We start from the raw sequence: 57,671 nt of genomic DNA on the forward strand, positions 1-57,671 counted from the left end.
CTGGGTTATTTTTACGAGTAAAAATGGTGTAGCTTTTTTTCTAGATAGTTTGAGAAAGAAGCTCCCCGGACCGATTAAAATTGCTGCAGTAGGCGTGAAAACAAAGTTAGAGTTAGAAAAGCGAGGCTATCAAGTAGATTTTGTTCCCACAGCATTTGTTGCAGAAGTATTTGCAGAAGAGTTTGTAAAAAAACTAAGTGGAAACGAATGTATTTTATTTCCGAAAGGGAATTTAGCAAGAGATGTTATCCCAGTTAAACTCCGGGAAATGGGTGTTTCTCTAGAGGAGCTAATCGTATACGGTACGAAAGAAAATGTAATGAAAAAGCAAGAGCTTATAGTAGCATTAGAAGAAGGGAAAGTAGACATTATTACATTTACGAGCCCTTCAACTGTCACTAGTTTTGTTCGTTTACTTGAGGGTACAAACTGGAGAGAATGGACAAAAAAATGTACAATTGCTTGTATAGGGCCTATTACGGAAAAAGAGGCGAGCCTTTATTTTTCGCATGTTATTGTGCCAAAAGAGTACACTGTAGAAGCATTACTACAATGCATTTGTGAATCTATAAAATAAAAGAATGGGGATAGAAATCTATGAACTCTTTACAATTTAATCGTCATCGTCGCTTAAGACAAAGTGGTAACATGCGTGCGCTTGTGCGTGAAACGTTTTTACATACGGAAGATTTTATTTACCCTATTTTTGTATTAGAAGGTGAAAATGTTCGTAATGAAGTTCCTTCTATGCCAGGCGTATATCAAATGTCTTTAGATTTATTGCAAGCTGAAATGCAAGAGGTTGTTGACTTAGGTATTCGTTCTGTTATTGTATTTGGTTTACCTGCTGAAAAGGATGAAGTTGGGTCATCAGCATATTGTGATCATGGAATTGTGCAACGTGCAATTAAGCAAATTAAAGGTGATTTCCCTGAGCTAGTAGTAGTTGCAGATACATGTTTATGTCAATTCACAAGCCATGGTCATTGCGGTGTGATTGAAGATGGTATTATTTTAAATGACGAGTCTCTTGCAGTTCTTGCGAAAACAGCTGTAAGCCAAGCGAAAGCGGGAGCGGACATTATTGCGCCGTCAAACATGATGGACGGGTTCGTAACAGCAATTCGCCATGCATTAGATGAAAATGGTTTTGGTCATGTGCCAGTTATGTCGTACGCTGTGAAATATTCATCAGCATTTTACGGACCATTCCGTGATGCGGCGCACGGTGCACCACAATTTGGTGATCGTAAAACATATCAGATGGACCCAGCGAACCGTATGGAAGCGTTCCGTGAAGCAGAATCAGATGTAATGGAAGGGGCAGATTTCTTAATTGTAAAGCCAGCTCTTTCTTACTTAGATATCGTTCGTGATGTGAAAAATAACTTTAATTTACCAGTCGTTGCTTATAACGTAAGCGGTGAATATTCAATGATTAAAGCGGCGGCGCAAAATGGTTGGATTAATGAAAAAGAAGTTGTACTTGAAAAATTAATTAGCATGAAACGTGCAGGAGCAGATTTAATTATTACGTATCATGCAAAAGATGCAGCAAGATGGTTACAAGAAGGAGGTGCTAAATAATGAAAAAGTTTGATAAGTCGATTGCGGCGTTTGAAGAGGCACAAGACTTAATGCCTGGTGGCGTAAATAGCCCTGTTCGTGCCTTTAAATCTGTCGGTATGAATCCGTTGTTTATGGAGCGTGGAAAAGGTTCTAAAGTATATGATATCGATGGAAATGAATACATCGATTACGTATTATCATGGGGTCCTTTAATTCATGGTCATGCAAACGATCGTGTTGTGGAAGCTTTAAAAGCTGTCGCTGAAAGAGGTACAAGCTTCGGTGCACCAACAGAAATTGAAAATAAATTAGCAAAACTTGTTATTGAGCGCGTACCATCAATTGAGATTGTACGTATGGTTAACTCTGGAACAGAAGCGACAATGAGTGCACTACGTTTAGCTCGTGGTTATACAGGCCGTAACAAAATTTTGAAATTCATTGGTTGTTACCATGGTCATGGCGATTCGTTATTAATTAAAGCAGGCTCTGGTGTGGCGACGCTAGGTTTACCAGATAGCCCTGGTGTACCAGAAGGTGTAGCGAAAAATACGATTACAGTAGCGTACAACGATTTAGAAAGTGTAAAATATGCTTTCGAACAATTCGGTGATGACATCGCTTGTATAATTGTAGAACCAGTGGCAGGGAATATGGGTGTTGTTCCTCCGCAACCAGGATTTTTAGAAGGACTTCGTGAAGTAACAGAGCAAAACGGTGCACTACTTATTTTTGATGAAGTAATGACAGGATTCCGTGTTGCTTATAATTGTGGACAAGGTTACTACGGTGTAACACCTGATTTAACTTGTTTAGGTAAAGTAATCGGTGGTGGCTTACCGGTAGGAGCATACGGTGGTAAGGCAGAGATTATGCGTCAAGTTGCACCAAGCGGGCCGATTTACCAAGCTGGTACTTTATCAGGCAACCCGCTTGCGATGGCAGCAGGTTATGAAACGTTAGTACAATTAACGCCAGAATCATATGTAGAATTTGAGCGTAAAGCTGAAATGTTAGAAGCTGGTTTACGTAAAGCGGCTGAAAAACATGGCATTCCGCATTATATTAACCGTGCTGGTTCTATGATTGGTATTTTCTTCACAGATGAGCAGGTTATTAATTACGATGCAGCAAAATCTTCAAACTTAGAATTCTTTGCGGCTTACTATCGTGAAATGGTAGAACAAGGTGTATTTTTACCACCTTCTCAATTTGAAGGTTTATTCTTATCAACAGCACATAGTGATGCAGATATTGAGGCGACAATTGCGGCGGCCGAAATTGCAATGTCAAAATTAAAAGCATAATTTCTTAGAGAAAATCGCTCTCCATAAGGGGAGCGATTTTTTTTATTCATAAAGTAGCCTTAGGGAACATAAATCTGTAATGACATATAGTTTGGGAGGGGGAAAAGAAGTGACACTAGATCATTCATTACGATTTTCATTAAAAGAATCTGTTTGGTTCCAAAAAGGACAGGAAGTCGAAGAACTTTTGTCAATTTCGTTAGATCCAGACGTTGAGATAGAAGAGCTTGATCATGAAGTTATCGTGAGAGGGCAGTTAGATTTAACGGGAGAGTATGTTGCAAGGCAAGATGATTCAGCTTATTCATTAAGAGAGCTATCACCAGCAAAGGCAATTGATTATGTAGAAACAAGGGAAGACGGGGTTAATGAGCTTGTCCATTCCTTTCCGCTTGAAATATCAATTCCGAGAAATCGAGTGAAAGTAATTGAAGAACTATATGTATCAATTGAGGAATTTGATTATGAATTAAAGGAAAATGGTTGCTTACAATTGTTAGCGGATATATCTATTACAGGTTTATGTGACGAGGAAAGAATTGAGGAAGAGGAAGAAGAGGACGACACGACATATGCTGAGTTAGAAGATGATTTAGAACAAGAGGATGAAAATAGGCCCGTACCATATGTAGAAGAACCATCTTATAAGGAATCAGATGAGTGGGAAGATTACGCATTTGAACCGTTTCAACTAGAGGAAAGAAAAGAGCAGGAAGTAGAGGAAGAGGAAATAGAAGAACATGAATTTGTGGAGCGTGTAGAGGAGAAAGAAACAACGCCACAATTTGAATTGTTCGGTCGAAAAGATTTCAAGAAAGAAAAAGCAAAAAAACAAGAAGAGCAAGAAGAAGAAGCGTACTCACAGCGAGATGAAAATGCGCTTTATTTAACGAAATTATTTACGAAAGAACCGGAAGAAGAATTTACAAAGTTAAGAATGTATTTCGTGCAAGAAGGGGATACGATCGAATCTGTTGCAGATCGTTATGAAACGTCTGTACAAAACTTATACCGTGTAAATCAATCAGAAGATATATATTTGACTACAGGGCAAATTATATATATTCCTGTTTCAAAAGCAAAAGTGAAATAAGTGAGTGAGTTTTTTCACTCACCTCTTTTCTTTTCCTAGAAGTTATGTTTTGAACAAGAAAGGGTCATTCGTATGGATATTGAATTACGAAATCGCTATGAACCCATTGTCAGGCAATATAGATTGGATACGCAGCATATGGAAGAGCACGGAAGTGTAATGAAAATTTATACGAATCAAGGTCCGTATGCGTTAAAGAAAATACAAGATAGAAAATTAGAGCGGAATAATTTTTTGCATCACATTCAATATTTGAAAGAGAAAGGTTTTTCGAATTATGTACCTATTTATCATGCGACGGACGGAAATTATGTCTTAAGTGATGGGACATATAGTTATTATTTAATGCCTTGGTTAGAGCGTGCGGAAGGAAACGGTGAGGATAACGATCAATATTACAAAATGTTTCAGACGCTCGGAACGTTGCATCAAAAAACGGTGAAAGAGGAGACCTATACAGAAGAAGAGTTAGAAAAACATTATACAAATATATCCGACCGTTGGGAAAATGATGGTGAGATGTTAGAAGAGTTTCTTGTAGAATCTGAAGCGAAGTGGTATATGTCTCCGTTTGAATTACAATATTGTACGTATTATCACCATGTTATGAGAGCTCGCGAGTTCGCAACAAAGCAATTAAATGAATGGCATGATGCGATGAAAGAAAAGGAAACAACACGTACTACTTTCGTTCATGGGAATGTCTCGCTTAATCATTTTTTATTTGATTATGAGCGAAACGGCTATTTTATTAGTTTAGAAAAATCGCAGTTTGCAACGCCTGTGCAAGATATAGTAGGTTTTTATTCGCGGTCTTTAAACACATATCCAATTGCACGGAGTGACCGCTTTGAATGGTATCAAATGTATCAAAAAAATTTCCCGTTTTCGAAAGAGGAGCAGCTTCTTATGTTTGCATATATGACGTATCCGTCGCATTTTATTCGGCAAATTCAGTCGTATACGAAAAGAAGAAAGAGTCGTAATGAAGAAAATGAGCTCCGCGGGGTGAAAAGTCTGCAGCAATCGCATTGGCTCGTTAGCAATACAGAATATTTCCTTTCGCAATTACAAGCTGCCCAGCAAGGGAACGGATGAAGAAGATAAGTAGGGAGAACCCTGCTTATCTTTTTTTATTAGTTTCATAAAGAGATAAAAGCCGTAGTTTCAAATTTATCTTGACGAATAAGGTTTCGTTTTTTACACTATTGTATATAATAATTAACAATCATATAAATGCATTGAAGGGGAAGAGTATAACATGAAACGTCTTCAGAGAGGAGAATCATTAGCTGGGAGATTCTCTAGATAGTTATGTTAGAAGGTAGCCCTGGAGCATCTTTTCTGAACGGAATAGTTCTCATTAGGAAAAGACGGATTTGTCCGTTATCAAATTAAGAGTATAAGCAAATTCTGAATTTGTTTGTAAATAAAGGTGGTACCGCGATGTCCCTCGTCCTTTTTTGGATGAGGGGCATTTTTTATTTTAAGGAGGGAAAATAATGTCAAACACGGAAAAGAATTTACCAACTAAATATGATCATATGTCCGTTGAAGAAGGCCTTTATCAATGGTGGCTTGAAGGCAAATATTTCGAAGCAACAGGAGACGAGAAGAAACAACCGTATACAATTGTAATTCCACCTCCGAACGTAACTGGTAAGTTACACTTAGGTCATGCTTGGGATACAACTCTTCAAGATATTTTAACTCGTACGAAACGTATGCAAGGTTACGATGTACTGTGGCTTCCAGGAATGGACCATGCTGGTATCGCAACGCAAGCGAAAGTAGAAGGGAAACTTCGTGAAGAAGGTATTTCACGTTACGATCTTGGCCGTGAGAAATTCCTTGAAAAAGCTTGGGAATGGAAAGAAGAATACGCTTCTCACATTCGTCAACAATGGGGAAAAGTTGGTTTAGGACTAGACTATTCTCGTGAACGTTTCACATTAGACGAAGGTTTATCTAACGCTGTTAATAAAGTATTTGTTCAATTATATGAAAAAGGTTTAATTTACCGCGGTGAGTATATTATCAACTGGGATCCAGCAACACGCACAGCTCTTTCTGATATTGAAGTAATTCATAAAGAAGTTCAAGGTGCATTCTACCATATGAATTATCCGTTAACAGATGGTTCTGGTCACATTCGTCTTGCAACTACTCGTCCAGAAACAATGCTTGGTGATACAGCAGTAGCAGTTCATCCAGAAGATGATCGCTACAAACATTTAATCGGAAAAACAGTTACACTTCCAATCGTAGGCCGTGAGATTCCGATTATTGCTGATGAATACGTAGAAAAAGACTTCGGAACAGGCGTTGTGAAAATTACACCAGCTCATGACCCGAATGACTTTGAAGTAGGTAACCGTCATGACTTACCACGTATTTTAGTAATGAACGAAAATGGAACGATGAACGAAAAAGCTGGCAAGTATAACGGTATGGATCGTTTCGAATGTCGTAAAGAGTTAGTGAAAGACTTACAAGAAGCTGGCGTATTAGTAGAAATCGAGCCTCATATGCACTCAGTAGGTCATAGTGAGCGTAGCGGTGCAGTTGTTGAGCCTTACTTATCAACACAATGGTTCGTAAAAATGGCTCCACTTGCAGAAAAAGCGGTAGAACTTCAACAAAAAGAAGAAGAAAAAGTAACGTTCGTACCAGAGCGTTTTGAAAACACATACTTACGCTGGATGGAAAACATTCATGACTGGTGTATTTCTCGTCAATTATGGTGGGGACATCGCATTCCAGCTTGGTATCATAAAGAAACTGGTGAAATATACGTAGGTACAGAAGCACCAACGGATATTGAAAACTGGAATCAAGATAATGACGTACTTGATACATGGTTTAGCTCAGCGTTATGGCCATTCTCAACACTTGGCTGGCCAAATGAAGAGGCAGCAGACTTTAAAAAGTTCTATTCAACAGATGCACTAGTAACTGGTTATGATATTATCTTCTTCTGGGTATCTCGTATGATTTTCCAAGGTTTAGAGTTTACAGGAGAGCGTCCATTTAAAGATGTATTAATTCACGGTTTAGTTCGTGATGAGCAAGGACGTAAAATGAGTAAATCTCTTGGTAACGGTATTGATCCTATGGATGTTATCGAGAAATACGGTGCAGATGCAATGCGTTACTTCTTATCAACAGGAAGTGCACCAGGCCAAGATTTACGCTTCAGCATGGAGAAAGTAGAATCTACTTGGAACTTCATTAATAAAATTTGGAACGCATCACGTTTCGTATTAATGAACATGGATGACATGAAGTATGAAGAAATCGATTTAACTGGTGAAAAATCAGTTGCAGATAAGTGGATTTTAACTCGCTTAAACGAAACAATCGAAAGTGTAACACGTAACATGGATAAATATGAGTTCGGTGAAGCTGGTCGTTCATTATACAACTTCATTTGGGATGATTTCTGTGACTGGTACATTGAGATGGCGAAACTGCCACTATACGGTGAAGATGAGACAGCTAAGAAAACAACTCGTTCTATTTTAGCTTACGTATTAGACCAAACAATGCGTCTATTACACCCGTTCATGCCATTCGTAACAGAGAAAATTTGGCAGCATTTACCGCATGAAGGCGAGTCTATTACAGTAGCAGCATGGCCAACAGTTCGCGAAGATTTACAAGATAAAGAAGCGGCAGCAGAAATGCACCTTCTAGTTGATATCATTCGCTCTGTTCGTAACATCCGTGCAGAAGTAAATACGCCAATGAGCAAAAAAGTTCAAATGCAAATTAAAGCAAAAGATGAGGCAGTACTAGCTCAACTTACGAAAAACAGCTCTTACATTGAGCGTTTCTGTAACCCAAGTGAATTAACAATTAAAACAGATCTACAAGCGCCAGAAAAAGCGATGACTGCAATCGTATCAGGTGCAGAGTTATTCTTACCGTTAGCTGATCTTATCAATCTTGATGAGGAAAAAGCTCGTCTTGAAAAAGAACTTGAGAAGTTCGATAAAGAAGTAGAACGAGTACAGAAGAAACTTTCAAACCAAGGTTTCGTAGCGAAAGCTCCTGCAGCAGTTATTGACGGAGAGCGTGCGAAAGAGCAAGATTACCTAGAAAAACGTGAAGCGGTTCGTCAACGCCTAGCGGATCTTGAGAAATAAAATATTTTTTCAGAGACTCACTATATTGGTGAGTCTCTTTTCTTTGCGTATAATAGAGGTATGAAGGTTGTCTTTTGAAAGGGGAATAACATACGTGATACATACATACGAAGAAGCGATAGGATGGATTCATAGCCGATTGAAATTTGGGATAAAACCAGGATTAGAAAGAATGCAATGGATGTTAGAAGAGCTCGGAAATCCAGAGCGTCATATAAAATGTGTTCATCTTGCGGGTACAAATGGAAAAGGTTCAACTTTAACATACATGCGCAACATGTTAGAGGGCGCGAAATATAAAGTAGGAACATTTACCTCTCCTTATATCGAAACATTCAATGAACGTATTAGTGTGAACGGAACACCAATTGCAGATGAAGAGATTGCGGAACTTGTAAATATGGTAAAGCCGGTCGTTGAAAAACTAGACGAGACGGATTTAGGAGAAGCGACCGAGTTTGAAATTATTACTGTTATGGCAATTTGCTATTTCGGTAAAGTTAATTTCTGTGATGTTGTTTTATTTGAAACAGGGCTTGGGGGAAGGTTTGATTCTACAAACGTTATTCATCCTGTTCTCACTATTATTACGAATATCGGTCACGATCATATGCATATTTTAGGGAATACACTAGGAGAAATTGCATATGAAAAGGCAGGGATTATTAAATCAGGTGTTCCAGTAATTACTGGTGTACAAGATGAAGAAGCATTGCAAGTCATTCAAAAGGTTGCGAAGGAAAATCATGCAAACGTATATGAACTTGGCAAACAGTTTACATCACTACATAAACATTCTAATGAAGATGGAGAACATTTTGATTTTGCTTGTCCATTCGCCTCATTTGAAGATGTTCGGATTTCGATGAAAGGTATTCATCAAGTAGGCAATGCTACAGTAGCGCTTATGGCCGTAATGTATTTAAAAACATATTTATCATTTTTAATTAATGAAGAGGAAATGAAAGTTGGATTACAGGAAGCGTACTGGATTGGCCGATTTGAAAAGCTACAAAGTAACCCGGATATTATTATAGATGGTGCTCATAATTCAGAGGGTATTGAAAGCCTTGTGAAAACAGTAGAGGCACATTACAAAGATAAAAATGTAGTAGTTTTATTTACTGCTCTTGGTGACAAGCAGTTACATAACATGGTAGGGCAATTAGAAGCCATTGCCGATGAAATTATTTTTACAACATTCGCCTTTGATCGTGCTATTTCTGCTGACAAACTTGCATCGTATTCACAAAAAGAATCAAGATTAATTTTTGAAGATTGGAAAGAGGCAATTGATACGAAGATTGAAATGATAGGAGAAAATGATGTTTTCATCATAACAGGTTCTCTATATTTCATTTCCGAAGTTCGAAAATATATTTGCGAAAAAAACTAGATAGTATTTGCTATCTAGTTTTTTGTTCTACAAATGAAGTCAAATGCATACATATAAGATAATTATATAGGATAATTTGGCGAATTCCTCTGACAAATATCTCGTTTTTTTGTGAAATGAATATGATATGATGCGGACAACGATAAGAGGTGAGGTGTGAGTGTATGGACAAGCAATCACGAACGATCTCGGTGAAAGTAAATGGAACAGAAGCGAAGTATGAAGAAAAGAAGAAAGATGAGTTTGAATGGATGGTAGTCGAAAGTGAAAGACCGCAAAACGTTGTACCTTTTAAAAAAGAAAAGACATCGTCTATGGCACAATACCGAAAGAAATGGAGTACAACAATAATCGCAATCGTTGCAACTGCAATTATTATCGGTACTGTATTTGGGATGGGGATAATTCATTTATTAACTGGACAAGGGACAACAGGGGAAGGTACGGTAACGGCTTCGAAGCAGACAGGTAATGAGGAACAAAAGGTGGACGGAACGGTAGAACAAAAAGCGCAGGTAGGAGCTGCATTAGAACCAATGAAACTATTTTTCGTTCAAGGAGGGCTATACTCCTCTGAAGAAAAGGGACAGGCAGCTATTGAAGAGTGGAAAAGTAATGGAGGCGTGGCTGCTTTGAAACCGAGTGGTGATAAGTATGCGTTAGTTGTTGGTGTTGCAAGTGATGAACAAGCTGTGAATCAATTAATAGGCCAGTATAAGCAAGATGGTGTTTCAGTTTTGAAAAAAAATTGGGATATTACAGATAAAGCATTACTCAAAAATAATAAAGAAGTGGGTGGGTTTTTAGCGAAAATACAGCCATTGTATACTCATTTTGAAAAATACGTTTTCGGTGTGCAAACTAGTGGAAAGAGTAACCCAAAAGATATAGAAGCAATCACAAAAGAGTGGAAAGCGATTGAAAAAGAAGGGAAAAGTATGAAGCGTGAAGATGCGAAGAAGCTTTATACGTACACGTCAGTAGCCGTGCAAACAATTAAGGAAGGGAAGAGTGATAAGGAATCTGTAGCTAAATTAAATCAAGTTATTATTGATGGCTTACTTTCATATGAAAAAATAGTTTCACAAAAAGTGAAATGATAATAAGATGAAGGAGAAAGAAGTATTTATACTTCTTTCTTTTCTTTTGAATTTAGAACAAAGTGCTTTCTTTGTGGGCAGAGTATAATCGTATTAAAAAAATTATTATTTTAATTAGAGAAAATGATATTTCTCTAATTTGTGGGAAAACTATTCCTTTGATACGATTGATAGGAATTGTTCTGCTTCATATGAGAAAGGAAGGAGAAAACATGAAAAAAATTATTTTAGCTTCAGGATCACCTCGGAGGAAGGAACTGCTTGAATTAGCTGATGTGCCATTTGAAGTTGTTGTTAGTGAAGTAGATGAGACGATTGGTGCATATTCATCACCTTCTGATATTGTTATGTCGCTTGCTTTACAAAAAGCATCTGCCGTAGCAGAAAATTATAGTGATGATATTGTATTAGGTGCAGATACAATTGTTACATATGAGTCACGTATTCTTGGAAAGCCGTCTAATGGGGCTGAGGCGAAAGAAATGTTACAATTATTATCAGGGAAAACACATGAAGTATATACTGGTGTTGCGATTATATTAAAAGAGAAAACGGTAACTTTTTATGAGCGTACAGAAGTGACGTTTTGGGAATTAACAGAAGATGAAATTGACGCATACGTTGCATCGAAGGAACCACTTGATAAAGCAGGAAGTTATGGGATCCAAGGGAAAGGATCTATTTTTGTTCAGCACATTCAAGGGGATTATTATAGTGTGGTAGGCTTGCCAATTGCACGTCTTGTTCGTGAATTAAAACAGTTTGATAGCGATGTAACCCATGCGTAAAATTGCATGGGGTTTTCTTTGAGAGAACTAATAAAAAAGAGGTGAAGAAATGAACGGTATTCGTGATGTTGTGAAAGAGGAACAGCCACGGGAGCGTTTATTGTTAGAAGGAGCTGGAAGTTTATCGCATCGAGAGCTTCTTGCAGTATTACTCAGAACAGGTTCTAAAGAAGATACAGTTTTAACGTTATCAGATAAAATTTTACACCATTTTGATGGTTTACGAATGTTGAAAGACGCAACATTAGAAGAGCTAATAAGCATTCATGGTGTTGGAATCGCAAAAGCGTCGCAACTTATGGCTGCTTTTGAATTAGGGAGAAGAATGGTTCGTTTAGAATATCGGAATAGATATAGCATTCGAAGCCCGGAAGATTGTGCGAGTTATATGATGGAAGAGATGCGTTTTTTACAGCAGGAGCATTTTGTGTGTTTATATTTGAATACAAAAAATCAAGTTATACATAGGCAAACGATTTTTATTGGAAGTTTAAATACGTCGATTGTGCATCCGAGGGAAGTTTTTAAAGAAGCATTCCGTCGTGCAGCAGCCTCTATAATATGTCTCCATAACCATCCCTCAGGAGACCCGACGCCGAGCCGAGAAGATATTGAAGTAACAAAACGTTTAGTAGAATGCGGCCAGATTATCGGAATTGAAGTGCTCGATCATATTATAATAGGTGACCATAAATTCGTGAGTTTAAAGGAAAAAGGTCATATTTAAGACTATGCTTTTTACTTATTTTGTTTTATAATGTGATTTATGAGTTTTTTGTAGAAAATTATCTACAAAAAGGATACAGATATAAAAAAACGTACTGTTTTTATCATATAAAGTAAGAGAAAATGAGTCCGTGAAAACAAGAAAGGAAGATAAATAATATGTTTGGATTTGGTGGCTTTACTCGCGATCTTGGAATAGATTTAGGAACTGCGAACACGCTTGTATATGTAAAAGGAAAAGGTGTAGTTTTACGTGAGCCTTCAGTAGTAGCATTACAAACTGATACGAAACAAATCGTTGCAGTAGGTAGCGATGCAAAACAAATGATTGGTCGTACACCAGGAAACGTAGTGGCACTTCGCCCTATGAAAGACGGTGTAATTGCTGATTACGAAACAACAGCAACAATGATGAAATATTACATTCAACAAGCTCAAAAATCAAATGGATTCTTCTCACGTAAGCCATACGTAATGGTATGTGTACCATCTGGTATTACAGCTGTAGAAAGACGTGCAGTAATCGATGCAACTCGTCAAGCTGGTGCTCGTGATGCATATCCAATTGAAGAGCCATTTGCAGCAGCAATTGGTGCGAACCTACCTGTTTGGGAACCAACTGGTAGTATGGTTGTTGATATCGGTGGTGGTACAACAGAAGTTGCAATTATTTCTTTAGGTGGTATTGTAACAAGTCAATCAGTTCGTGTTGCTGGTGATGATATGGATGATTCAATCATTCAGTACATTAAGAAAAGCTACAACTTAATGATTGGTGAAAGAACAGCTGAAGCATTAAAATTAGAAATCGGTTCTGCAGGCGAGCCAGAAGGTATTGAACCTATGGAAATTCGCGGTCGTGATTTAGTAAGTGGTTTACCAAAAACAGTATTAATTCAACCAGAAGAAATTGCAGATGCATTAAAAGATACAGTAGATGCGATTGTAGAATCAGTTAAAAATACATTAGAGAAAACTCCACCTGAATTAGCGGCAGATATTATGGACCGTGGTATCGTATTAACGGGTGGCGGGGCATTACTACGTAACTTAGATAAAGTTATTAGTGAAGAAACAAATATGCCAGTTCTTGTTGCAGAAAACCCATTAGATTGCGTAGCGATTGGAACGGGTAAAGCATTAGACAATATCGACCTTTTCAAAACTGCTGCTCGATAATATTGCAAAATAAAAATCAATGAAATTAAGAGGGTGTGAACGTGCCACAGTTTTTCTTAAACAAAAGATTAATTGTTTTGTTAGTTAGTATTATTCTTCTCGTGGCATTGATTGGAATCTCATTGAAAGAACGGAACAGTTTAACATGGCCCGAGCAGTTTATAAAAGATACTGTCGGTGTTGTAGAACGTGTATTCCAAAAGCCAGCGAATTATGTTGCCGGATTCTTCGAAAACGTAGAAGATGTAAAGCGCACGTATGAAGAGAATAAAGAATTAAAAGCAAAATTAGATAACTATGCAAAGTTATCAGTTGACGTAAAGCAATTAGAAGATGATAAAAAGAAACTACAAGAGTTAACTGGTAAAACAGCGTTAAATAGCGGTTATACTGAAATTCCAGCTACTGTTGTTTCTCGTAATCCCGACAAATGGTACGATCTAGTTGGAATTGATAAAGGGGCACAACAAGGAATTAAAAAAGATATGGCGGTAATAACTTCACAAGGTTTAGTTGGACGAGTGAAAAGTGTATCTCAGTTTACATCATCAGTAGAGTTGTTAAGTTCTATGAGCCGAACAAACCGTGTTTCTGCTATTGTACAAGGACAAGAAAAAATCTTTGGGTTGATTGAAGGTTACGATAAAGAAAAACAATTACTTCTTTTCACAAAGATTGGCTCTGATGTACCAGTACAAAAAGATCAACTAGTTGTAACATCTGGACTTGGTGATATTTTCCCGAAAGGTCTTGTAATCGGAAAAATCGTTGATGTTCAGCCTGATCCATACGGTTTAACAAAAACAGCTTATGTAAAACCTGCTGCTGATTTAAATGACGTAGAGCATATTACGGTTGTCAAACGTGACACGCCTTCGGCACCGTTAGAATAGGGGGGGAAGAAGAGATGATAAAAGTTTTAAAAAGAGCAGCTCTTCCTCTTTTGCTCCTTTTTGTTTTTTTATTTGAAAATATGTTCTCTACTGTTGTTCCAACAGACGTCTTTTGGAAAGACAGTATAGCAGCACCTCATTTCTTTATAATTGTGTTATGTTTTATTACAGTGTACTATGGTCTGGTTCAAGGGATTTACTACGGACTATTATTTGGTTTCTTATTTGATACCGTATACACAGAACTTGTTGGTATATATATATTTGCTTATCCAATTTTGACATATTTAGTTTATAGTGCGATGAAGGTATTGCAATTGAATTTATTTATTGTTGTTTCTATCGTATTAGCTAGTATTGCAGCATTAGAGTATTATGTGTATGGATTTTTAACTTTGTTAGGGCGTACTCACATGTCGGCGTATGTCTTTTTCACCGATCGTCTCCTTGCTACTTTATTGCTAAATGGAATTTTCTTATTGATAGTTTGTTTCCCACTGAGACGATATTTAGTGCGTCTTTCAAAAGCGATGGAAGAAAAAGAAAAAAGGATTTTCTAATTTTATGTCGAATTGAATCGGTGGGGTGAACTTTAGTGGAAGAAAAAAAGCAACAAAATGTAACGATAAAAGGGACAAAAGATGGAATAACACTTCATTTAGATGATTGCTGTTCATTCTCTGAACTATTAAAAGAATTGGATGAAAAGCTTTCTACACATTACTATGATGGTGACGGACGTTCTTTGATTGAAGTGCGTGTTAAAGTAGGAAATCGTTATTTAACAGAAGTACAACAAGAAGAGATTCGTACGTTAATTCGCAATAAGAAGAATCTTGTTGTGGAATCAATTGATAGTGATGTTATAACAAAAGCAGAAGCAATAGCTTGGAAAGAAGAAACAGAAATTGTCCCTATTTCCAAAATTGTTCGCTCTGGACAAGTGTTACATGTAAAAGGAAATTTATTATTAATTGGAGATGTTAATCCAGGCGGAACGGTTATCGCTGGGGGGAATATTTTTGTCGTGGGATCACTAAGAGGGGTTGCACATGCGGGGTATGATGGAGATTCAGAAGCTGTTATTGCTGCATCTATTATGAACCCTATGCAACTCCGAATTAGTGATGTGACAATGCGGGCTCCGGAAGAGAAAGAGGACGGAGCGGAGGCGGCCGAATGTGCGTATATTAATGAGAACAATCACATTGTTGTCGATCGCCTGCAACTTCTCACTCATCTTAGACCTAATTTAACAAAGTTAGAAAGGGGAATTGTATAGCTGTGGGAGAGGCAATAGTAATTACATCTGGAAAAGGCGGCGTAGGTAAAACTACAACGTCTGCGAACATTGGTACAGCCCTTGCGTTATCTGGAAAGAAAGTGTGTTTAATTGATACAGATATCGGTTTACGTAATTTAGACGTAGTAATGGGGCTGGAAAATCGTATTGTATTTGATCTTGTTGATGTCGTTGAAGGGCGTTGTCGTTTACCTCAGGCTCTTATTAAAGATAAGCGTTTTGATGATCTTTATTTATTACCTGCAGCACAAACGAGCGATAAATCGGCGGTAACACCTGAACAAATGGATGAATTAATACAAGTATTACGTCAAGATTATGATTACATATTAATTGATTGTCCTGCGGGGATTGAGCAGGGATTTAAAAATGCTGTAGCAGGTGCGGATAAAGCAATCGTTGTAACAACACCAGAGGTATCCTCAATGCGTGATGCGGATCGTATTATCGGGCTTTTAGAGAAAGAGGATATTGAACCGCCGAAACTTGTCATTAACCGTGTGCGTAGTCATATGCTTCATGAACAGGATATGTTAGATGTTGATGAAATCGTACGTACATTGTCAATCGAGCTTCTTGGTGTTGTCGAAGATGATGATGAAGTTATTCGTGCTACGAATACAGGCGAACCTGTAGCGTTGCAACCGAGCGGAAAAGCAGCAATAGCTTATCGCAATATTGCAAGACGTTTGTTAGGTGAGAATGTGCCATTACAAGCATTTGAACAAGAAAAAGTATCGGTATTTACAAAGATGAAAAATTTCTTTGGAATTCGTTAAAAGCACTTCGCATAAATGCGGAGTGCTTTCTTTTTTTCTTCGCATGAATATCTTTCTTCCATAACTCATACATATGTACAAACTGTATATAACTGTTTCTATTTGAATAAGGCTCACTAAAGAAAGGAGACAGTATGAAGAATAGACGTGTGGAAGAAATTAAAAAGCGGATTGCGAAAAGGAAAGCAGAGCAAGAAAGGATGGAGGAAGATCAGTATTTTGCTGGAGGAGACTTTGATAGTGACACGGTATTTATTGAAGAAGGAGAGAAGGAAATTCACCCTCTATTTCGAAAAGAAGTTTTTCTCTTCAAAGTTTTGCTGTCAGCAATATTAGTTCTCTCAGTTGCTATTTTATTTAAGAATGCACCTTCTTCTTTTGATGGTACTAGAGCTGTCACAGAAAAAGTTATGCAAGAAGAATTTCAATTTGCTACTATATCGAAATGGTATGAAAAGCAGTTTGGAAAACCTCTCGTTTTCTTTTCTCCAAATGAGAAAAAAGAAAAGGCTATTCAGCAAAAGGATTATGCGATTCCTGCCTCTGGAAAGGTGATGCAAGGGTTTCAAAAAAATGGCCAAGGTGTATTTGTTCAAACGGCTACAAATGCAACGGTTGAGTCAGTGAATGAAGGTGTAGTTGTTTTTGCGGGCAAGAAAGAGGAACTTGGAAATACAGTTCAAATTCAACACGCTGATGGCACGGAGTCTTGGTATGGAAATTTAAACGATATGTCAGTGAAGTTATATGATTACGTTTCAAAAAAACAAAAAATCGGAACGGTGAATAGCGACGAAAATAATAAAAACGGCAAATTTTATTTCGCGATGAAAAAGAATGAAAAATTTATTGATCCGATTCAGGTGATTTCATTTGATTAAATATAGAGATGTTTTAACAAAAATTACAGTACATCCATTGTTTTGGGTTATTATCATTATTGGTATTTTCACGGCACGCTTTAAAGAATTAATATTACTATTTTGTATCGTTCTAGTTCATGAACTTGGGCATGCTTTTGCAGCTGCATATTATAATTGGCGTATTAAACAAATTCAGCTTTTGCCCTTTGGTGGCGTAGCTGAGCTCGAAGAACATGGGAATAAGTCATTAAAAGAAGAATTAATTGTCGTTATAGCGGGGCCAATTCAGAATATATGGATGATTGCAGTCGCTTATATTTTGTATCAAGCGGGTTGGGTAACTGATGATTTGTATCATTTCTTTGTATGGAATAATTTCGTTATTTTAGGTTTTAATTTATTGCCTATTTGGCCACTTGATGGTGGAAAAGTATTATTTAATGTATTATCATATCGTTTTCCTTATTTACAAGCACATGAAAAGATGATGAAATTGTCATGTGTTTTTTTTAGTGTAATATTAGGGTGGCAGTTACTTTGGAATAGTAATAACATTATGATGTGGGTATTACTTGTTTTTCTAGCGATTTCTTTGTATCAAGAATGGAAACAAAGACGGTACGCATTTATGCGCTTTTTATTAGAACGTTATTATGGGAATAAAAGAGATATTGAAAAAATTGCACCTATTGAGGTGAATACAGAAGATCGTTTATATACGATTTTCACGAAATTTCGTAGAGGATACAAACACTCTATTATCGTCCATGGAAAATATAAAGAGCATTACACATTGGATGAAAATGAATTGCTCTATGCGTATTTTGCTGAAAAACGAACAACTTCATCTGTTGAAGAATTGATAGGTTAGTGTTGACGATAACACTAACCTTTTATTATTGTAAAAGCAAAGAAAATTATAAAGTGAGGAAAGAATTTTGAAGACGTTATATATTAATTACACTGGTTCAGAAAAGCGTGTTGCGATAGAAGAGAAGCGAAAAGTTGTCGAGCTATTATGGAAACGTAATGAAGAGCAGGAAATTGTCGGACATATTTATGTTGGACGTATCGTAAGAACAATTGCTGGAATGAATGCGGCCTTTGTAAATATCGGATTAGAAAAACATGCATATCTTTCATACGATGATGTACCACCTTCATATCGCGTACATGAGGGACAAGCAATACTTGTACAAGTTGTCAAAGAGGCAATTGATACGAAAGGGCCAAAGTTAACGGCGAAGATAGAATTTACTGGGAAATATGTCGTGTATATGCCGTATGATGAAATGCGTGCTGTTTCTCGGAAAATAAAAAATAACAAGAGAAGACAAGAGTTACTTCATATTGAAGTGGAAGGGACAGGAGGATATATATTCCGTTCTGCTTCTGAAAAAGGAACAATCGATGAAATACAAGCTGAAATGCAAGGGTTGCAACAACTATATGAAGAATTAAAAAGAAAAGAAGATCAGGGGAAGGCACCGTTACTACTTCATCGACCAGCGACGTTTTTAGATCGTGTATTTCAGGAGAACCCAATTGAAACGATTGAAAAAGTAGTTGTAGATACAAGAAGTGTGGTAAAAGAATTAGAAGAAAAAGTAGGGAAAGAAAGAGTATCCTTTTATAATGAAAAATCTTCGATGTTTAATCATTTTGGAATAGAACGTGAAATTGAGAAAGCACTTCAAAAAATTGTTTGGCTGCCAAATGGTGCCTATCTAATCGTGGAACAAATGGAGACGATGACTGTAATTGATGTGAATACGGGTAAGTTTACTGGAAAACAAAATTTACAAGATACAGTACTTCGTACAAATGAAATGGCTGCTGAAGAGATTGCTCGTCAATTAAGACTTCGTGATATTGGCGGAATGATATTAATTGACTTTATTAATATGAAAAGACGAGAAGATAAAGAAAAGGTAAGGGAAAGTCTCATAGCTGCTATGCAAGATGATTGCACTTATACGAGAGTGCTTGGGTTTACTGAGTTAGGGATTTTGGAGATGACGCGAAAACGTAAGAAACATTCGTTACGTGACGTATTATTAGAAGAGTGTACACCTTGTAAAGCGACGGGGTATGTTATGTCTTATGAAACGATTGCGTATGAGTTAGAGAGAGAACTAATTACATATAGCAATATAGAAGATGAAGCAGTATTAATCGCTGCACCGAAAATTTTGCAAAAGCATTTTCTACAAAAAGAATTACAAAAAAATCTTCCATTTGAAATTTATTTCAAAGATTATATTATCGAAAAGTACGCTATTATCCGATTTGGAAGTAAGAAAGAAATTGTAGAACGGAAAAAATAGTTAGCAGAACATTTATTGACAATAGTCTATGATTCATGATAACATCTTTATGTTATAGTTTATAGCACCTAAACGGCTATATGCTACAACCGCACAAGACAGGTTCCCTAAAGACATTTTATGTCTACCTCGTTTTTGGCGAGTCTTAGTAATTAAGAGGAGGTGCAAGTATGTACGCAATTATCGAAACAGGTGGAAAACAAATTAAAGTTGAAGCTGGTCAAGCAATCTACATTGAAAAATTAGATGTTGAAGCTGGTGAAACTGTTACTTTTGACAAAGTTCTTTTCGTTGGTGGCGAAAACGTTAAAGTTGGTAGCCCAGTTGTAGAAGGCGCAACAGTGACTGCTAAAGTTGAAAAACAAGGTCGCGCTAAGAAAATCATCGTTTTCAAATACAAAGCGAAAAAGAACAATCGTAAGAAACAAGGTCATCGTCAACCTTACACTAAGCTAGTTGTTGAAGCTATCAACGCTTAATTCAGGTTAACATGATTAAAATTACGATAAGTCGCACGAAATTAGGAAGTATCCAATCATTTAAAATGACTGGACATGCCGATTATGCGCCACATGGACAAGACCTTGTCTGTGCTGGAACTACAGCGGTTGTGTTTGGTTCTATAAATGCAGTGGAAGAGCTTTGTAATGTGCAGGCAACTATTGAACTCGGAAGCGATGGTGGATTCTTAACGTATGAATTGCCTAATGATTTAGACGTTCATGCAGCAGAAAAAGCACAAACGCTTTTAGAAGGATTGGTTGTTTCGCTAAAGACGATCGAACTTGATTACGGAAAGTATATCCGTTTAATAGAAAAAGTGCAGGAGGTGTAACGTATGTTAAGATTAGATCTTCAGTTTTTCGCATCTAAGAAAGGTGTAGGTAGTACAAAGAACGGTCGTGACTCTCAGTCAAAACGTCTTGGTGCTAAACGCGCAGATGGTCAAACGGTTTCAGGTGGTTCAATTCTTTACCGTCAACGCGGTACAAAAATTTATCCAGGTGTTAACGTTGGTCGTGGTGGCGATGACACTTTATACGCGAAAGTTGACGGCGTAGTACGCTTTGAGCGTCTTGGCCGTGACCGCAAACAAGTGAGCGTATATCCTGTTGCTCAAGAAGCATAAGAACTCACGGAAAACTCTAACCTGAGTGCAGGTTAGAGTTTTTCTATATTAAGGGGTATCTAAATGAATGAAAAATGGACAATTATAGATGCGTTGAGTCACTCAAGACATGATTGGCTCAATCGTTTGCAGATGGTTAAAGGAAACCTTTCCCTTGGAAAAGTGGAAGAGATTCATAGGCTCATCGATCGTTTTGTCCAAGAAGCGAGACAAGAATCCAATCTGATGGGGCTATCAATGCCTTTATTTTCAGAGTGGATTTTAACATATAATTGGAAACAGCAGCCGTGCTTATTGGAGTACGAAGTATTAGGGAAATTACATAACTTATCTCATCTAGATGAGACTGTATGTACATGGACGAATCAATTTTTCTCAATGCTTCAGCATAGTTTAGACGTATATGTTGAAAATTATGTTTGTATCACAATTGAATGTGACGCGGAGAATGCTCGTTTCTTTTTTGATTTTCGTGGTAAGCTAACGAGTGTAGAAGAACTACAGAATTGGCTTGCGAACCAAAACAATAAATGGTATTCCATTTCTTATACAGTACGAGACGAAGAAGTCTCAGTTATATTACAACTAATCGAAAAAAGTGTGGTGAAATAATGTTTGTAGATCAGGTCAAGATATATGTAAAAGGCGGCGACGGTGGTAACGGAATGGTTGCGTATCGTCGTGAGAAGTATGTACCTAAAGGTGGCCCAGCAGGTGGCGACGGTGGTAAAGGTGCAGATGTTGTTTTTGTTGTTGAAGAAGGCTTACGTACATTAATGGATTTCCGCTACCAACGTCATTTCAAAGCTGATCGCGGTCAGCACGGAATGAGTAAAGGTCAGCACGGTCGTAAATCTGAAGATTTAATCGTAAAGGTTCCACCAGGAACAATAGTAAAAGATGAAAAAACAGGCCAAATTCTTGCCGATTTAGTAACGCATGAACAAACGGCTGTAATCGCAAGAGGTGGCCGTGGTGGCCGTGGTAACTCACGTTTCGCAACAGCAACGAACCCAGCGCCAGAAATCGCTGAGAACGGGGAACCAGGTCAAGAACGTGATGTTATTCTAGAACTTAAAGTACTAGCAGACGTTGGACTTGTTGGATTCCCAAGTGTAGGTAAATCTACATTATTATCTGTTGTATCATCAGCACGTCCGAAAATTGCAGAGTATCACTTTACAACAATCGTTCCGAATCTTGGAGTTGTTGAAACTGGTGATAACCGCAGCTTCGTTATGGCTGACCTTCCTGGACTAATTGAAGGCGCACATGCCGGCGTTGGACTTGGACACCAATTCTTACGCCATATCGAGCGTACACGTGTAATCGTGCATGTTATTGATATGTCTGGTTTAGAAGGCCGTGAGCCATATGAAGATTATGTCACAATCAATAATGAATTAAAAGAATACAATATGCGTTTAACAGAGCGTCCACAAGTTGTTGTAGCAAACAAAATGGATATGCCAGATGCAGAAGAAAACTTACAAGCATTTAAAGAGAAAGTGGGAGACGAAGTAAAAATTTTCCCAATCTCAGCTGTAACGAAACAAGGTGTTCGTGATTTACTATTTGAAGTAGCGAACTTATTAGAAACAACACCAGAATTCCCAATGTACGATGTTGTCGAAGAGTCTGAAGCAAGTGTAATGTACAAATTTGATGCTGAAAGTCTTAAATTTGAAATTACACGTGAAAGTGACGGCACGTTTGTTATTTCTGGTTACGATATCGAGAAGACATTCAAAATGACGGACTTCTCACGTGATGAATCTATACGTCGTTTCGCTCGTCAAATGCGTGGAATGGGTATTGATGAAGCGCTTCGTGCACGTGGTGCAAAAGACGGAGATATTGTCAAAATTCTTGAATATGAATTTGAATTTATCGATTAAGACTGCCGAAATATGGCGGTCTTTTTTTTATCCCGCTATTTGTGGGCAGTAAAAATCCTATCTCAAAATTCAGCTGGGGCAAAGAAGTTAGGTGGGATCCTTACTGCCCGTAAACGCTAGATTGGTGAAGGTGGATTAAAGTTTCACTTTATATCGTAAAAGTCCGATTTTTATAGGAAAAAATCCCCACTAATTAAATTTTCAATTTATAATAGAAAAAGAAGTAATTTTAGAAGAATGTTTATGGGGAGAAAGAGTACATGTATAAAATATTAATTGTGGAAGATGATGAGAAAATCGCGGGAATATTAGAGGAGCATTTAGAAAGGTATGGCTATCAATCATTTAGAGTAAGTGATTTACGTCATATAAAAGATGAGTTCGTAAAAATAAACCCACATCTAGTGTTACTCGATATTAATCTACCGTACTTTGATGGTTTCTATTGGTGTCGTCAAATTCGCACAGTATCGAATGCACCGATTATTTTTGTCTCCGCCAGAACAGGCGAAATGGATCAAGTGATGGCGATTGAGAATGGTGGGGATGATTATATTACGAAGCCATTCCATTTAGATATCGTAATGGCAAAGGTGAAGAGTGCACTTCGCCGTGGATATGGTGAGTATGCTTTGGCCGCGGAAAGTGATTGTTTAGGTGTCAATGGGTTGTTATTATTCCCATCACAGCACACAGTAGAGTGGAAAGGGCAACAAACGGAATTTACAAAAAATGAGTTTTATTTATTAGAATGTTTAATGAAACAAGCGAATCAATACGTAACTCGTGAAGAGTTGTTAGAGGCTTTATGGGATGAAGTAGCATTTGTTGATGATAATACATTAACTGTAAATGTGAAACGTGTAAGGAAGAAGCTAGAGGAGCTAGGCATTAAAAATGCAATTGTAACGAAACGTGGATATGGTTATGCGCTTCTAACAGAGTGGGGCGAAGGGCATGAAGGTTAAAAGTTACCTCATAGATCGTTTTTCCTTAATCCTTTCTTACATTATAAGCCTTTGTTTATTTGGGGTCGTATTGCAGTTGCAAAGTCTTTTAGAAAAGCGATCACTTGACTGGAGTACGTGGTTATATGGCCTTTTATTGGGGACAGTTGTGTTTAGTGTATACCTTATTTACGATTACCGAAAACGAAGTGTGTTTTTAAAGAGAATAGAAAAGTATATTGCCGGTGGACATACGTTACACGATTCGTTACTTATAGATGCTTCTTACACATTAGAGCAAGAAATGGTCGTTGAATCGTTTACGTTATTAAGGCAGCAATATATGAATGAAGTTCATAAACAGCATACGAAAGAGCAACAGCAAATGATTTTTATGAACCAATGGATTCATCAAATGAAAACCCCAGTATCTGTTATTGAATTATTGTTACAGAAATATGGTAAGGAACATCGTGAGGCAAGGGGAGCGATTGAAAGTATTCGTGAAGAAAATAACCGTATTTTAAATGGCTTAGATTTAGCGTTACATATGGCAAGATTAGATCAGTTTGCGAAGGATTATAAAGTAGAAGTAGTAAATGTTATAGATGTCATTCGAGATATTATTAATGAAAATCGAAAGTCGTTCATTCAATCTTCTGTATTTCCGAAACTGATGGTTGAAGAAGAAGCTTGTATGATTGCGTCTGATAGAAAGTGGCTTAGTATCGCCATGAGCCAAATTGTTGTAAATGCAATTAAGTATACAAAAATTTCAGAAGCAGAGAAAAAGGAAATTCAATTTCAAATTGAAGAGAAAGATCAAAAGGTGTTATTACATATTAAGGACAATGGAATTGGTATTCCAGAGCAAGACGTAAAGCGCATATTTGATCCATTCTTTACGGGAATAAATGGCCGTAAAACGAGAGAAGCGACTGGTATGGGCTTATATATTACGAAGGAAATTTGCGATAATTTACATCATGGAATGTATGTGCAATCGGCTGAAGGAGAAGGAACGACATTCACGTTCCAATTTGCAAAAGATGAAGAATATCATACATTGATGAGAAAAATGACAAAACTGTAAGATAACAAAACGTTTTGTAAGGGAAATCACTCGTTTCTTTGTCTTATTTTTCTTATAGTAAATGTAAGAAGAAAGTACATAGGGGGATTAGAAATGAGTGTTCTTGAAGTAAAGGGATTAACAAAGGTGTACCAATCAAAAGGCTCAGTAGCGACGACTGCTTTAAACGATATAAATTTTAAAATAGAAGAAGGCGAATTTGTAGGGATTATGGGTCCTTCAGGAAGCGGAAAAACGACGCTTTTAAATTTATTAGCAACAATTGATAAGCAAACTTCAGGTCATGTGCTTGTAAATGGTGAAGAAATTAATCAAATGCGTGCTGCAAAATTAGCAGAGTTTCGTCGTACACATTTAGGATTCATTTTCCAAGATTTTAACTTACTTGATACGTTATCGATTAAAGAAAATATTATTTTACCGCTTGTAATGGCGAAGAAATCTGTAAATGAAATCGATGCAAAAGTACTGGAAATTGCGAAGTTTTTAAACATCGAAGAAATTTTAAATAAAAAAGTATATGAAGTATCAGGCGGACAACAACAACGTGCAGCAGCTGCGAGAGCAATCATTCATGAACCGACGTTAATTTTAGCGGATGAGCCAACTGGTAATTTAGATTCGAAGTCAGCAAAATCATTAATGGGTGCGTTGCAAGATTTACATGAACAAAAGAAAGTGACAATTGCAATGGTAACGCATGATCCAGTAGCTGCTAGTTATTGCGAACGTATACTTTTCATACGAGATGGAGAGATTTTCTCAGAAATACATAAAGGAAGAACGAAACAAGCCTTTTTCCAAGAAATTTTAGACGTACTTGCGATGCTAGGAGGAGAGTATCATGAACTTTCGCCAGCTCGCGCTTAATAACGTAAAAGGAAATTGGCGTAACTATAAAGCGTTTCTTATAAGTAGTTGTTTATCGATTGTCGTATTTTTCATGTATGCTTCTTTTATTTATCATCCAGATGTCGTAAGCGGTAATATTAGTATGAGAACGATGATCACAAAAGGATTAGAATCGATGAATTATATTGTGGTCATCTTCTCGGCACTCTTTATTTTATATGCAAATTCAACGTTTTTACGAGCAAGAAAAAAAGAGTTTGGTTTATTAACATTAATAGGCGGAACGAAATCTCAGCTCGGCCGAATGATTATATTAGAGCAACTGATGTTAGGTAGTATTGCAATTGTAGTTGGTATTGGCGTTGGAATGCTTTGCTCAAAACTTTTCTTCCAAGCATTAAGTGTATTGTTGAAAATAGATAAAACACTTCCGTTTGTATGGAATGGCAAAGCAGTTCTTATTACAGCGGGCATATATTTTATTCTCTTTTTAATTCTATCATTGTTTAGTGTTTGGACAGTAGGACGCTTGCAAATCATTGATTTATTAAGAGAAGCAAGAAAACAAAAAGTGGAGCCTTTTGCATTTACGTGGTTATGTGTAGCCGGTATAGGATGTATCATTGCTGCGTATGTCCTTTGTTTCCAAGTAACAATTATGAATTTTATTATATATTTCTTACCGATTGTAGGACTGACAATTGGCGGGACGTATTTACTATTTACACAAGGTAGTACAGTCGTATTAAAAGCATTGCAAAAACGAAAACAATCTTTTTATACATATCCAAATATGTTCGTACTAAGCAATCTTATTTACAAAATGAAAGATAATGCTCGTTTTCTATTTGTAATTTCTATTATTACGGCGGTTGTTTCCTCAGCAGTTGGTACGCTTTATGTATATTATGAAAATATGAGTGCAAAAACGGTAGAGCTTACGCCACATGCTATTTCATATGAGGAAAAGGGGTTAAATACGCATAGTCTTATTAATGAAGAAAAAGTACAAGAGATTGTAAAAAAACATGGGTTTGAAGATGCACGAAAAGTAACCTACGTAAAACTACCTGCAACACAGAAAATAATGTTGTTTAACAGTGAACGTGAAGTACCAATGACGATTATTTCAGAAAAAGAATATAACGCAGAAGTGCGTGAACAAAAGAAAGAGCAAATTACAGAGGTTCATAATGCACCAGGTAGTGCGACGATGGTTATGGTTGATGCAGCAAATGAACTTATGAAAATAGATCGTACGAAACCGTATGAATTTACAATTAATGGACAAAAGCAGTCTGTTCAATTAAATGAGCCAACGTCATATTCTGTTTTTAACGATAGCGAATATCTCATTGTGAATGATCAAGATTTTGAGAAGTATGCAAAGCTCGTACCAGATGAAGAAAAGACGAAATATTACGGTTATTATATTGAAGACTGGAAAAGTACGGAAGACCTTGTGCTAGATTTGAAAAAGCAAATTGCACCAGAAAAGCAAGGAGAACTGAAAAATTCAGTGTTTGCTTATAAAGATATAAGAGAATCTGGAGCAATTACAATATTCATTGGTTTCTTCGTAGCGGTACTGTTCTTCTTCTTCGCTTGTAGTATGACATACTTTAAATGGTTTAACGATAAAGAACAAGATCGTATTCAATTTAAATCGTTAAAGAGAATCGGTATGACAGATAAAGAAATCCGCAAAGTTGCGATTCGACAAATGGGAGTTATCTTCTTTATCCCAATTTTAATCGGTTCAATTCATAGTGGATTTGCTCTTCATACGTTAGGGAAAATGCTTTATATTAATTTATGGAAATCAGGTGCGCTTGTAATTGGAGCATACATTTTAGCTTCTGCCATTTACTTTATGATCGCGCAAAGAGGATATTTAAAACACGTAAAAAGCTAGGGAAACCTCTAGCTTTTTGCCTATGTAGTAAGTTACAGGGGGACGATAGATGAACATTCGGCAACTAGCGCTGCAAAATATAAAGGGAAATTGGCGTAATTATAAAGTGTTTTTCTTAAGTAGTTGTTTTGCAATATTTGCGTCTTTTGCATATATGTCTGTCATTGTACATCCGTATATGCAAGAGACGATGTGGTATCAAAATGTACGTTGGGGTCTTATCATATGTAACATTATAATTATTTCTTTTTTTATCATATTTATTTTGTACTCTACTTCTATTTTCATAGAAGCGCGTAAGAAAGAACTAGGGTTATATATGTTAATGGGAGCAACGAAATCTAACGTAATAGGAGTGATTATGACCGAGCAAATATTAATTGGAATTTTTGCTAATATTTTCGGTATAGGGCTGGGCATGATCTTTTTAAAGCTCTTCTTCATGGTGTTTAGTATGTTACTTCAACTTCCGAAAGAACTCCCTGTTATATTTGACGTAAGTGCGATTGGTGTAACATTTATTACATATATGGTCGTTTTTATTCTGTTATCTTTTATAAGTGCTTTACGTATATGGAATATAAAAATCATTCGGTTATTGAAAGAATTTCGAACGGATAAAAAAGAGAAGAAAACATCAATATGGATTTGTATGTTCGGCTTTATTTGTTTAGGGACAGGATATGCGTTAGCGCTACAAGTGACAATGGAAACGATAGGATTATATTTTTTCCCTGTGTCTATACTTGTCTTTTTCGGAACGTACTTTTCTTTTACACACGGTACAATCCAATTGTTAGAAATGATTAAACGAAATAAAAAGATTATGTATACATATCCGTATTTATTTATAGTGAATCAATTGTCACATCGAATGAAGGAAAATGGTCGCTTTTTCTTTATGCTTTCTATGGCAACGACATTTGTAGTTACGGCAACAGGTACGGTGTTCTTATATTTTTCTAGCATGCAAGATATGTGGCGGGATGGGGGCGCACACTCATTTTCATATATAGAAAAAGGTGTTTCTACCCATGAAGTCTTTGAGGAAGGTACGGTTGAACAATTACTGCATCAATATGGATATGATAATTTTCAATCTATGAGTTTTGTTGGAGTATATGCATCTTTTCAGTCCAACAAGGGAGAAACAGAAGTAGCGCCGCTCATTAAAGAAAGTGAATACAATCAGGAGGCAAGAAAACAAAAACAGAAAACGTATCATCCTAAAAAAGGAACTGTTACACTCGTTTATTATAATAAATACAATCATTCGAATATATATAATCAAAAAGAGATTCAATTACAAGTAATGAATCAAACGTATCCATTCGTATTTAATGGTCAGAAAGAAGGAGTGCGATTTAACTATCATCTTGCGCACATTAATGGTTTATTTTTCGTCATAAATGATGAAGATTTTGACAGTATAGCAAATAAGGTTCCGGATGCTGAAAAAATGATGTATAGAGGATACACATTACCAAATATCGAAAATACGAAAAAATTAAATGAAGCTTTACGGAAACATATGAAACAAGATGATAATAACGCATTTCGAAGTAATATGGAGTTATATGTGAATATGAAAGAGTTCGGCGATATTACTCTATTTGTAGGCTCATTCATTAGTATATTATTCTTTCTTACTTCATGTAGTATCGTATATTTTAAATGGTTTCATAATATTGCATCGGATCGAAAGCAGTACGGTGCGCTCTCTAAGCTTGGAATGACGAAGGAAGAAGTGTGGAAGATTTCTCGCTGGCAATTGTGTATGCTATTTTTTGCGCCTATTATAGTCGGGAGTATGCATAGTGCGGTTGCGTTATATACGTTTCATAATACGATCTTTATGGATGGTTCATTACGAAAAGTAGGTTTGTTTATTCTATTTTATATCGCTGCATGCATTATTTATTTCTTTTTCGCTCAAAGAGAATATAGGAAACATTTAGACTAGCGAATGCTAGTCTTTTTTAATATTCGAAATTTACATAGAAGAATATTAAAAAGTATGGTATAACAGTAAGAAAACGAAAAAGAGAGGGAAAAGACGATGATTCGAGTAGGATATTTAGGGCCAGAAGCAACATTTACAAATATGGCGGTGAGTCGTTTTTTTCCGGAAGCAGAGCATGTACCGTATCGAACGATTCCAGATTGTATAGATGCAGCCGCAAATGAAAATGTAGATTATGCAGTGGTACCACTAGAAAACGCAATAGAAGGTTCAGTAAATATAACGGTCGATTACCTTGTGCATGAACAGCCGCTTTCCATTGTAGGAGAAATTACAGTACCAATTCAGCAACATTTACTCGTGCATCCGCAGTATGCAGAAATGTGGGAAGAAGTATATGCAGTGCATTCACATCCACACGCTATTGCACAATGCCATAAGTTTTTAAATGAAGAATTAAAAGGGGTAACCGTTCGAGATATGACATCAACAAGTGCCGCTGCGCAATATGTGAAAGAACATCCTGAAGAAAAAATTGCTGCCATTGCAAATGAAGCAGCTGCAGAAAAATACGGATTAACGATCGTAAGACGTAGCATTCATACGCATAAAAATAATCATACACGCTTCTTAGTGCTCCATAAGAAAAAGAAGGCAATACTCCCAAATAACGGTGAAAATCGCGGGGAGAAAACGACGCTTATGATAACGTTACCTGCGGATTATGCAGGAGCGCTATATCAAGTGTTATCAGCTTTCGCATGGAGAAAATTAAACTTATCAAAAATTGAATCGCGTCCAATGAAAACAGGTCTTGGAAATTATTTCTTCTTAATTGATGTCGATAAAGCATATGATGATGTATTATTGCCAGGCGTAACGATGGAGCTTGAAGCACTCGGTTTTTCTGTTACTGTGCTGGGGAGCTATTCTTCTTATTGGTTGTAAAAAGCGAGGAGGCTGTTAAACTTGCTTGAAACGAAACGTTGTTTATTAAATACAGTTCATGAATTAGATTACGAAAGTATAAAAGAACTATATTTAAATGAAGAAGTGAGAAAATATCTTGGTGGACCGCGTGAAGAAGAGTCGATTAGAGATGTTTTGAATGATATGTTGCATCCGGAAGAAAACTGTTGGTATTGGATTGTTAAAGAGAAGGAAACAAAAGCATTTTTGGGAGTAGTATCGCTCGATCCAAATGATGTTAATAAAGATATTGAAGTATCTTATCAATTTTTACCGATGTACTGGGGAGTTGGCTATGCAACAGAAGTTGTTCAAGCTGTAATTCAGTATGGTTTTCGGGAATTACATTTATCAAAAGTAATTGCAGTAACACAAATGGCTAATATACCTTCGCGTAAACTTTTAGAACGGTTACGTATGAAATTAATTCAAACGTATTATCGGTTTGGGGCAGAGCAAGCTGTCTATTCTATTAAATCAACAGAAATAATTTTGCTAGATTAATAAAATCCCACCTGCAGAAGGTGGGATTCTTTATTTTAACTTCGCAAGCCGATCCTCTAACTGACCACGCCAAATGTCTGCTAGTTCTGGTACAGCAAGAATCTTCTCAATGCCATCTCTATCTTTTCTATTATGGAAATAGATTTCGTTAGAGAAAAGAACAGAAACATTACTCGTTTGACGCTCTAGTAATGTCATTTTAGAATCTTTACGCACAGCACCTTCTTGAAGAACGCGGCATAAGTAGCCAGTAAATCCAGTTGCTACAATACGTGGCAATATGCCAGGAATACCGAGGCGTTTTGAAATTGTGCTACAAGGTACTCTCGATTGTGTTACTTGAATGATTGCTTCGCCTAGTTGATATGTATCTCCGATGCATACATCACGCTCTAACATATTTGTTACGGTAATGTTTTCGCCAAATGTGGAAGCTGGAAGTGTTGTTTGGAATTCTTCTTCCCATAGTGCGTAATGTTCGTATGGATACACACAAACAGCGCGGTCAGGTCCCCCGTGATGTTTTAAATCTGCTACATCATCACCACGGAATCCGTCTTTTGAGAGAAAGGCCTCTTCTGTAGGATCTTTACATATACCTGTTATCATTTCTTTATCTTCGCCATATTTCATTTGTTTCGGTTTACCGGTGCTAAAGTGAACGAGTTCAATTCCCATATTTGACCTCCTTTACAATTGATTACAATATTATATCATTTACAAAATAAAAGCACAGAGAATGATGAAAAACTCTGTGCTTTACATTAATTAATAAACGAGAAATCCAGCACGGTCTAGTGCCTCACAAGCAGCATCTAATTTCTCTTTAGAATCTGCTTCGATTGTATGTAAGTGAATACCATCTGTTAGTTGCGAAAGGTAGGAAGCGTTTGTGTTCTCGATTTTTTGTAAATATTGCTCTACATCAAAGCGATTACTTACCATGATCGATGCTGTTAAATCGCCGTATACAGGATGCTCAACTTTTACGTCTTTAATCGTAACACCGTGGTCCACTAACATTGTAAGTTCTTGGCGTACTTCGGCTGGTTTGTGTTGGCATACGATTACGCGTTCAAAAGCTTGTTGCTTCGCTTGGGGTTTTAAATATAAATATCCTTGAGCAGTCGCAATAATGGGTTCATTTCGTGCTTTTAGTAAGGAAATATCTTGTACGATAACTTGCCTACTTACATTTGTTTTTTTAGATAACTCACTCCCCGATAATGGTTCATTTGCAGCGAGAAGCCATTGAAGAATAAGCTGACGTCTTTCTTCACCTAAAATCTTTTTTTGATCATTTTGTTTCATTATGATTTAACACCTCTATAAAATTGATTTCCAATTGTGTGTAGTGCATGAATAGTTGTATCAATTTGTTCTTTCGTTGTGTGATGTCCGAAAGAAAAGCGGACATATTGTTTTGCCTCTTCATACGTTTTTCCAATTGCGACCATTGTTTTTGAAGGTTCTTGTTTACCGACTTGGCAAGCACTTCCGGTGGAAATGGCAATACCATGACGATTACATTCTAGCATTGTATATTGACCTTCTATTCCTTTTATTGTAACCCCAATAATATGTGGTAAACAAGAAGTAGAATGACCTTCTACTTCAATTTCTAGAGGAAGTGTTTGTAATTGCTTTAAAAAATAGGATCGTAACTCTTGAAAACGGAAGCTCTCTTTCTTTTGATTTTTTAATATATGCTCTGCAGCCGTTAAAAAAGCAGCGATGCCAGGAACGTTCACTGTACCAGGGCGAAACCCTTTTTCATGAGAAGTTCCCGGAAATACTTGTTCCCAGCGCATTTGCGGATTTATATAGCAAGCGCCGACACCTTTTGGGCCGTATATTTTATGTGCTGAAACAGAAAGGCTATCAATCCCCATCTCAAAAACATGGATAGGCAGTTTACCAAATGTTTGCACACAATCCGTATGAAATAAAACATTATATTTTTTTAAAAGTGCCCCGATTTCTGTAATGTTTTGAACGGTTCCGATTTCAGAGTTTCCATGCTGTATGCTTGCTAGAACAGTATTTTCCGTAATCGTTGCTTCTAAATCTGCTAAATGAATTAGCCCACTTTTATCAACAGGAATTTCAGTAATTGTATAGCCTTGCGATTGTAAGGATTGAAAATAACTTCGAATCGATGCGTGTTCCATAGGTGTCGTAATAATATGTTTCTCATTTCTAGCATTTAGAAGTGATTGAATCGCAAGATAGTTAGACTCTGAACCACCGCTTGTGAAGAATACACCTTGTTCCTTCCCACCGATCATTTCTGCAAATGTTTCTCTACAAACTTGTAATAAAGAAGATGCGCTTCCACCAATATCGTGTAAACTTTGTTCATTTCCGAAATATGTTTTCGTCGCTTGTATATATGTTTCTAAAGCTTCTTCGCTCATAGGTGTTGTTGCTGCGTAATCAAGATATATCATCATGTGAATTCCTCTCTTCAGTAAGAGTGATGTTTATTTTCGTTTTGAGAATGATATTGAAAATAAGAATTGTAAAAAAACTCTTGTCATTATTTTAAAACTATGTAAATATAGGTGTCAAGACAGTTGAAAAGTGTAAAGTAGGAGGCAACAATTATGCCAAGTGCAGATGTCTTGATTATTGGAAGTGGCGTTGCGGCACTTCGTGTTGCAAAAGAGCTTTGTCACGAAAAGAATGTGATAATTATCACAAAAAAAACAGGACGCAATAACAATACATATTTAGCTCAAGGGGGAATTGCAGCGGCTGTTGCTGCATATGACGATCCGAGTGGGCATTTTGAAGATACATTAGTGGCAGGTTGTCATTATAACAATGAAGAGGCAGTTCGGTATTTAGTTGAAGAGGGGCCGAAAGAAATAAATAAGCTTATTACAAATGGGATGAAATTTGATGGGGATGAAAAAGAGCTCCACCTTGGTAAAGAAGGAGCGCATCGAAAACGTCGTATTTTACATGCGGGAGGAGATGCAACTGGTAAAAATTTATTAGAACATTTAATTCAAGAAGTAGTTCCGTACGTTACTGTTGTAGAGCAAGAGATGGTGCTCGATTTTATGATAGAAAATAATAAATGCATAGGGGCTTTAACACGAAATAGTGAAGGAGAGCTGAAGCGTTATTATGCTGATTATACGGTGTTAGCATCAGGCGGAATAGGTGGTTTGTATGCCTTTACGTCGAATGACGAGACAATTACAGGCGATGGACTTGCGATGATATATCGAGCTAGTGGTGAACTAGTTGATCTAGAATTTGTACAATTTCATCCGACAATGTTATACGTGGGCGGGCGATGTTGCGGTCTCGTTTCTGAAGCAGTCCGCGGGGAAGGAGCTGTCCTTATAAATGAAAAGGGACAGCGTTTTATGATGGATATACATCCCGGGAAAGATCTTGCTCCGCGTGATGTAGTGGCAAGAGCTATTCATGAACAACTTCTTGCGGGTGAAAAAGTGTACTTAAACATCGAAACTATTCAAAACTTTGAACAGCGTTTTCCGACCGTTTCATCATTATGTAAAAAGAATGGCGTTGACTTAAAAGAGAACCTTATTCCGGTCGTACCGGGTGCTCATTTTCATATGGGCGGCGTGAAGACGAATTGTGATGGGGAGACGTCCATTTCCAACTTATATGCGGTCGGTGAAGTGGCATGTAATGGAGTTCATGGTGCGAACAGATTGGCGAGTAATTCATTATTGGAAGGTCTTGTGTTCGGAAGGCGTATAGGAAAACACATTTTAGCTAGACCAGCACAAGAAAGAAAAAGTATATCAGAAGAGAGAGAAAAAAGTTTTATAGCTCTTAATGATTTACCTTTGAAAGAAGAAATACAAGAATACATGATGAAGTATGTTGGGATTGTGCGAACAGAGAAAAATTTATCATATGCTATGAGATGGTTTAGTAGATACGGTGTGAGAAATATGATATTACAATATGATGCTCTTACAGATGAAGAGATTACGCTTATTAATATGTTAACAGTTTGTGAGCTTATAACAGTATCAGCATTGCAAAGAGAAGAAAGTATTGGTGGTCATTATCGCAGTGATTATCCAGAAAGAAATAAAGTAAGGAAAGAGATTATTCGAGTGAGAAGAAAACTACAACTGGTTTAATGAGGGGAAGAGGGGTTTTATGAACACATTAAAAATTAAGGAAGCGCTAAATAGATTTTTTCTAGAAGATATAGGAGAAAGAGATGTAACATCGCAGCTTATCTTTCCCGATAATGCAATTGCAAAAGGAACGTTTCTTGTAAAGGATACAGGGGTCTTTGCGGGGAGTTTAGTGATAGAAGAGAGTTTTAAACTAATTGATGAAAAAATTGAAGTTACACTCCATAAAAAAGATGGGGACTTAGTAGAAAAAGGTGAAATTATAGCAACAGCTAAAGGGCCTATTGCATCTTTATTAACAGCGGAGCGCGTTATATTAAATATTATTCAGCGTATGAGCGGGATAGCAACGATGACTCGTAAAGCAGTACTTACGTTAGATAGCAATCATACGCGTATTTGTGATACGAGAAAAACGATGCCGGGACTACGTATGTTTGATAAATATGCGGTAGTGTGCGGAGGTGGATTTAACCACAGATTCGGTTTGTATGATGGTGTCATGATTAAAGACAATCATATTACGTTTACTGGATCGATTACAAAAGCTGTTACATCGGTGAAAGAAAGATTGGGACATATGGTGAAAGTAGAAGTCGAAACAGAGACGGAGGCGCAAGTGAGAGAAGCGGTAGAGGCCGGCGCAGATATTATCATGTTCGATAATCGCACGCCAGATGAGATTCGTGAGTTTTCAAAAATTGTACCGAGTGCCATCGTTACGGAGGCTTCAGGTGGCATTACAATTGAAGATTTATCGAAATACGGAAAAACAGGAGTGGATTATATTTCACTTGGGGCGTTAACACATTCAGTGAAAGCACTTGATATTAGTTTTAATATTGAGGCGTGATGAGAGTGGTTTAGAGGGGGAGAATCATAAATGGGTATTTTAGAGAAAGTGCAGCCAATCGAAGTAATGTTACCAGAGCGTTATCAAACGATGTCTACATTAGAAATGGAAGAGCGTGTTCGCGAAATTAAAGAAAAAATGGGTGAATTGCTATTTATCCCAGGGCATCATTATCAAAAAGATGAAGTGGTACAATTTTCAGATGCGGCAGGGGATTCGTTGCAACTTGCACAAGTTGCGGCGAGTAATAAAGAGGCGAAATATATTGTGTTTTGTGGTGTGCACTTTATGGCGGAAACAGCAGATATGTTAACGACAGAGGATCAAGTTGTCATCTTACCAGATATGCGTGCAGGGTGTTCAATGGCGGATATGGCAGATATTGAACAAACAGAAAGAGCGTGGAAAGAGCTCGCGAAATTATTTGGGGATACGATGATTCCACTAACGTATGTAAATTCAACAGCTGCTATTAAAGCATTTTGCGGTCGTAATGGAGGGGCAACAGTAACCTCTTCTAATGCAAAACAAATGGTGTCTTGGGCGTTTACACAAAAAGAACGTCTCGTCTTTTTGCCAGACCAACATTTAGGAAGAAATACAGCGTACGACTTAGGCATCCCGTTAGATAAAATGGCAGTATGGAACCCGCATACAGATTCATTAGAGTACGATGGAGATCTAGAAGAAATTCAAGTGATTTTATGGAAAGGTCATTGTTCTGTTCATCAAAATTTTACTGTGAAAAATATTGAAAGTGTGCGAAAAAATCATCCGGATATGAATATTATTGTTCACCCTGAATGTTGTTATGAAGTTGTTGCTGCATCCGATTATACAGGATCAACGAAATATATTATTGATATGATTGAAGCTGCTCCAGCGGGAAGTAAGTGGGCGATTGGTACAGAGATGAATTTAGTGAACCGAATTATTCAGCAACATCCAGATAAAGAAATTATGTCGTTAAATCCGTTTATGTGTCCGTGCTTAACAATGAACCGAATTGATTTACCTCACTTACTATGGGCGCTTGAGAATATAGAAAGAGGAGAAGAAATTAACGTTATTCGTGTAGAAAATAAAGTAACCGAAGAAGCAGTTCTGGCATTAAATCGTATGTTAGAACGCGTTTAAAGCAACGGGATTTCCGTTGCTTTTTTTGTACATATAATCATAACAAGAATGAAATAGGCATACATTGTGTTGAGGAAATCATTGTGATTTTTTTATCCCGCTATTTGCGGGCAGTCAAACTTCTCACTTCAAACTTCGGCTGATGCAAAGAAGTTTGGTGAGGGCTAATAATCAGTGCGGGAGAACACCCCACTGATTAAAGTTTCACTTTATGCTTATTCCACTTCAAATGATATTGAAAATCGAAGAAGTGATGAAAGTGAAAAGAAGTTAATGTTATTTAGAAAGGGTTACTTCATGAGATTTGTTACTTATAGATAAGTTATACAGGAGGGGGAAAATTTGAAAATTCATATCGTGCAAAAAGGGGATACCCTTTGGAAAATTGCAAAAAAGTACGGAGTGGATTTTGACACGCTGAAAAAAACAAATACACAGCTTAGTAATCCAGATTTAATCATGCCAGGTATGAAAATTAAAGTGCCATCAAACGGCGTTCATGTGAAACAACAGCCTGGAGCGGGTTCTACGCCGCCAAAACAATATGTAAAAGAGGTGCAACAAAAAGAGTTTGCATCAACATCAACTCCACTTGGAATAGAAGATGAAGAGGAAATTACGTATCAATCAGCACCTATTACACAAGAGCCAGCTATGCAACAAACGCAAAAAGAAATGCAGGTAAAACCGCAAAAAGAAATGCAGGTAAAACCGCAAAAAGAAATGCAAGTGAAACCACAAAAAGAAATACAGGTGAAGCCGCAAAAAGAAGTACAACAAGAAAAGCCGATTCAAAAAGAAAAACCAGTTGAAATGCCGTCTGTTATTCAAAAACCACCTGTTATAGAGAAAGTAGAAAAGCAAAAGCCAACTACGAAGGATAATACTAAATTTTCCATTAATGTATTGCCACAGCCACCGCAACCGCCAATTAAAGCGAAAAAAGAATATAAAATTTCAGATGTAATAAAAAAGGGAAGCGAGTTAATTGCTCCTCAAATTAATAAAATGAAACCTAACAACGTCATTTCTCCGCAAACGAAAAAAGAAAATATAGGAAATGTCTCACCACAAGTGAAAAAAGAAAACGTAGGAAACATCATTTCACCGCAAGTGAAAAAAGAAAATATAGGGAACATAGTCTCACCGCAAGTGAAAAAAGAAAATATAGGGAACATAGTCTCACCGCAAGTGAAGAAAGAAAATGTAGGGAATATAGTCTCGCCACAAGTGAAGAAAGAAAACATAGGGAATATAATCTCACCAAACGTATCAAAAGAAAATGTTACTATCCCGCAAGTAATACCGCCAAATATACAAGTGCCGAATATAATGCCAATAATGGATAACAACCAACCACCAAACATAATGCCAATAATGGATAACAACCAAATGCCGAATATAATGCCAATAATGGATAACAATCAAATGCCAAACATGATGCCGATAATGGATAACAACCAAATGCCGAACATGATGCCGATAATGGATAATAACCAAATGCCAAACATGATGCCGATAATGGATAACAATCAAATGCCGAATATAATGCCGATAATGGATAACAACCAAATGCCGAATATAATGCCGATAATGGATAACAACCAAATGCCAAACATGATGCCGATAATGGATAATAACCAAATGCCGAATATGATGCCGATAATGGATAACAATCAACCGCCGAATATGATGCCATATCAAATGCCGTATCAACAGCCAATGATGCCACCATATCCGCAGTATCAGCAACAAAATCCATATAATCAAATGCCGTATCAACAAATGGCGCCGCAATATACTTCTATGCCAAATCCAAATATGATGCCAATGGATAATAATATGCCACCACTCGTGCAAGGTGAAGAAGATTGTGGATGCGGAGGAGAAAGTAGGTTATATAGCCCACAACCAGGTGGACCGCAATATGCTAATCCATTATATTATCAACCAACTCAGCCTGCATATGCACCACAGCCAGGAACGATGTATTATCAACCAGATCCACCAAATGTATTTGGAGAGCCAGTTTCGGAAGAAGAGGACGAAGAGGAAGTTTAAAAAAAGGTGGGATTATTCCCGCCTTTTTTGCATTCATGTTAATTAAAAAAATAAAGGTTTTTCATCAAGTGTTAGAAAATTCCTAGTGAAATATTAACAGTGTAAAAAACTACTCTGTTACTCATCATAAGAGGGAGCTTTTCAGAAGAGAAGTTCATTCTAACAGAGGGGGTTTTTGTATTGAATACGAAAGTAAAAGTGATTGCTGCTTCTTTGTTAGTTACCAGTGCATTAGCTGCATGTGGTACACCAAAAGATAATAATGCGATGGATGGACGTAACTACAATTACGAGCGTACATCTTATAATGATACACACCAGTATCGTGATAATGTAGCGCGTAATGATCGTTATACAGATTATGTGACATATAGAAACGGTCGTAACGATACAGGATACAATAATTATTACCGTGATGTAAATTACAATGGGCAAATTGCTAATCCGCATCCAACTCGTAATATTACAATGAACAATTCATACATTAACAATGATGGTAAAACTGCAGAGAAAATTACGAATCGTGTAAAACGTATGAATAATGTAGATCGAGTTTCTACAGTTGTATATGGAAACGATGTAGCGATTGCGGTAAAACCACGTAATCCGGCGACAAATGAAACAGCGATGGCAAACGAAATTCGTCAAGCGGTTGCAAATGAAGTTGGAAATAGAAACGTATATGTTTCCGTAAGAAATGACATGTTTACTCGTGTCGATGCAATGAGTACACGCCTACGTAACGGCACAGTTACAAACGATTTTAATCGTGACATAGTGAATATGTTCCGAGACATTCGTTACGGTCTGACGGGTACAGTACGATAGCAAAACAAAAGAGGAAGGGATAGCCCTTCCTCTTTACTATTCGTCGTCTTGTAAACGGCGTTTTTTTATAAAATAACTAACGGAGTAAGACGCTAAAAAGCATATGAAGAAAATACTACCTGTAAGAATAGCTTCAAACAGAGGTCTTTCTGGGCTGAAAATAATATAAATAATAGCTATGATAATTCCAACAATAAGAGAGCGTAAAACAAGTTTGTAATAAGGAGTTAACTTTATTTCCTTTTCACTTTCTTCTACATCGATTGAAATACTTAACTGTAAATAACTAAGTACAATACTTGTAAGAATAAATAATAACCATAATGGAGATTTCGTAATTTGATCCATTCCTTCCGTGAATCCGGTATAGCCTAAAATTCCGATTATGCCAAGGGATTGAAAAAGGAAGGCAATACGTATGTTTTTTAACGTTTGAAGTATGAGGCGTTCATCCTTTATTTTTTTCACAATATCCATCTCCAGTTTATTATGATTTCGCTGTTATACTTATTGTAATATATATATTACAATTATCAATTTATAATTTACATCAATTCCATTTAAGTGAAAGAGGAAATAAAATATTTTTATAAACATATTGCACTTATACTTTATTAATGTTATATTAGTAAAGCGATGAGCTAATTTACGTAAGACGAGAGATATGCTTAAGTGCTAAACACGCGAATGTGGTCGCCTGGTCTCTCGCCGTAAACGCATCAAGACGCCTGCTTTGCAGGCGTCTTTCATTTTATATAAAAGTAAATGATACATGCAGATAAGATAAATTCTTATCTGCATTTTTTATTTTCTCTAGAAATTTAATACTAATGTTTATATGGATAAAACCCCCATTTCCGGAAAAACTACAAATGAAAGTATGATTTTGCCTAGAAGAGGTGAACGGAAATGAAATGGATACTGATTGCATTGCAAGCTTTCGTTATGATGTTTTGCTTAGCTTATGGATCCGATGTGAGGGCAGAAGTAGTAGAAAAAGAACCTCAAGTTACAATTTTATTAGAGCGCATGTATGTTGATGGAGAAGTAAGTGAGGAAATACTGACAGAAAAAGTAGCGGATTTAGAAAAGTTTTTGCAGCAATATAAGGAATGGCAACTTGTTGATCGTGATGATGTACAAATTGTATTACAAAAGAAAGTTGATGATATTTCTCCTTTACTGAAAACGAGCGGTTATTTTGGTGTTTCAGAGGAAGGGATATTACAAATTTTCAAAGGGGTACCGAAAAGTGATAACGCGATCCACTCCTTCTTTCAAATTGATATGAAAAAACTTGAGAGTTATGAGCGTGCGAAATTGAAACGTGGTATTCGCATAAAATCAAAAGAAGGTTTTGTGAAGACAATCGAAAAAATGAAGCAGTATGCAGTGCAAAATAAGAAAAAAAGCAGCTCATCATGAGCTGCTTTTTCTTATTTATTTTTAGCTAAAATTTCTTTTGCAATTTCATCAATTAGCATGTCTTTTCCAATTGGATTGAATGCTTTCGTATTAAAGACTTCATTTGATACTTCGTATACGTGATTGCTTTTTACTGCTTTATTGTCTTTCCAAACGGCACTGTTTTTATAGTCTTCGTACACTTTATCAGCTTCACCGCCGAAGTTTACGATAAACATTTGGTCAGGCTGGAATGCAACAAGACCTTCTAGTGATACTTGCGCCATCGTTTGCTTTAAATCTGTACCTTTTGTTGCTGGAAGTTTTAAATCGTTAAAGATGATGTCACCGTATCCGAAGCTACCGTATACACGGAAGTTTTGAGGTGTAACTGCGACGAACATAAAGTTTTCATCTTTTGTTTTTTCTTTAATTTTTTTTGATAAAGAGTCTGCTTTTTTATCGTAGTCTGCAATCCATTTGTCAGCTTTCTTTTCTTCGTCAAATAGTTTACCTACTTCTTTAAACTTACCACGCCAGTCTTCTAGATTTGTTTCTAGAACAACTGTCGGTGCAACTTTTTCTAGTTGATCATAAATTTTCAATTGACGATTGTTTAAAATAATTAAGTCTGGTTTTAAAGCTGTAACAGCCTCTAGGTCAACTTTAGGCGCCCAGTACCAGCCGACTGCCTTTACGCCGTCTAGCTTGTCCGTTAAGTGATTTTGGATTTTATCTTTATACGTGTTTGCTGTGCCAACAGGTTTATGTCCAAGGATTAATAATTCCTCTGTTGATCCAGATAAATCAACAATTCTCTTTGGATTAACTGGAATTGTTGCTTCCCCTTTAGCATGTTTTACAACTTTTGTTTTCGGTTGTTCTTTTGCTTTTGATTCTTCTTTTTGAGAAGAACAGCCAACGATAGAAAGAACAACTAGCATAATAGTAAATAAAATAAATAGCTTTTGTTTCATCCTGATGTAACCCCTTTAATTAATATTGATAATCATTATCGACATCTGTATATTAAGGGGCTTTATACTTTCTGTCAATGGAAAATAACAGAAGTTTCAAATAGAGAACATTTGTTGGGGCATTCTCGCTTTTCTATTGTTAAATATGTTAAAATGGAATACATGATTTGAGAGGGAGAGATCGTATTTTGTTTGAATATGTTACAGGTTACGTGGAATATGTAGGACCGGAATATGTCGTAATTGATCATAATGGAATTGGTTATCAAATTTTCACACCAAATCCGTATGTATTTCAAAGAAGTAAGCAAGAAATTCGTGTCTATACATATCATTATGTGAGAGAAGATATTATGGCACTTTACGGATTTAAAACACGTGAAGAGCGTTTATTATTTACAAAGTTGTTAGGTGTGTCTGGCATTGGGCCAAAAGGCGCTCTTGCAATTTTAGCTTCTGGTCAAACAGGACAGGTCGTTCAAGCGATTGAACATGAAGATGAGAAGTTTCTAGTGAAGTTCCCGGGCGTCGGAAAGAAAACAGCGCGCCAAATGATTTTAGATTTAAAAGGAAAACTAGCAGATGTTGTACCAGATGCGTTTGTTGATTTGTTCTCAGATGTTGAAAGTTTTGATGAGAAGAAAGGTTCCTCAGTTGAACTTGATGAAGCACTGGAGGCACTGCGTGCACTTGGTTATGCAGAACGGGAAGTTTCTCGTGTTGTACCAGAGTTATTAAAAGAATCATTAACGACGGATCAATATATTAAAAAGGCACTTAGTCTTTTACTAAATGGTAAGAGGTGAGTATAATGGACGAACGTCTCCTTTCAGGGGAATCTGGATACGAAGATGCGGATTTAGAGTATTCATTACGGCCACAGACGCTCCGTCAGTATATTGGCCAAGATAAAGCGAAACATAATTTAGAAGTGTTTATTGAAGCGGCGAAAATGCGTGAAGAAACGTTAGATCACGTACTTTTATATGGACCACCTGGACTTGGTAAAACGACGCTTGCGAATATTATTGCCAATGAAATGGGTGTTAACATTCGAACGACGTCAGGTCCCGCAATTGAAAGACCAGGAGATTTAGCAGCGGTATTAACAGCACTTCAGCCTGGAGATGTATTGTTTATTGATGAAATTCATCGTTTGCATAGATCAATCGAAGAAGTACTATATCCTGCGATGGAAGACTTTTGCCTTGATATCGTAATTGGAAAAGGACCGTCAGCACGGTCTGTACGCTTAGATTTACCTCCATTTACATTAGTTGGAGCGACAACACGTGCCGGAGCATTATCAGCGCCGCTCCGTGACCGTTTCGGTGTACTTTCAAGATTAGAGTATTACACAGTGGATCAGCTTTCTGCGATTGTTGAACGTACAGCAGAAGTGTTTGAAGTTGAAATCGACTCATTAGCTGCACTAGAAATTGCAAGACGTGCTCGTGGCACACCTCGTATAGCGAATCGTTTATTACGACGTGTACGTGATTTCGCACAAGTTCGCAGCGACGGAACAATTGCAATGGAAATTACACAAATGGCGTTAGAACTACTGCAAGTAGATAAATTAGGTCTTGATCATATTGACCATAAATTATTACTTGGTATTATTGAAAAGTTCCGCGGTGGTCCAGTTGGACTAGAAACAGTTTCGGCGACGATTGGGGAAGAATCTCATACGATTGAAGATGTGTATGAGCCGTATTTATTACAAATTGGCTTTTTACAACGAACGCCAAGAGGCCGGATTGTAACACCGCTTGCATATGAACATTTCGGAATGGAGATGCCAAAAGCATGACGGAGATGCCAAAGCTGCTTATTACAGCCGGTATTTTACTCATTGTTGTTGGTTTAGCTTGGAAGTTCATAGGAAGGCTTCCAGGCGATATTTTTGTGAAAAAAGGTAACGTTACCTTTTATTTTCCTATCATTACATGTATTGTGTTAAGTATTGCATTATCTTTTATTATGTATATAATAAATCGATTCAAATAAGAAATAGGTGGATACAGTTATGGATATTAATCTGTTTGATTTTCATTTACCAGAAGAACTTATTGCACAAGTCCCGTTAGAAGATCGTGAAACATCAAGATTAATGGTGTTAGACCGTGAAACTGGTGATATTGAGCATAAACATTTTACAGACATTCTTTCTTACTTACATGAGGGAGATTGCTTAGTTTTAAATGAAACGAAAGTTATGCCTGCTCGCTTGCACGGTGTGAAAGAAGATACAGGCGCGCACATTGAAGTGCTTCTTTTGAAACAAGAGGAAGGCGATAAGTGGGAAACGCTTGTTAAGCCAGCGAAACGTGTAAAAGAAGGAACTCTAATTTCTTTTGGTGAAGGGAAATTAAAAGCAACTTGCACAGGAACTGCAGATCAAGGTGGACGTCAGCTTGAATTTTCATATGACGGCATCTTCTATGAAATTTTAGATGAACTTGGGGAAATGCCACTTCCTCCATATATTAAAGAGACACTGGAAGATCGCGATCGCTATCAAACAGTATATGCGAAAGAAATCGGTTCAGCAGCAGCACCGACAGCGGGACTTCACTTTACAGAAGAGTTACTTGAGAAGTTAAAGCAAAAAGGCGTTCAGTTAGCATTTATTACACTTCACGTAGGACTTGGAACATTTAGACCGGTTTCGGCAGATACGATTGAAGAGCACCATATGCACGCAGAATATTACCATATGTCTGAAGAGACAGCGGCATTATTAAATCGTGTGAAAGAGAATGGTGGACGTATTATTACTGTAGGTACGACATCAACTCGTACGTTAGAAACGATTGCGACTGATCATAGTGGTAAGCTTTGCGCAGCTTCTGGCTGGACAGATATTTTTATGTACCCAGGATATGAATTTAAAGCAATTGATGGTTTAATTACAAACTTCCATTTGCCGAAATCAACACTAATTATGCTTGTAAGTGCATTTTCAAATAGAGATAATGTACTTCATGCTTATAATGAAGCAGTAAAAGAAAAATATCGTTTCTTTAGCTTCGGTGACGCAATGTTCGTTGCATCTCACGCTAAAATGAGAAACAAATAAAAGGAGTAAATTATGACAGCAATTCGTTATGAATTTATTAAAACTTGTAAACAAACGGGTGCGCGTTTAGGTCGTGTACATACGCCGCACGGTTCATTTGATACACCAACATTTATGCCAGTGGGGACACTTGCAACAGTTAAGACAATGTCACCAGAAGAATTAAAAGCGATGGATTCTGGCATTATTTTAAGTAATACGTATCATTTATGGCTACGTCCAGGTCACGAAATTGTTCGTGAAGCAGGTGGTTTGCATAAATTTATGAACTGGGACCGTGCGATTTTAACGGATTCTGGTGGTTTCCAAGTATTCAGTTTAAGTGACTTCCGCCGTATTGAAGAGGAAGGTGTTCACTTCCGTAACCACTTAAATGGAGATAAATTATTCTTATCACCAGAAAAAGCGATGGAAATCCAAAATGCATTAGGTTCAGATATCATGATGGCATTTGATGAGTGTCCACCGTTCCCAGCTACTTTTGAATACATGAAAAAGTCTGTAGAGCGTACGAGCCGTTGGGCAGAGCGTTGCCTAAAGGCGCATGAGCGTCCGCAAGACCAAGGTTTATTCGGTATTGTACAAGGTGGGGAGTTTGAAGAGCTTCGTCGCCAAAGTGCGAGAGATCTTGTTTCAATGGACTTCCCTGGCTATGCTATAGGCGGTCTATCTGTTGGTGAACCGAAAGATATTATGAATCGTGTTCTTGAGTTTACAACACCACTTCTTCCTGATGATAAACCACGTTACTTAATGGGAGTAGGTTCTCCTGACTCGTTAATTGATGGTGCAATTCGTGGTGTTGATATGTTTGATTGTGTACTTCCAACTCGTATCGCTCGAAATGGTACATGTATGACAAGTGAAGGTCGCCTTGTTGTAAAAAATGCGAAATTCGCTAGAGACTTCGGTCCGCTTGATCCAAACTGTGATTGCTACACATGTAAAAATTACTCTCGTGCGTACATTCGTCACTTAATGAAATGTGATGAAACGTTCGGAATTCGTTTAACGTCTTATCACAACCTTCATTTTCTGTTAAACTTAATGGAGCAGGTGAGACAAGCTATTCGTGAAGACCGTCTTGGCGATTTCCGCGAAGAGTTCTTTGAACAGTATGGCTTTAATAAACCGAATGCTAAAAACTTCTAATACATAATTTAAAAGGAGGAAAAAAATATGAATCCAGGTATGATGAATATCATTATGATCGTTGCGATGTTTGCGATTTTCTATTTCTTATTAATTCGCCCGCAACAAAAGCGTCAAAAAGCAGTTGCTCAAATGCAAAACGAATTAGCAAAAGGTGATGCTATCATAACAATTGGTGGCTTACACGGTACAATCGAATCAGTAGATGAAACGAAAATCGTTGTTAAATCTGGTGGTTCACACTTAACTTTCGATCGCAATGCGATTCGTGAAGTTGTGAAAAACTAATGAGGAAGGCCCTGCATGAAATGTGCAGGGCCTTTTTTTAGTTATTTTGTTTTGACATATTTACACCAAAAATACCACCGAGTGTACTCGCGCCCATTAATGCCAATTGGTAAAGTAACTGTGAGTTCGATAAAGTTTGAGAGAAACCTAAATAGTTAACTAGAAAAACAAGCATAGCGAATGTAAGTCCCGTTGTGAAACCTACTAGCCAACCTTTCCCTTGCGCCTTTTTTCCAGCAATAAACCCAGACATAAGCATAGATAGAAGAGCTAGTATCAAAATAGTAACGGTTAATGTCCCTTCATTCATATTCGTAAACTTTAATAATAGAGCTATAACCATGCTAGTAATAGAGGCGAGGATAAGTAGGGTAATAATACCGAAGCCGATTGCAGTTGATAATTTTTTCGTTCCATCCATTTATGAATTCCCCCTTTTTAATACAAGCATATTTTCATTTTGATCAAGTTAGACTAGTTTCTTTTTTGTAGGGGAATCTATAAATAAAAAAGGAGATGTAGAAATGGAATGGGTATCAATAATTGGCCGGACGATGCTTTTGTATATCATTATCTTAATTATTTTCCGTCTTATGGGTAAACGTGAAATTGGAGAGCTAAGTGTATTAGATTTAGTCGTATTCATTATGCTTGGAGAAATGGCCGTAGTAGCAATTGAAAATACCGATAAATCACTTTGGCACCAATTAGTTCCGATGATTTTTCTTATGTGCATACAAATCATTTTGTCAATTATATCTTTAAAGTTTCAACGTTTTCGACACTTAATAGAAGGTGAACCGGCTATTCTTATAAATGCGGGAAAGATTGATGAAAAAAAGATGCGGAAACAGCGCTATAACATAGACGATTTAATGATGCAACTAAGGGAGCAAGGGGTCGGGGATGTGCGGGATGTGGAATATGCTATTTTAGAACCGTCAGGGAAGTTGTCTGTTTTTCAAAAGCAAAAAAGTAAAAAGAGTAAAAATGATACGCCGATTTTTACACTCCCATTAATTATTGATGGAGAAATTCAATTCAATCATTTGCAAATGATTGAACACACAGATGAATGGCTCATTGGGAAATTAAAAAACTTAGGTTATAACGATATAGCACAAATTTTATACTGCAGTTTTCAAAACGGCCAATTTTTTGTTGATTTGAAAGAAAACTAGAGGCTTACCGTATTAAATAGTAAGCCTATTTACTTCAAAAATGAAAGTTTCCGAATGATAGGGAGGCGACTCAACTCTTCTTTTCGAATGAGTTTGAAAGCAAAGAGGAGGAAAATATAAACGATTGTTGTTAAAGTGATTTCCCATAATGTTTGTACGCCAAGTGAATGAGAGAAAATAATATACTTATGAAGGTAAAAACCGAAGGCGCCTGCAATTCCGATGGCAAGTCCTCCAAAAATATAGTCTTTTGCATAAATAGTAAATTTAATTTTCTTTAAAACAGTAGCATAGTGAAGGAATGTTACCGTCACTATATTTGCTGCGATTGCGAGAGCAACCCCCATCATTTGGAACTCTGGGCGCGAAGCGAGTGCAAAAATAACGATTAATTTTACGATAGCGCCAATAAATGTGTTCATCATAGCAGCTCTTGCTAAGTTTAAAGCTTGCAACACAGATGTAAGTGGGCTTTGAAAATAATGAAATAAAAAGCAAGGTGCAAGAAGTTGGATGAAAGCTGTTGCACTGTCTGATCCATACATAAGCGTTAAGACGGGTGAAGCAAATACATATAAAATAACGACTGACCATCCGCCAGTAATTAAGGAAATTCGAAGTGCTTGTTGTAAACGGTGTTCCACTAATTTGTGCTGTCTCTTTGCCATCGCTTCGCTAATGGAAGGGACGAGTGCTGTAGAAAGAGCGTATGTAATAAAGGCAGGTAGTGATAGAAGCGGGAAGGCATAACCGTTCAATATACCGTATTGCTGTGTTGCGACAGAAGCGGCAACCCCGGCAATTGCTAAGCTTTGCATAACGACGATAGGTTCAAAGAAATAGGAAACGGAACCGATTAAACGGCTTCCTGTAGTTGGAAGTGCGATATCCATAAGAGAATAAAATGTATTTTTGCTCTCCTTTACCGTAGTGAAAAAACCAGAGCGTATAGATAAATGTTTTTCGCGCTGGAATAAAGTAAGTAAAAATAATAAAGATGCAACTTCGCCAAGAACGGCTGATAGCATGGCGCCAGCTGCGGCATATTCTACGCCGTAAGGTAAAAATAACTGAATGCATACAGCGATAATTGTAATGCGGACAACTTGTTCTATAACTTGAGCATAGGCGCTAGGCTTCATATTTTGTTTCCCTTGAAAATAACCGCGTAAAACAGAAGAAACTGCAATAACAGGGACGACAGGTAAAATAGCCATTAATGGATAGTACGTTCTTTCATCGGTTAATAATGTTTTTGCTAGAACAGGCGTGAGGAGCATAATTCCAATTGTTAAAATGATACTAATAACGGATGTAACAGCTAGGGAGACAGTTAATATTTTTTTGACTCTTTGTTTATCGTTCACTGCTTCTGCTTCTGCTACAAATTTTGCAATTGCAACAGGAAGGCCAATTTGTGTTAATGTAATTGCTAAAATGAAGGTGGGAACAGCCATCATATAAAGGCCAACGCCTTCTTCTCCTAAAATACGTGCCATTACAATGCGGTTAATAAATCCAAGGATTTTTGTAATAAAGCCAGCTATCATTAAAATAAATGCACCTTTTAAAAAGCTTTGTCTCGTCATGGTCTTCTCCTACCTTCTCAAAATCAGTGGAATGATTTACAATAATTTATATGCACGTATGAGACAAGAATGACAAGCATTTAAGAGAGTGCAGTATTGAGGGAACTCTTGAAAGTGGTTATTGCTGTCCATTAGAGCGGGATTAAAAGCGACTTTTCGTGCTGAAATCAGAAGGAGATGTTATATATGTTGGATAAAGAGGCTTTGGTAGAATCATACCGCGGACAGTTACAAGTCGTTTTAGAAAGTAAAGTAGAAGAGTTTCAAATGTTCGGTTACGACCGAGTGACAGATAATGATATTTGGAAGTTTCTCAAGGCGAAAAAGTGGAAAAAGATAGACAGTGATGTTAGGTTATATGAATTAGTAAATGATGTATTAAGAGTAAGTACTAATGAATATATGAATTATTTAACTGTTGAAGCATATCAAGCGCCACTTTGGTCGTTTGATGAATATGAAAATAAATAACCGACTGTAATTGGTTTGTTCTTCCTTTTGCAGTATAATGATAGGTATTGATAAAGAGGAATTAATTATGTCTAAGATTATATATAAAGGAGGTAGTGAAGAGGAAAAATAAATAATGAAAGTGTAGGCATGGTGACAAACTTACCTACACAGCTAGTGATGAACTAGCGGAAATACATGTATTTTATAGAAAGTAAGTCTACTAACTAGGCGTATGCACACGTGTAAAAATGAATCGTAAGAGATTTATTGAAAGTGTTAGTAGCAGAAAGAGGGTACATATGGCAAAGCGTGGTACAAGAATTGCCGCCTTTTTCCTCATCGTTTTATTAATTGGTGGAGTAATTGGTGCGGCAGGAAAAGACATAGCAAAAGGAATTAGTCTAGGACTAGACCTTCGCGGTGGTTTTGAAATTCTGTATGAAGTAAAACCAGCCAAAAAAGGTGATAAAATCGATCGTGATGCACTTGTCAGTACAGTAGGTGCTCTTGAAAATCGTGTCAATGCACTCGGTGTAAGTGAGCCGAACATTCAAATCGAAGGAGAAGATCGAATTCGCGTACAGCTTGCTGGTGTACAAGATCAGCAAAAAGCACGTGACATGTTATCAACACAAGCAAAATTAACATTCCGTGATGTGAATGACAACCTTCTTATGGACGGAGCGGATTTAAAAGGCGGCGGAGCAAAGCAAACATTTGATGAGCAAGGCCGTGCAAGCGTAGGTCTTACACTAAAAAGCGCTGACAAATTCCGTGAAGTAACTGAAAAAATTTCAAAAATGCCACCACCAACGAATTTAATGGTAATTTGGCTTGATTTTGAAGAAGGAAAAGATTCGTATAAAGCAGAGTCTGCAAAACCGAATCCGAAGTTTTTATCAGCAGCAACAGTAAACCAAGTATTTAACCAAGCTCAAGTATCTATCGTAGGTGGAAACTTTACAGTGGAAAGCGCGAAAGAACTTTCATCTTTATTAAATGCAGGTGCACTTCCTGTTGATTTAAAAGAAATGTATTCAACATCTGTTGGAGCGAAATTTGGGCAACAAGCATTAGAGCAAACGATTTTCGCTAGTGCGATTGGTATTGCTATAATCTTCTTATTTATGCTTGTATTCTACCGTTTACCAGGACTTGTAGCGGTTATTATGTTAGGTTTATACATTTTCGTTACATTGCTTGTCTTTAACTGGATGCATGCGGTTCTTACGTTGCCAGGTATTGCAGCGTTAGTGCTCGGGGTAGGTATCGCAGTTGATGCGAATATTATTACGTACGAGAGACTGAAGGAAGAATTGAAAATTGGTAAGTCGATGATGTCAGCATTTCGTGCTGGTAACCATCGTTCATTATCAACAATTTTAGATGCGAACATTACAACACTTGCAGCAGCTGGTGTATTATTCGTTTATGGTAATAGCTCTGTAAAAGGATTCGCAACAAGTTTAATTGTTAGTATTTTAGTCGGTTTCATTACGAACGTATTCGGTACTCGTTTCTTACTAGGTTTACTTGTAAAGAGCCGTTACTTCGATAAAAAACCATCTTACTTTGGTGTTAAGGAAAAGGATATTATTCCATTAACAAAAGGTGTAGTACATCCACCGACAAGATTTGATCGTATTAATTTCGTAAATATCGGTCATAAATTCCTTATCTTCTCGATGGTAGTTGTAATTGCAGGTGCAATTATACTACCAATTTTCAAACTGAATCTTGGGATTGACTTTGCAAGTGGTACACGTATGGACTTGCAATCTAAGCAAGCACTTACTGTGTCAGATGTTCATAAAGATTTGAAAGAATTGAAAATTGATGTGAAGGAAGAAGATATTGTACCGACTGGGGATGACAATAAAGGTTTCGCCGTTCGTACATTAGGAGTTTTATCAAAAGATGAAATTGCGAAAGCAAAAACATTCTTCCATGATAAATATGGTACAGAGCCAAACGTAAGTACAGTTTCACCAACAATCGGTAAAGAAATCGCACGAAATGCATTTATCGCAGTATTAATTGCTTCGGTAGTTATTATCTTATACGTAAGTATTCGATTCCGATTTACGTATGCATTATCTGCAGTACTTGCATTACTACATGACGCATTCGTTATGGTTGTTATGTTTAGTCTTTTCCAGATAGAAGTAGACTTAACGTTTATCGCTGCGGTATTAACAATCATCGGTTATTCTATCAATGACTCGATTGTTACGTTTGATAGAAACCGTGAGCTATACAAACAGAAAAAACGCGTTCGCGACATAAAAGACTTAGAAGAAATCGTAAACGCAAGTATTCGCCAAACGCTTGGTCGTTCGATTAACACCGTATTAACAGTGTTGTTCCCAGTAATTGCGCTGCTTATCTTCGGTAGTGAGTCACTTCGTAACTTCTCGTTTGCTTTACTTGTTGGATTAATCGTAGGTACGTATTCTTCTGTTTTCGTTGCCTCTCAAATTTGGTTACTACTTGAAAACCGTCGTTTGAAAAAGGGGAAAAACAAGAAGAAGGTTGAGAAAGTAGAATCTGAACCGCAAGTATAAAAAGGTGATGTCTCTTTATGAGGCATCTCTTTTTTCGTTTGTGGATACAATAAGGTAGCAACTTTTGAAAGAAGAAAGTGGAAGAAAGTGGTAAGGTTATCGCTGTTTTTGTTAAAATAAAGTGACACTTTAATAAGTGGGGGTTTTGTTCATCCCCACTTATTATTAGCCCTCACTAATCGGGCTTTTACGGGCAGCACGACTCCCACCTAACTCCTCTTATTTGCCGGATTTTGAGGTGGGGGGGTTACTACCCACAAATAGCGGGATAAAAAGATAGGTTAAGAAAAGAAGGGATTTTAATTATGGAAAAAGATGAACGTTTTAAACAGGCCGAGTTTGGTGCTATTGTCGGAATCGTTGGTAATATTATATTAGCGATTATAAAAGCGGTAATCGGTTATATTGGAAACAGTAAGGCACTATTGGCGGATGCTGTGCATTCTGGATCAGATGTAATTGGTTCGTTAGCTGTACTTTTTGGATTACGAGCAGCGAAGCAGCCGCCTGATGAAGATCATCCGTACGGTCATGGCAAAGCGGAATCGATTTCAGCGATTATTGTTGCGGTATTATTATTTATTGTTGGACTAGAGATAGCGATTTCGTCTATAAAAGCTTTTTCACAAGAACTAGAACCGCCGAAGGGAATTACAATTTTTGCTGTCATTTTTTCTATTGTCGTGAAAGAAGGAATGTTTCAATATAAATTCCGATTAGGGAAAAGGATAAATAGTGATGCAATTATTGCAAATGCATATGAGCACCGTTCGGATGTGTTTTCCTCAATTGCAGCTTTAATCGGCATTTGTGCAGCTATCATCGGTGGTAAATTAGGTTTAGATTGGCTTGTATATGCCGATCCGATTGCAGGATTATTTGTTTCAATTCTTGTTGCGAAAATGGCGTGGAGTATTGGGGCAGAAGCGATTCATGCAACGCTTGATCATGTTCTTCATGAGGAAGATGTTATTCCGCTTAGAGAAGCAGTACTTCAAATAGATGGTGTGAAAAAAATCGGTTCTTTATATGCGAGGGAGCATGGTCATTACGTTATTGTTGATATTAAAGTTTCTGTAGATCCATACATTACTGTAGAAGAAGGGCACCGCATTGGAAAGCATGTGAAAGAAACGCTTATGAAACAAGATAACGTACAAAATGTTTTTGTACATATAAATCCGTATTCACCAAATTAAATAGCATTAATATTTTAGTATATGGATATTGCATCGTAGCTTGCATCATATTGTCACCCCTTAATCTGTCTTGTATAATGGATAGGTTAAGGGGTGATTTCGTGTTACAACCGAAGACGCGTTGGAAAGAAAAAGAATATAGTGAAGAGCGAGTGAGTGAATTAGCAAGTAAATTGCAATTATCACCTCTTGTTGTTTCGTTATTCCTCGGTAGAGGATTAGATACAGAAGATAAGATTTTAGATTTTTTAAATACAGAAAATCAAGAATTTCACGATCCATTTTTATTAGAAGGAATGGATAGAACGGTAGAACGTGTAAATAAGGCGATTCAAAATGGAGAGCAAATATTAATATTTGGTGATTACGATGCGGACGGAGTAAGTAGTACGACTGTCTTATATCTTGCGCTTCAAGAATTAGGTGCAGAGGTAGAATTTTATATTCCAAACCGTTTTACAGAAGGGTATGGACCAAACGAAGAAGCGTTTCGTTGGGCGCATAGCGCTGGGTTCTCGCTAATTATTACCGTAGATACTGGTATTGCAGCGGTACATGAAGCGAAGGTAGCGAAGGACCTTGGAATAGATCTTATTATTACAGATCACCATGAGCCACCGCCAGAATTACCAGAAGCACTTGCAATTATTCATCCGAAATTAGAAGGCGGTGTTTATCCGTTTCACTATTTAGCGGGTGTTGGTGTTGCGTTTAAAGTTGCACATGCACTTTTAGGGCGCGTTCCAGAACATTTATTGGAAATCGCAGTAATCGGTACAGTAGCTGATTTAGTATCGCTACATGGTGAAAACAGGTTGTTAGTACAGCGCGGGCTTAAACATATGCGTATGACAAGAAATATTGGTTTGAAAGCTTTATTTAAAGTTGCTAACGTTTCGCAAAGTGAAATTACAGAAGAAAGTATTGGCTTCTCAATTGCACCGCGTATTAATGCGGTGGGACGTTTAGAAGATGCAACACCTGCTGTTCATTTATTATTATCAGACGATCCAGAAGAAGCGAAAGAGCTTGCTGAAGAAATTGATGAGCTGAACAAACTTCGAAAAGATATTGTAAAGCAAATTACAGAAGAAGCTATCGCCGAAGTTGAAAATAATTTTCCGCCTGAAGAAAATAAAGTGTTAGTACTAGCGAAAGAAGGTTGGAATCCAGGTGTAATTGGGATTGTTGCTTCTAAATTGGTTGAACGTTTTTATCGTCCAACGATTGTATTGTGCATTGATCCTATAAAAGAAACGGCAAAGGGTTCAGCGCGTAGTATTGCAGGGTTTGATTTATTTGCTAACTTGTCTGATTGTAGAGAGTTATTGCCACACTTCGGAGGACACCCGATGGCAGCCGGAATGACGCTACATATGAATGATGTAGATGAATTAAGACGTAGGTTAAATGGGCAAGCTGATGTGATTTTAACTGAGGAAGATTTTATTCCAATTACAGCAGTTGATGCTTTTTGTAAGGTGGAGGATGTAACTCTTGCTGCAATTGAGGATATGCAAAAGTTAGCGCCATTTGGTGTTGGAAATCCGAAACCACGTATTGCGGTGAAAGATGCTGAATTAGAAAGTATTCGTGCAATCGGATCAGATGGTTCACATTTGAAAATGGCACTTCGTGACGGACAGGCAACACTGGATACAATTGGATTCGGATTTGGTGCGTATGCAAAAGAAATTTCTCCAGTTGCGAAAGTTTCTGTAATAGGAGAGGCATCCATTAATGAATGGAATAATTTTAAGAAGCCACAATTAATGGTACAAGATATTGCTGTAGAGGCATGGCAATTATTTGATTGGCGTAGTATGCGTAATGTGGAAGCGAATTTAGCAGAACTTCCGAAAGAAAAAATAACAATGGTGTATTTTTCTGAAGAGGTATTGAATAAGTTTTCTTTAGAAGACTATAAAGAACATCTTGTGCATGCATCAGAGGTAACTCATTTAGATGATCAATACATCGTTTTGCTCGATTTGCCAAAAGGAACAGATGAATTGCATGATTTATTTAAAGTAGGATTCCCATCTAGAATCTACACGTTATTTTATCAAGAGAACAATCATCTATTTAGTACAGTCCCAACGAGGGAACATTTTAAATGGTATTATTCTTTCTTAAATCAAAAATCACCATTTTCTTTAAGACAATATGGGGAACAACTATGTCGCCATAAAGGTTGGTCAAAAGATACAGTAAATTTCATGACACAGGTGTTTTTTGAGCTAGAATTTGTTACAATAAAAGACGGTGTCATTTTTATGGCCGAACAAAAACAAAAGCGTGATTTAATTGAATCGAACACATATCGTGAGAAAATGAGCCACTTACAATTAGAAAAAGAATTGGTTTATAGCACATATCAGCAACTATATACATGGTTTGAAACGATTCGTAATCATAAATAAGTAGAACAGTTAGGGTAAAGGATTTGTATCTACAAACCTTTTATATCTGAGGAGGATTCAGAAATATGGATTTCAAGCAACATATCGCAATTGTACCGGATTATCCGAAAGAAGGTATTGTGTTTAAAGACATTACACCTTTAATGAACGACGGTAAAGCATACAAAGCAGCAACAGATGCAATCGTTGAGTATGCAAAAGAAAGAGATATCGATGTTGTAGTAGGACCAGAAGCTCGTGGTTTTATTATCGGTTGCCCAGTTTCTTATGCATTAGAAGTAGGATTTGCGCCAGTTCGTAAATTAGGAAAATTACCACGTGAAGTAATTACAGTTGACTACGGCAAAGAATATGGTACAGATGTTTTAACAATCCATAAAGATGCAATTAAACCAGGTCAACGTGTATTAATTACTGATGATCTATTAGCTACAGGTGGAACAATTGAAGCAACAATTAAGCTAGTTGAAGAACTTGGCGGAGTTGTAGCAGGGATTGCATTCTTAGTAGAGCTTACTTACTTAGATGGTCGTAAAATGTTAGATGGTTACGATGTATTAGTATTAGAAAAATACTAATCACTATATAGGTAAAACTACGGTGATAAAAAGTACCCGTGAATCTCTTGGAGAGGAGCGGGTACTTTTGTATAATTGAACAAAAAAATAAGGTGAAATGTCAGTAAAATCTTTTCCTTTTCACAATTCACAATCATTGGGTTATAATGATAGAATATAATTTATTCTATTTAATAAATACAAAGTCAATTTTCAATAAAAGGTGATTCGATGGCAAATGAGCAAGTACTAACAGCTGAACAGGTACTCGAGAAAGCAAGTCAATATTTAGCGGATGAAGATATTGAGCTAGTGGCACGTGCTTATGAATATGCACGCGATGCACATAGCGAGCAATATAGAAAATCGGGTGAACCATATATTATTCACCCAATTCAAGTTGCAGGTATTTTAGTTGATTTACACATGGATCCAGCTACAGTATCGGCAGGTTTCTTGCATGATGTAGTGGAAGATACAGAGATTACATTAGAAGATATTGAACGAGAATTTAATAAAGAAATCGCTATGCTTGTCGATGGTGTTACAAAGCTCGGAAAGATTAAATATAAATCTCATGAGCAGCAACAAGCAGAAAACCATCGCAAAATGTTTATCGCAATGGCTCAAGATATTCGAGTTATTTTAATTAAACTAGCTGATCGTCTTCATAACATGCGTACATTGAAACATTTGCCTCAAGAGAAGCAGCGTCGCATTGCGAATGAAACGTTAGAAATCTTTGCACCTTTAGCACATAGACTCGGAATTAGTACTATTAAATGGGAGTTAGAGGATACGTCACTTCGCTATTTAAATCCGCAACAATATTATCGTATTGTAAATTTAATGAAGCGTAAACGTGCAGAGCGTGAAGAATATTTAGATGAAGTAATGACTGGCATTCGCGAGAAATTAAAAGAGGTTTCAATTCAACCTGAGATTTCTGGAAGACCAAAACATATTTACAGTATTTATCGTAAAATGGCATTGCAAAATAAACAATTCAATGAAATTTACGATTTACTAGCTGTACGTGTCGTTGT

55 protein-coding genes, 1 pseudogene and 2 other annotated features (2 of these 58 cut by a window edge) are annotated in these 57,671 nt (G+C 37.0%); of the genes and pseudogenes, 49 read left to right on the forward strand and 7 right to left on the reverse strand.

All coding sequences use genetic code 11. The features are described 5' to 3' along the window. The 30 genes from hemD to JDS80_RS00445 all read left to right on the forward strand — a co-directional run. Positions 1 to 577 carry the 3' portion of a uroporphyrinogen-III synthase gene (gene hemD, locus JDS80_RS00300; protein ID WP_199636747.1) on the forward strand. The gene continues 176 nt to the left of window position 1, outside the view, so only the last 577 of its 753 coding nucleotides appear in the window; its start codon lies off the left edge, out of view; the stop codon is at positions 575 to 577. Positions 578 to 597: 20 nt separating this feature from the next. Beyond that, the gene (gene hemB, locus JDS80_RS00305) at positions 598 to 1,587 is read left to right on the forward strand and encodes a porphobilinogen synthase (protein WP_071745772.1); all 990 of its coding nucleotides are present in this window, start codon (positions 598 to 600) and stop codon (positions 1,585 to 1,587) included. After that, entirely contained in the window at positions 1,587 to 2,876 is a 1,290-nt protein-coding gene (gene hemL / locus JDS80_RS00310; RefSeq protein ID WP_071771738.1) for a glutamate-1-semialdehyde 2,1-aminomutase, read from the forward strand. Before hemB ends, hemL begins: the two co-directional genes overlap by 1 nt. Positions 2,877 to 2,955: 79 nt before the next feature. Then, positions 2,956 to 3,969 carry a stage VI sporulation protein D gene (gene spoVID, locus JDS80_RS00315; protein WP_199636748.1) on the forward strand — a complete coding sequence of 338 codons (1,014 nt, stop codon included), beginning with the start codon at positions 2,956 to 2,958 and terminating at the stop codon, positions 3,967 to 3,969. A gap of 72 nt (positions 3,970 to 4,041) precedes the next feature. Continuing rightward, the gene (gene ysxE, locus JDS80_RS00320) at positions 4,042 to 5,067 is read left to right on the forward strand and encodes a spore coat protein YsxE (protein WP_199636749.1); all 1,026 of its coding nucleotides are present in this window, start codon (positions 4,042 to 4,044) and stop codon (positions 5,065 to 5,067) included. Positions 5,068 to 5,201: 134 nt separating this feature from the next. After that, positions 5,202 to 5,433 (forward strand) — a binding site (T-box leader). 38 nt (positions 5,434 to 5,471) lie between these two features. Continuing rightward, a complete protein-coding gene (locus JDS80_RS00325) occupies positions 5,472 to 8,117 on the forward strand; it encodes a valine--tRNA ligase (protein ID WP_071745768.1) in 2,646 nt (881 codons plus the stop codon). A 94-nt stretch (positions 8,118 to 8,211) separates the two neighbouring features. Continuing rightward, complete coding sequence (locus JDS80_RS00330) at positions 8,212 to 9,513, forward strand: glutamate ligase domain-containing protein (RefSeq protein ID WP_199636751.1); 1,302 nt, start codon at positions 8,212 to 8,214, stop codon at positions 9,511 to 9,513. A 164-nt stretch (positions 9,514 to 9,677) separates the two neighbouring features. Further along, positions 9,678 to 10,613, forward strand: a complete 936-nt coding sequence (locus JDS80_RS00335) for a stage II sporulation protein B (RefSeq protein WP_199636752.1) — start codon at positions 9,678 to 9,680, stop codon at positions 10,611 to 10,613. A gap of 212 nt (positions 10,614 to 10,825) precedes the next feature. After that, a complete protein-coding gene (locus JDS80_RS00340) occupies positions 10,826 to 11,401 on the forward strand; it encodes a Maf family protein (protein WP_071745805.1) in 576 nt (191 codons plus the stop codon). Positions 11,402 to 11,450: 49 nt separating this feature from the next. After that, positions 11,451 to 12,128 (forward strand): DNA repair protein RadC, encoded by a 678-nt coding sequence (radC, locus tag JDS80_RS00345; RefSeq protein ID WP_199636753.1) that lies wholly within the window; start codon positions 11,451 to 11,453, stop codon positions 12,126 to 12,128. A gap of 158 nt (positions 12,129 to 12,286) precedes the next feature. Further along, on the forward strand, positions 12,287 to 13,306 hold the full coding sequence (mreB, locus tag JDS80_RS00350) for a cell shape-determining protein MreB (protein ID WP_000466738.1): 1,020 nt from the start codon (positions 12,287 to 12,289) through the stop codon (positions 13,304 to 13,306). 41 nt (positions 13,307 to 13,347) lie between these two features. Next, positions 13,348 to 14,199 (forward strand): rod shape-determining protein MreC, encoded by an 852-nt coding sequence (gene mreC, locus JDS80_RS00355; RefSeq protein ID WP_071745764.1) that lies wholly within the window; start codon positions 13,348 to 13,350, stop codon positions 14,197 to 14,199. A 14-nt stretch (positions 14,200 to 14,213) separates the two neighbouring features. Continuing rightward, entirely contained in the window at positions 14,214 to 14,759 is a 546-nt protein-coding gene (mreD, locus tag JDS80_RS00360) for a rod shape-determining protein MreD (protein WP_199636754.1), read from the forward strand. A gap of 35 nt (positions 14,760 to 14,794) precedes the next feature. Continuing rightward, on the forward strand, positions 14,795 to 15,481 hold the full coding sequence (gene minC, locus JDS80_RS00365) for a septum site-determining protein MinC (protein ID WP_071745762.1): 687 nt from the start codon (positions 14,795 to 14,797) through the stop codon (positions 15,479 to 15,481). A 2-nt stretch (positions 15,482 to 15,483) separates the two neighbouring features. Further along, positions 15,484 to 16,281 carry a septum site-determining protein MinD gene (gene minD / locus JDS80_RS00370; protein ID WP_000503308.1) on the forward strand — a complete coding sequence of 266 codons (798 nt, stop codon included), beginning with the start codon at positions 15,484 to 15,486 and terminating at the stop codon, positions 16,279 to 16,281. A gap of 134 nt (positions 16,282 to 16,415) precedes the next feature. Further along, the gene (locus JDS80_RS00375; RefSeq protein ID WP_071745761.1) at positions 16,416 to 17,162 is read left to right on the forward strand and encodes a M23 family metallopeptidase; all 747 of its coding nucleotides are present in this window, start codon (positions 16,416 to 16,418) and stop codon (positions 17,160 to 17,162) included. Then, complete coding sequence (locus JDS80_RS00380) at positions 17,155 to 18,015, forward strand: M50 family metallopeptidase (RefSeq protein ID WP_199636756.1); 861 nt, start codon at positions 17,155 to 17,157, stop codon at positions 18,013 to 18,015. Before JDS80_RS00375 ends, JDS80_RS00380 begins: the two co-directional genes overlap by 8 nt. Positions 18,016 to 18,082: 67 nt before the next feature. After that, positions 18,083 to 19,471 carry an Rne/Rng family ribonuclease gene (locus tag JDS80_RS00385; RefSeq protein WP_199636757.1) on the forward strand — a complete coding sequence of 463 codons (1,389 nt, stop codon included), beginning with the start codon at positions 18,083 to 18,085 and terminating at the stop codon, positions 19,469 to 19,471. A gap of 77 nt (positions 19,472 to 19,548) precedes the next feature. Then, positions 19,549 to 19,627: a sequence feature (ribosomal protein L21 leader region), on the forward strand. A 14-nt stretch (positions 19,628 to 19,641) separates the two neighbouring features. Then, positions 19,642 to 19,950 (forward strand): 50S ribosomal protein L21, encoded by a 309-nt coding sequence (gene rplU, locus JDS80_RS00390; protein WP_000270907.1) that lies wholly within the window; start codon positions 19,642 to 19,644, stop codon positions 19,948 to 19,950. An 11-nt stretch (positions 19,951 to 19,961) separates the two neighbouring features. Continuing rightward, a complete protein-coding gene (locus JDS80_RS00395) occupies positions 19,962 to 20,306 on the forward strand; it encodes a ribosomal-processing cysteine protease Prp (RefSeq protein ID WP_001973720.1) in 345 nt (114 codons plus the stop codon). 3 nt (positions 20,307 to 20,309) lie between these two features. Beyond that, positions 20,310 to 20,600, forward strand: a complete 291-nt coding sequence (rpmA, locus tag JDS80_RS00400; RefSeq protein WP_000944957.1) for a 50S ribosomal protein L27 — start codon at positions 20,310 to 20,312, stop codon at positions 20,598 to 20,600. A gap of 63 nt (positions 20,601 to 20,663) precedes the next feature. Further along, positions 20,664 to 21,212 (forward strand): sporulation initiation phosphotransferase B, encoded by a 549-nt coding sequence (locus tag JDS80_RS00405; protein WP_071745758.1) that lies wholly within the window; start codon positions 20,664 to 20,666, stop codon positions 21,210 to 21,212. Continuing rightward, complete coding sequence (obgE, locus tag JDS80_RS00410; RefSeq protein WP_000497121.1) at positions 21,212 to 22,498, forward strand: GTPase ObgE; 1,287 nt, start codon at positions 21,212 to 21,214, stop codon at positions 22,496 to 22,498. The genes JDS80_RS00405 and obgE overlap by 1 nt, the downstream gene beginning before the upstream one ends. 260 nt (positions 22,499 to 22,758) lie before the next feature. Beyond that, positions 22,759 to 23,466 carry a response regulator transcription factor gene (locus tag JDS80_RS00415; RefSeq protein ID WP_199636758.1) on the forward strand — a complete coding sequence of 236 codons (708 nt, stop codon included), beginning with the start codon at positions 22,759 to 22,761 and terminating at the stop codon, positions 23,464 to 23,466. Next, entirely contained in the window at positions 23,456 to 24,538 is a 1,083-nt protein-coding gene (locus JDS80_RS00420) for a HAMP domain-containing histidine kinase (protein WP_071771732.1), read from the forward strand. Before JDS80_RS00415 ends, JDS80_RS00420 begins: the two co-directional genes overlap by 11 nt. A 93-nt stretch (positions 24,539 to 24,631) precedes the next feature. Next, positions 24,632 to 25,408: an ABC transporter ATP-binding protein gene (locus JDS80_RS00425; protein WP_000114529.1), complete on the forward strand. Its 777-nt coding sequence runs from the start codon at positions 24,632 to 24,634 to the stop codon at positions 25,406 to 25,408. Further along, positions 25,383 to 27,305 carry an ABC transporter permease gene (locus tag JDS80_RS00430; protein WP_199636759.1) on the forward strand — a complete coding sequence of 641 codons (1,923 nt, stop codon included), beginning with the start codon at positions 25,383 to 25,385 and terminating at the stop codon, positions 27,303 to 27,305. The genes JDS80_RS00425 and JDS80_RS00430 overlap by 26 nt, the downstream gene beginning before the upstream one ends. A 49-nt stretch (positions 27,306 to 27,354) precedes the next feature. Beyond that, positions 27,355 to 29,268 (forward strand): ABC transporter permease, encoded by a 1,914-nt coding sequence (locus JDS80_RS00435; RefSeq protein WP_199636761.1) that lies wholly within the window; start codon positions 27,355 to 27,357, stop codon positions 29,266 to 29,268. 96 nt (positions 29,269 to 29,364) lie between these two features. Next, on the forward strand, positions 29,365 to 30,216 hold the full coding sequence (gene pheA, locus JDS80_RS00440; protein ID WP_199636762.1) for a prephenate dehydratase: 852 nt from the start codon (positions 29,365 to 29,367) through the stop codon (positions 30,214 to 30,216). Between the two features lie 21 nt (positions 30,217 to 30,237). Then, complete coding sequence (locus JDS80_RS00445; RefSeq protein WP_199636763.1) at positions 30,238 to 30,741, forward strand: GNAT family N-acetyltransferase; 504 nt, start codon at positions 30,238 to 30,240, stop codon at positions 30,739 to 30,741. A gap of 30 nt (positions 30,742 to 30,771) precedes the next feature. Here JDS80_RS00445 and JDS80_RS00450 read toward each other — a convergent pair whose 3' ends face one another. The 3 genes from JDS80_RS00450 to JDS80_RS00460 all read right to left on the reverse strand — a co-directional run bounded on the left by JDS80_RS00450 (position 30,772) and on the right by JDS80_RS00460 (position 33,194). Further along, entirely contained in the window at positions 30,772 to 31,419 is a 648-nt protein-coding gene (locus tag JDS80_RS00450; protein WP_199636765.1) for an MOSC domain-containing protein, read from the reverse strand. Between the two features lie 90 nt (positions 31,420 to 31,509). Further along, positions 31,510 to 32,052, reverse strand: a complete 543-nt coding sequence (locus tag JDS80_RS00455) for a transcription repressor NadR (RefSeq protein ID WP_071745750.1) — start codon at positions 32,050 to 32,052, stop codon at positions 31,510 to 31,512. Next, positions 32,052 to 33,194, reverse strand: a complete 1,143-nt coding sequence (locus JDS80_RS00460) for an IscS subfamily cysteine desulfurase (protein WP_071745749.1) — start codon at positions 33,192 to 33,194, stop codon at positions 32,052 to 32,054. The genes JDS80_RS00455 and JDS80_RS00460 overlap by 1 nt, the downstream gene beginning before the upstream one ends. A gap of 153 nt (positions 33,195 to 33,347) precedes the next feature. Between JDS80_RS00460 and nadB the strand changes: the two genes are divergently transcribed. From nadB to JDS80_RS00485, 5 genes and pseudogenes are all read left to right on the forward strand, one after another. Continuing rightward, positions 33,348 to 34,877, forward strand: coding sequence for an L-aspartate oxidase (gene nadB / locus JDS80_RS00465; RefSeq protein WP_199636766.1), 1,530 nt, complete (start codon positions 33,348 to 33,350; stop codon positions 34,875 to 34,877). A gap of 19 nt (positions 34,878 to 34,896) precedes the next feature. Next, on the forward strand, positions 34,897 to 35,730 hold the full coding sequence (nadC, locus tag JDS80_RS00470; RefSeq protein ID WP_199636767.1) for a carboxylating nicotinate-nucleotide diphosphorylase: 834 nt from the start codon (positions 34,897 to 34,899) through the stop codon (positions 35,728 to 35,730). Between the two features lie 30 nt (positions 35,731 to 35,760). Continuing rightward, complete coding sequence (gene nadA / locus JDS80_RS00475; protein WP_199636768.1) at positions 35,761 to 36,867, forward strand: quinolinate synthase NadA; 1,107 nt, start codon at positions 35,761 to 35,763, stop codon at positions 36,865 to 36,867. A 342-nt stretch (positions 36,868 to 37,209) separates the two neighbouring features. Continuing rightward, a pseudogene (gene safA / locus JDS80_RS32295) lies at positions 37,210 to 37,402 on the forward strand (SafA/ExsA family spore coat assembly protein); the annotation flags it as partial. Positions 37,403 to 39,108: 1,706 nt separating this feature from the next. After that, the gene (locus JDS80_RS00485; RefSeq protein WP_199636771.1) at positions 39,109 to 39,756 is read left to right on the forward strand and encodes a YhcN/YlaJ family sporulation lipoprotein; all 648 of its coding nucleotides are present in this window, start codon (positions 39,109 to 39,111) and stop codon (positions 39,754 to 39,756) included. A gap of 36 nt (positions 39,757 to 39,792) precedes the next feature. Here the strand turns inward: JDS80_RS00485 and JDS80_RS00490 are convergent, their stop codons facing one another. Then, positions 39,793 to 40,224 (reverse strand): branched-chain amino acid ABC transporter substrate-binding protein, encoded by a 432-nt coding sequence (locus JDS80_RS00490; RefSeq protein WP_199636772.1) that lies wholly within the window; start codon positions 40,222 to 40,224, stop codon positions 39,793 to 39,795. 441 nt (positions 40,225 to 40,665) lie between these two features. On the opposite strand from JDS80_RS00490, the gene JDS80_RS00495 reads away from it, so the two are divergent. Continuing rightward, positions 40,666 to 41,181 (forward strand): BofC C-terminal domain-containing protein, encoded by a 516-nt coding sequence (locus JDS80_RS00495; protein ID WP_199636773.1) that lies wholly within the window; start codon positions 40,666 to 40,668, stop codon positions 41,179 to 41,181. A gap of 11 nt (positions 41,182 to 41,192) precedes the next feature. Here the strand turns inward: JDS80_RS00495 and JDS80_RS00500 are convergent, their stop codons facing one another. Beyond that, a complete protein-coding gene (locus JDS80_RS00500) occupies positions 41,193 to 42,137 on the reverse strand; it encodes an iron-hydroxamate ABC transporter substrate-binding protein (RefSeq protein WP_071747451.1) in 945 nt (314 codons plus the stop codon). A gap of 188 nt (positions 42,138 to 42,325) precedes the next feature. Between JDS80_RS00500 and ruvA the strand changes: the two genes are divergently transcribed. The 6 genes from ruvA to yajC are packed head-to-tail and all read left to right on the forward strand — an operon-like array spanning position 42,326 to position 46,659. Beyond that, positions 42,326 to 42,943 carry a Holliday junction DNA helicase RuvA gene (gene ruvA, locus JDS80_RS00505; protein WP_000464514.1) on the forward strand — a complete coding sequence of 206 codons (618 nt, stop codon included), beginning with the start codon at positions 42,326 to 42,328 and terminating at the stop codon, positions 42,941 to 42,943. 5 nt (positions 42,944 to 42,948) lie between these two features. After that, positions 42,949 to 43,950 carry a Holliday junction branch migration DNA helicase RuvB gene (ruvB, locus tag JDS80_RS00510; RefSeq protein ID WP_000344469.1) on the forward strand — a complete coding sequence of 334 codons (1,002 nt, stop codon included), beginning with the start codon at positions 42,949 to 42,951 and terminating at the stop codon, positions 43,948 to 43,950. Further along, a complete protein-coding gene (locus JDS80_RS00515; protein ID WP_000138161.1) occupies positions 43,947 to 44,147 on the forward strand; it encodes a DUF2905 domain-containing protein in 201 nt (66 codons plus the stop codon). Before ruvB ends, JDS80_RS00515 begins: the two co-directional genes overlap by 4 nt. Positions 44,148 to 44,166: 19 nt before the next feature. After that, a complete protein-coding gene (gene queA, locus JDS80_RS00520) occupies positions 44,167 to 45,219 on the forward strand; it encodes a tRNA preQ1(34) S-adenosylmethionine ribosyltransferase-isomerase QueA (protein WP_199636774.1) in 1,053 nt (350 codons plus the stop codon). Positions 45,220 to 45,231: 12 nt separating this feature from the next. Then, positions 45,232 to 46,371, forward strand: coding sequence for a tRNA guanosine(34) transglycosylase Tgt (gene tgt / locus JDS80_RS00525; RefSeq protein WP_071747448.1), 1,140 nt, complete (start codon positions 45,232 to 45,234; stop codon positions 46,369 to 46,371). Positions 46,372 to 46,398: 27 nt separating this feature from the next. Beyond that, a complete protein-coding gene (gene yajC, locus JDS80_RS00530; RefSeq protein WP_071771719.1) occupies positions 46,399 to 46,659 on the forward strand; it encodes a preprotein translocase subunit YajC in 261 nt (86 codons plus the stop codon). 37 nt (positions 46,660 to 46,696) lie between these two features. Here yajC and JDS80_RS00535 read toward each other — a convergent pair whose 3' ends face one another. Continuing rightward, a complete protein-coding gene (locus JDS80_RS00535; RefSeq protein WP_071747446.1) occupies positions 46,697 to 47,080 on the reverse strand; it encodes a TIGR04086 family membrane protein in 384 nt (127 codons plus the stop codon). Between the two features lie 103 nt (positions 47,081 to 47,183). Here JDS80_RS00535 and JDS80_RS00540 point away from each other — a divergent pair, with 103 nt between their 5' ends. Further along, the gene (locus JDS80_RS00540; protein WP_071747445.1) at positions 47,184 to 47,840 is read left to right on the forward strand and encodes a DUF421 domain-containing protein; all 657 of its coding nucleotides are present in this window, start codon (positions 47,184 to 47,186) and stop codon (positions 47,838 to 47,840) included. A gap of 29 nt (positions 47,841 to 47,869) precedes the next feature. On the opposite strand, the gene spoVB is transcribed toward JDS80_RS00540, so the two are convergent. Then, complete coding sequence (gene spoVB, locus JDS80_RS00545) at positions 47,870 to 49,429, reverse strand: stage V sporulation protein B (RefSeq protein ID WP_199636776.1); 1,560 nt, start codon at positions 49,427 to 49,429, stop codon at positions 47,870 to 47,872. Between the two features lie 186 nt (positions 49,430 to 49,615). On the opposite strand from spoVB, the gene JDS80_RS00550 reads away from it, so the two are divergent. The 6 genes from JDS80_RS00550 to relA form a co-directional block, all read left to right on the forward strand. Beyond that, complete coding sequence (locus tag JDS80_RS00550) at positions 49,616 to 49,900, forward strand: post-transcriptional regulator (protein WP_002112000.1); 285 nt, start codon at positions 49,616 to 49,618, stop codon at positions 49,898 to 49,900. Positions 49,901 to 50,181: 281 nt separating this feature from the next. After that, on the forward strand, positions 50,182 to 52,446 hold the full coding sequence (secDF, locus tag JDS80_RS00555; RefSeq protein WP_199636777.1) for a protein translocase subunit SecDF: 2,265 nt from the start codon (positions 50,182 to 50,184) through the stop codon (positions 52,444 to 52,446). 305 nt (positions 52,447 to 52,751) lie between these two features. Continuing rightward, the gene (locus JDS80_RS00560) at positions 52,752 to 53,645 is read left to right on the forward strand and encodes a cation diffusion facilitator family transporter (protein WP_071747442.1); all 894 of its coding nucleotides are present in this window, start codon (positions 52,752 to 52,754) and stop codon (positions 53,643 to 53,645) included. 101 nt (positions 53,646 to 53,746) lie between these two features. After that, positions 53,747 to 56,068, forward strand: coding sequence for a single-stranded-DNA-specific exonuclease RecJ (recJ, locus tag JDS80_RS00565; RefSeq protein ID WP_071747441.1), 2,322 nt, complete (start codon positions 53,747 to 53,749; stop codon positions 56,066 to 56,068). Between the two features lie 65 nt (positions 56,069 to 56,133). Continuing rightward, positions 56,134 to 56,646 (forward strand): adenine phosphoribosyltransferase, encoded by a 513-nt coding sequence (locus JDS80_RS00570; RefSeq protein WP_000346217.1) that lies wholly within the window; start codon positions 56,134 to 56,136, stop codon positions 56,644 to 56,646. 210 nt (positions 56,647 to 56,856) lie between these two features. Further along, positions 56,857 to 57,671, forward strand: partial view of a GTP diphosphokinase gene (gene relA, locus JDS80_RS00575; protein ID WP_071747440.1) — the start only. 1,369 nt of this gene lie beyond the right edge of the window; the window shows 815 of its 2,184 coding nt (coding positions 1-815); the start codon lies at positions 56,857 to 56,859; its stop codon lies beyond the right edge, outside the window.

The sequence above is a fragment of the Bacillus cereus group sp. N8 genome (genome assembly GCF_016483685.1).
GTDB classification, from domain to species: Bacteria; Bacillota; Bacilli; order Bacillales; family Bacillaceae_G; genus Bacillus_A; species Bacillus_A proteolyticus.

Bases quoted from the DNA above. Each gene is read 5' to 3' on its own strand.
- JDS80_RS00460 (WP_071745749.1), bottom strand. From the start codon at position 33,194: ATGATGATATATCTTGATTACGCAGCAACAACACCTATGAGCGAAGAA.
- JDS80_RS00325 (WP_071745768.1), top strand. From the start codon at position 5,472: ATGTCAAACACGGAAAAGAATTTACCAACTAAATATGATCATATGTCC.
- JDS80_RS00570 (WP_000346217.1), top strand. From the start codon at position 56,134: ATGGATTTCAAGCAACATATCGCAATTGTACCGGATTATCCGAAAGAA.
- JDS80_RS00430 (WP_199636759.1), top strand. From the start codon at position 25,383: ATGAACTTTCGCCAGCTCGCGCTTAATAACGTAAAAGGAAATTGGCGT.
- JDS80_RS00405 (WP_071745758.1), top strand. From the start codon at position 20,664: ATGAATGAAAAATGGACAATTATAGATGCGTTGAGTCACTCAAGACAT.
- spoVB (WP_199636776.1), bottom strand. From the start codon at position 49,429: ATGACGAGACAAAGCTTTTTAAAAGGTGCATTTATTTTAATGATAGCT.
- queA (WP_199636774.1), top strand. From the start codon at position 44,167: ATGGATATTAATCTGTTTGATTTTCATTTACCAGAAGAACTTATTGCA.
- JDS80_RS00535 (WP_071747446.1), bottom strand. From the start codon at position 47,080: ATGGATGGAACGAAAAAATTATCAACTGCAATCGGCTTCGGTATTATT.
- JDS80_RS00420 (WP_071771732.1), top strand. From the start codon at position 23,456: ATGAAGGTTAAAAGTTACCTCATAGATCGTTTTTCCTTAATCCTTTCT.
- JDS80_RS00540 (WP_071747445.1), top strand. From the start codon at position 47,184: ATGGAATGGGTATCAATAATTGGCCGGACGATGCTTTTGTATATCATT.
- nadB (WP_199636766.1), top strand. From the start codon at position 33,348: ATGCCAAGTGCAGATGTCTTGATTATTGGAAGTGGCGTTGCGGCACTT.
- hemB (WP_071745772.1), top strand. From the start codon at position 598: ATGAACTCTTTACAATTTAATCGTCATCGTCGCTTAAGACAAAGTGGT.
- JDS80_RS00500 (WP_071747451.1), bottom strand. From the start codon at position 42,137: ATGAAACAAAAGCTATTTATTTTATTTACTATTATGCTAGTTGTTCTT.
- nadA (WP_199636768.1), top strand. From the start codon at position 35,761: ATGGGTATTTTAGAGAAAGTGCAGCCAATCGAAGTAATGTTACCAGAG.
- JDS80_RS00425 (WP_000114529.1), top strand. From the start codon at position 24,632: ATGAGTGTTCTTGAAGTAAAGGGATTAACAAAGGTGTACCAATCAAAA.
- secDF (WP_199636777.1), top strand. From the start codon at position 50,182: ATGGCAAAGCGTGGTACAAGAATTGCCGCCTTTTTCCTCATCGTTTTA.
- JDS80_RS00560 (WP_071747442.1), top strand. From the start codon at position 52,752: ATGGAAAAAGATGAACGTTTTAAACAGGCCGAGTTTGGTGCTATTGTC.
- JDS80_RS00455 (WP_071745750.1), bottom strand. From the start codon at position 32,052: ATGAAACAAAATGATCAAAAAAAGATTTTAGGTGAAGAAAGACGTCAG.
- JDS80_RS00340 (WP_071745805.1), top strand. From the start codon at position 10,826: ATGAAAAAAATTATTTTAGCTTCAGGATCACCTCGGAGGAAGGAACTG.
- nadC (WP_199636767.1), top strand. From the start codon at position 34,897: ATGAACACATTAAAAATTAAGGAAGCGCTAAATAGATTTTTTCTAGAA.
- JDS80_RS00550 (WP_002112000.1), top strand. From the start codon at position 49,616: ATGTTGGATAAAGAGGCTTTGGTAGAATCATACCGCGGACAGTTACAA.
- yajC (WP_071771719.1), top strand. From the start codon at position 46,399: ATGAATCCAGGTATGATGAATATCATTATGATCGTTGCGATGTTTGCG.
- mreB (WP_000466738.1), top strand. From the start codon at position 12,287: ATGTTTGGATTTGGTGGCTTTACTCGCGATCTTGGAATAGATTTAGGA.
- JDS80_RS00415 (WP_199636758.1), top strand. From the start codon at position 22,759: ATGTATAAAATATTAATTGTGGAAGATGATGAGAAAATCGCGGGAATA.
- mreD (WP_199636754.1), top strand. From the start codon at position 14,214: ATGATAAAAGTTTTAAAAAGAGCAGCTCTTCCTCTTTTGCTCCTTTTT.
- ruvB (WP_000344469.1), top strand. From the start codon at position 42,949: ATGGACGAACGTCTCCTTTCAGGGGAATCTGGATACGAAGATGCGGAT.
- obgE (WP_000497121.1), top strand. From the start codon at position 21,212: ATGTTTGTAGATCAGGTCAAGATATATGTAAAAGGCGGCGACGGTGGT.
- spoVID (WP_199636748.1), top strand. From the start codon at position 2,956: ATGACATATAGTTTGGGAGGGGGAAAAGAAGTGACACTAGATCATTCA.
- JDS80_RS00335 (WP_199636752.1), top strand. From the start codon at position 9,678: ATGGACAAGCAATCACGAACGATCTCGGTGAAAGTAAATGGAACAGAA.
- JDS80_RS00435 (WP_199636761.1), top strand. From the start codon at position 27,355: ATGAACATTCGGCAACTAGCGCTGCAAAATATAAAGGGAAATTGGCGT.
- pheA (WP_199636762.1), top strand. From the start codon at position 29,365: ATGATTCGAGTAGGATATTTAGGGCCAGAAGCAACATTTACAAATATG.
- ysxE (WP_199636749.1), top strand. From the start codon at position 4,042: ATGGATATTGAATTACGAAATCGCTATGAACCCATTGTCAGGCAATAT.
- tgt (WP_071747448.1), top strand. From the start codon at position 45,232: ATGACAGCAATTCGTTATGAATTTATTAAAACTTGTAAACAAACGGGT.
- hemL (WP_071771738.1), top strand. From the start codon at position 1,587: ATGAAAAAGTTTGATAAGTCGATTGCGGCGTTTGAAGAGGCACAAGAC.
- radC (WP_199636753.1), top strand. From the start codon at position 11,451: ATGAACGGTATTCGTGATGTTGTGAAAGAGGAACAGCCACGGGAGCGT.
- JDS80_RS00515 (WP_000138161.1), top strand. From the start codon at position 43,947: ATGACGGAGATGCCAAAGCTGCTTATTACAGCCGGTATTTTACTCATT.
- JDS80_RS00395 (WP_001973720.1), top strand. From the start codon at position 19,962: ATGATTAAAATTACGATAAGTCGCACGAAATTAGGAAGTATCCAATCA.
- JDS80_RS00495 (WP_199636773.1), top strand. From the start codon at position 40,666: ATGAAATGGATACTGATTGCATTGCAAGCTTTCGTTATGATGTTTTGC.
- JDS80_RS00450 (WP_199636765.1), bottom strand. From the start codon at position 31,419: ATGGGAATTGAACTCGTTCACTTTAGCACCGGTAAACCGAAACAAATG.
- rplU (WP_000270907.1), top strand. From the start codon at position 19,642: ATGTACGCAATTATCGAAACAGGTGGAAAACAAATTAAAGTTGAAGCT.
- rpmA (WP_000944957.1), top strand. From the start codon at position 20,310: ATGTTAAGATTAGATCTTCAGTTTTTCGCATCTAAGAAAGGTGTAGGT.
- JDS80_RS00375 (WP_071745761.1), top strand. From the start codon at position 16,416: ATGAAGAATAGACGTGTGGAAGAAATTAAAAAGCGGATTGCGAAAAGG.